This is a genomic window from Brevundimonas aurifodinae (assembly GCF_040195595.1).
Taxonomy (GTDB): Bacteria; Pseudomonadota; Alphaproteobacteria; order Caulobacterales; family Caulobacteraceae; genus Brevundimonas; species Brevundimonas aurifodinae.
The window spans coordinates 1-54,997 of the sequence record NZ_JBEGDD010000003.1 but is presented as its reverse complement, the minus strand read 5'-3'; the positions used below and the strand labels follow the sequence as shown (position 1 = coordinate 54,997).

The 54,997-nt window shown below is 68.5% G+C and carries 57 protein-coding genes, 1 tRNA gene and 1 pseudogene (1 of these 59 cut by a window edge); 35 read left to right on the top strand and 24 right to left on the bottom strand.

Going from position 1 to position 54,997, the window contains the following annotated elements; all coding sequences use genetic code 11:
* Positions 1–162 carry the beginning of a CinA family protein gene (locus ABN401_RS04435; RefSeq protein ID WP_349683621.1) on the bottom strand. 333 nt of this gene lie to the left of the window's left edge, so the window shows 162 of its 495 coding nt (coding positions 1–162); its start codon is at positions 160–162; its stop codon lies off the left edge, out of view.
* Positions 163–245: 83 nt separating this feature from the next.
* Between ABN401_RS04435 and ABN401_RS04430 the strand changes: the two genes are divergently transcribed.
* Positions 246–2,555: a spermidine synthase gene (locus tag ABN401_RS04430; RefSeq protein ID WP_349683620.1), complete on the top strand. Its 2,310-nt coding sequence runs from the start codon at positions 246–248 to the stop codon at positions 2,553–2,555.
* Positions 2,556–2,608: 53 nt separating this feature from the next.
* Here ABN401_RS04430 and ABN401_RS04425 read toward each other — a convergent pair whose 3' ends face one another.
* Positions 2,609–3,742, bottom strand: coding sequence for a bifunctional 2-C-methyl-D-erythritol 4-phosphate cytidylyltransferase/2-C-methyl-D-erythritol 2,4-cyclodiphosphate synthase (locus ABN401_RS04425; protein ID WP_349683619.1), 1,134 nt, complete (start codon positions 3,740–3,742; stop codon positions 2,609–2,611).
* Between the two features lie 124 nt (positions 3,743–3,866).
* Here ABN401_RS04425 and dusB point away from each other — a divergent pair, with 124 nt between their 5' ends.
* From dusB to ABN401_RS04385, 8 genes are all read left to right on the top strand, one after another.
* Positions 3,867–4,928, top strand: coding sequence for a tRNA dihydrouridine synthase DusB (dusB, locus tag ABN401_RS04420; protein ID WP_349683846.1), 1,062 nt, complete (start codon positions 3,867–3,869; stop codon positions 4,926–4,928).
* A complete protein-coding gene (locus ABN401_RS04415; RefSeq protein ID WP_349683618.1) occupies positions 4,928–7,183 on the top strand; it encodes a sensor histidine kinase NtrY-like in 2,256 nt (751 codons plus the stop codon). The genes dusB and ABN401_RS04415 overlap by 1 nt, the downstream gene beginning before the upstream one ends.
* A gap of 9 nt (positions 7,184–7,192) precedes the next feature.
* Positions 7,193–8,599: a nitrogen assimilation response regulator NtrX gene (ntrX, locus tag ABN401_RS04410; RefSeq protein ID WP_349683617.1), complete on the top strand. Its 1,407-nt coding sequence runs from the start codon at positions 7,193–7,195 to the stop codon at positions 8,597–8,599.
* The gene (locus ABN401_RS04405) at positions 8,599–9,462 is read left to right on the top strand and encodes a D-amino-acid transaminase (protein WP_349683616.1); all 864 of its coding nucleotides are present in this window, start codon (positions 8,599–8,601) and stop codon (positions 9,460–9,462) included. The genes ntrX and ABN401_RS04405 overlap by 1 nt, the downstream gene beginning before the upstream one ends.
* Positions 9,463–9,861: 399 nt before the next feature.
* A complete protein-coding gene (gene hfq, locus ABN401_RS04400; protein WP_349683615.1) occupies positions 9,862–10,107 on the top strand; it encodes an RNA chaperone Hfq in 246 nt (81 codons plus the stop codon).
* A 193-nt stretch (positions 10,108–10,300) separates the two neighbouring features.
* On the top strand, positions 10,301–11,617 hold the full coding sequence (gene hflX / locus ABN401_RS04395) for a GTPase HflX (protein WP_349683845.1): 1,317 nt from the start codon (positions 10,301–10,303) through the stop codon (positions 11,615–11,617).
* 94 nt (positions 11,618–11,711) lie between these two features.
* Positions 11,712–12,713, top strand: a complete 1,002-nt coding sequence (locus tag ABN401_RS04390; RefSeq protein ID WP_349683614.1) for a sensor histidine kinase — start codon at positions 11,712–11,714, stop codon at positions 12,711–12,713.
* A 68-nt stretch (positions 12,714–12,781) separates the two neighbouring features.
* Positions 12,782–13,330 (top strand): hypothetical protein, encoded by a 549-nt coding sequence (locus tag ABN401_RS04385; RefSeq protein ID WP_349683613.1) that lies wholly within the window; start codon positions 12,782–12,784, stop codon positions 13,328–13,330.
* Between the two features lie 23 nt (positions 13,331–13,353).
* On the opposite strand, the gene mazG is transcribed toward ABN401_RS04385, so the two are convergent.
* Both mazG and ABN401_RS04375 read right to left on the bottom strand, forming a co-directional pair.
* Entirely contained in the window at positions 13,354–14,139 is a 786-nt protein-coding gene (gene mazG, locus ABN401_RS04380) for a nucleoside triphosphate pyrophosphohydrolase (RefSeq protein WP_349683612.1), read from the bottom strand.
* Positions 14,136–15,494 carry an MFS transporter gene (locus ABN401_RS04375; protein WP_349683611.1) on the bottom strand — a complete coding sequence of 453 codons (1,359 nt, stop codon included), beginning with the start codon at positions 15,492–15,494 and terminating at the stop codon, positions 14,136–14,138. The genes mazG and ABN401_RS04375 overlap by 4 nt, the downstream gene beginning before the upstream one ends.
* A 124-nt stretch (positions 15,495–15,618) precedes the next feature.
* Here ABN401_RS04375 and ABN401_RS04370 point away from each other — a divergent pair, with 124 nt between their 5' ends.
* From ABN401_RS04370 to wrbA, 3 genes are all read left to right on the top strand, one after another.
* Positions 15,619–16,482, top strand: a complete 864-nt coding sequence (locus tag ABN401_RS04370; RefSeq protein ID WP_349683610.1) for a M15 family metallopeptidase — start codon at positions 15,619–15,621, stop codon at positions 16,480–16,482.
* The gene (locus ABN401_RS04365) at positions 16,479–16,943 is read left to right on the top strand and encodes a hypothetical protein (RefSeq protein ID WP_349683609.1); all 465 of its coding nucleotides are present in this window, start codon (positions 16,479–16,481) and stop codon (positions 16,941–16,943) included. Before ABN401_RS04370 ends, ABN401_RS04365 begins: the two co-directional genes overlap by 4 nt.
* 78 nt (positions 16,944–17,021) lie before the next feature.
* Complete coding sequence (gene wrbA / locus ABN401_RS04360; RefSeq protein WP_349683608.1) at positions 17,022–17,624, top strand: NAD(P)H:quinone oxidoreductase; 603 nt, start codon at positions 17,022–17,024, stop codon at positions 17,622–17,624.
* Positions 17,625–17,661: 37 nt separating this feature from the next.
* On the opposite strand, the gene ABN401_RS04355 is transcribed toward wrbA, so the two are convergent.
* Positions 17,662–18,057: a DoxX family protein gene (locus ABN401_RS04355; protein WP_349683607.1), complete on the bottom strand. Its 396-nt coding sequence runs from the start codon at positions 18,055–18,057 to the stop codon at positions 17,662–17,664.
* A 62-nt stretch (positions 18,058–18,119) separates the two neighbouring features.
* Positions 18,120–19,676, bottom strand: a complete 1,557-nt coding sequence (locus ABN401_RS04350) for an AMP-binding protein (RefSeq protein ID WP_349683606.1) — start codon at positions 19,674–19,676, stop codon at positions 18,120–18,122.
* A gap of 190 nt (positions 19,677–19,866) precedes the next feature.
* Between ABN401_RS04350 and lipA the strand changes: the two genes are divergently transcribed.
* From lipA to ABN401_RS04325, 5 genes are read left to right on the top strand one after another with little or no spacing between them, the layout of a single operon-like run.
* Complete coding sequence (lipA, locus tag ABN401_RS04345; RefSeq protein WP_349683605.1) at positions 19,867–20,829, top strand: lipoyl synthase; 963 nt, start codon at positions 19,867–19,869, stop codon at positions 20,827–20,829.
* A gap of 7 nt (positions 20,830–20,836) precedes the next feature.
* A complete protein-coding gene (locus tag ABN401_RS04340) occupies positions 20,837–21,292 on the top strand; it encodes a type II toxin-antitoxin system RatA family toxin (RefSeq protein ID WP_349683604.1) in 456 nt (151 codons plus the stop codon).
* A complete protein-coding gene (locus tag ABN401_RS04335) occupies positions 21,289–22,404 on the top strand; it encodes an NAD(P)/FAD-dependent oxidoreductase (protein WP_349683603.1) in 1,116 nt (371 codons plus the stop codon). The genes ABN401_RS04340 and ABN401_RS04335 overlap by 4 nt, the downstream gene beginning before the upstream one ends.
* The gene (locus tag ABN401_RS04330) at positions 22,397–22,927 is read left to right on the top strand and encodes a GNAT family N-acetyltransferase (protein ID WP_349683602.1); all 531 of its coding nucleotides are present in this window, start codon (positions 22,397–22,399) and stop codon (positions 22,925–22,927) included. The genes ABN401_RS04335 and ABN401_RS04330 overlap by 8 nt, the downstream gene beginning before the upstream one ends.
* Positions 22,924–23,451 carry a GNAT family N-acetyltransferase gene (locus tag ABN401_RS04325; protein ID WP_349683601.1) on the top strand — a complete coding sequence of 176 codons (528 nt, stop codon included), beginning with the start codon at positions 22,924–22,926 and terminating at the stop codon, positions 23,449–23,451. The genes ABN401_RS04330 and ABN401_RS04325 overlap by 4 nt, the downstream gene beginning before the upstream one ends.
* On the opposite strand, the gene ABN401_RS04320 is transcribed toward ABN401_RS04325, so the two are convergent.
* From ABN401_RS04320 to ABN401_RS04310, 3 genes are all read right to left on the bottom strand, one after another.
* On the bottom strand, positions 23,435–24,160 hold the full coding sequence (locus ABN401_RS04320) for a cytochrome c biogenesis CcdA family protein (protein WP_349683600.1): 726 nt from the start codon (positions 24,158–24,160) through the stop codon (positions 23,435–23,437). The two genes, ABN401_RS04325 and ABN401_RS04320, sit on opposite strands and share 17 nt — an antisense overlap.
* A gap of 4 nt (positions 24,161–24,164) precedes the next feature.
* Complete coding sequence (locus ABN401_RS04315; protein ID WP_349683599.1) at positions 24,165–24,563, bottom strand: thioredoxin family protein; 399 nt, start codon at positions 24,561–24,563, stop codon at positions 24,165–24,167.
* Between the two features lie 78 nt (positions 24,564–24,641).
* The gene (locus tag ABN401_RS04310; RefSeq protein ID WP_349683598.1) at positions 24,642–25,052 is read right to left on the bottom strand and encodes a hypothetical protein; all 411 of its coding nucleotides are present in this window, start codon (positions 25,050–25,052) and stop codon (positions 24,642–24,644) included.
* 109 nt (positions 25,053–25,161) lie between these two features.
* On the opposite strand from ABN401_RS04310, the gene rpmF reads away from it, so the two are divergent.
* From rpmF to lpdA, 11 genes are all read left to right on the top strand, one after another.
* Complete coding sequence (gene rpmF / locus ABN401_RS04305) at positions 25,162–25,344, top strand: 50S ribosomal protein L32 (RefSeq protein ID WP_029416334.1); 183 nt, start codon at positions 25,162–25,164, stop codon at positions 25,342–25,344.
* 120 nt (positions 25,345–25,464) lie between these two features.
* On the top strand, positions 25,465–26,031 hold the full coding sequence (locus tag ABN401_RS04300) for a hypothetical protein (protein ID WP_349683597.1): 567 nt from the start codon (positions 25,465–25,467) through the stop codon (positions 26,029–26,031).
* A gap of 86 nt (positions 26,032–26,117) precedes the next feature.
* On the top strand, positions 26,118–27,395 hold the full coding sequence (gene eno / locus ABN401_RS04295; RefSeq protein ID WP_349683596.1) for a phosphopyruvate hydratase: 1,278 nt from the start codon (positions 26,118–26,120) through the stop codon (positions 27,393–27,395).
* Positions 27,396–27,484: 89 nt separating this feature from the next.
* On the top strand, positions 27,485–27,802 hold the full coding sequence (locus ABN401_RS04290) for an FtsB family cell division protein (protein WP_432763522.1): 318 nt from the start codon (positions 27,485–27,487) through the stop codon (positions 27,800–27,802).
* A 126-nt stretch (positions 27,803–27,928) separates the two neighbouring features.
* Positions 27,929–28,978 (top strand): pyruvate dehydrogenase (acetyl-transferring) E1 component subunit alpha, encoded by a 1,050-nt coding sequence (pdhA, locus tag ABN401_RS04285; protein WP_349683594.1) that lies wholly within the window; start codon positions 27,929–27,931, stop codon positions 28,976–28,978.
* Entirely contained in the window at positions 28,975–30,351 is a 1,377-nt protein-coding gene (locus ABN401_RS04280; RefSeq protein ID WP_349683593.1) for a pyruvate dehydrogenase complex E1 component subunit beta, read from the top strand. The genes pdhA and ABN401_RS04280 overlap by 4 nt, the downstream gene beginning before the upstream one ends.
* The gene (locus ABN401_RS04275; RefSeq protein WP_349683592.1) at positions 30,348–30,647 is read left to right on the top strand and encodes a DUF5076 domain-containing protein; all 300 of its coding nucleotides are present in this window, start codon (positions 30,348–30,350) and stop codon (positions 30,645–30,647) included. Before ABN401_RS04280 ends, ABN401_RS04275 begins: the two co-directional genes overlap by 4 nt.
* On the top strand, positions 30,644–31,945 hold the full coding sequence (locus tag ABN401_RS04270) for a pyruvate dehydrogenase complex dihydrolipoamide acetyltransferase (RefSeq protein ID WP_349683591.1): 1,302 nt from the start codon (positions 30,644–30,646) through the stop codon (positions 31,943–31,945). The genes ABN401_RS04275 and ABN401_RS04270 overlap by 4 nt, the downstream gene beginning before the upstream one ends.
* 9 nt (positions 31,946–31,954) lie before the next feature.
* Positions 31,955–32,434, top strand: coding sequence for a glutathione peroxidase (locus tag ABN401_RS04265; protein WP_349683590.1), 480 nt, complete (start codon positions 31,955–31,957; stop codon positions 32,432–32,434).
* A 35-nt stretch (positions 32,435–32,469) separates the two neighbouring features.
* On the top strand, positions 32,470–33,423 hold the full coding sequence (locus tag ABN401_RS04260; protein WP_349683589.1) for a DUF3667 domain-containing protein: 954 nt from the start codon (positions 32,470–32,472) through the stop codon (positions 33,421–33,423).
* Between the two features lie 100 nt (positions 33,424–33,523).
* The gene (lpdA, locus tag ABN401_RS04255) at positions 33,524–34,930 is read left to right on the top strand and encodes a dihydrolipoyl dehydrogenase (RefSeq protein WP_349683588.1); all 1,407 of its coding nucleotides are present in this window, start codon (positions 33,524–33,526) and stop codon (positions 34,928–34,930) included.
* A 3-nt stretch (positions 34,931–34,933) separates the two neighbouring features.
* On the opposite strand, the gene ABN401_RS04250 is transcribed toward lpdA, so the two are convergent.
* From ABN401_RS04250 to ABN401_RS04225, 6 genes are read right to left on the bottom strand one after another with little or no spacing between them, the layout of a single operon-like run.
* Positions 34,934–35,116 carry a DUF3606 domain-containing protein gene (locus ABN401_RS04250; RefSeq protein WP_209320711.1) on the bottom strand — a complete coding sequence of 61 codons (183 nt, stop codon included), beginning with the start codon at positions 35,114–35,116 and terminating at the stop codon, positions 34,934–34,936.
* A gap of 53 nt (positions 35,117–35,169) precedes the next feature.
* Complete coding sequence (locus ABN401_RS04245; protein WP_349683587.1) at positions 35,170–35,973, bottom strand: MBL fold metallo-hydrolase; 804 nt, start codon at positions 35,971–35,973, stop codon at positions 35,170–35,172.
* Entirely contained in the window at positions 35,970–36,758 is a 789-nt protein-coding gene (locus ABN401_RS04240; RefSeq protein ID WP_349683586.1) for a TatD family hydrolase, read from the bottom strand. The genes ABN401_RS04245 and ABN401_RS04240 overlap by 4 nt, the downstream gene beginning before the upstream one ends.
* Positions 36,758–37,738, bottom strand: a complete 981-nt coding sequence (locus tag ABN401_RS04235; RefSeq protein ID WP_349683585.1) for a DNA polymerase III subunit delta' — start codon at positions 37,736–37,738, stop codon at positions 36,758–36,760. Before ABN401_RS04235 ends, ABN401_RS04240 begins: the two co-directional genes overlap by 1 nt.
* Positions 37,735–38,358: a dTMP kinase gene (tmk, locus tag ABN401_RS04230; RefSeq protein WP_349683584.1), complete on the bottom strand. Its 624-nt coding sequence runs from the start codon at positions 38,356–38,358 to the stop codon at positions 37,735–37,737. Before tmk ends, ABN401_RS04235 begins: the two co-directional genes overlap by 4 nt.
* Positions 38,359–38,417: 59 nt before the next feature.
* A complete protein-coding gene (locus ABN401_RS04225) occupies positions 38,418–39,227 on the bottom strand; it encodes a septal ring lytic transglycosylase RlpA family protein (protein WP_349683583.1) in 810 nt (269 codons plus the stop codon).
* Positions 39,228–39,295: 68 nt separating this feature from the next.
* Here ABN401_RS04225 and ABN401_RS04220 point away from each other — a divergent pair.
* Positions 39,296–39,385: transfer RNA gene (locus ABN401_RS04220), tRNA-Ser, on the top strand.
* Between the two features lie 147 nt (positions 39,386–39,532).
* Here the strand turns inward: ABN401_RS04220 and ABN401_RS04215 are convergent.
* The 8 genes from ABN401_RS04215 to ABN401_RS04180 form a co-directional block, all read right to left on the bottom strand.
* Positions 39,533–40,777: a DUF3363 domain-containing protein gene (locus ABN401_RS04215; protein WP_349683582.1), complete on the bottom strand. Its 1,245-nt coding sequence runs from the start codon at positions 40,775–40,777 to the stop codon at positions 39,533–39,535.
* Between the two features lie 288 nt (positions 40,778–41,065).
* Complete coding sequence (locus ABN401_RS04210) at positions 41,066–42,004, bottom strand: DUF2493 domain-containing protein (protein WP_349683581.1); 939 nt, start codon at positions 42,002–42,004, stop codon at positions 41,066–41,068.
* 405 nt (positions 42,005–42,409) lie between these two features.
* Positions 42,410–42,826 (bottom strand): single-stranded DNA-binding protein, encoded by a 417-nt coding sequence (locus ABN401_RS04205; protein WP_349683580.1) that lies wholly within the window; start codon positions 42,824–42,826, stop codon positions 42,410–42,412.
* Between the two features lie 36 nt (positions 42,827–42,862).
* Positions 42,863–43,231: a single-stranded DNA-binding protein gene (locus ABN401_RS04200; protein WP_349683579.1), complete on the bottom strand. Its 369-nt coding sequence runs from the start codon at positions 43,229–43,231 to the stop codon at positions 42,863–42,865.
* Between the two features lie 121 nt (positions 43,232–43,352).
* Positions 43,353–47,591 carry a strawberry notch-like NTP hydrolase domain-containing protein gene (locus ABN401_RS04195; RefSeq protein WP_349683844.1) on the bottom strand — a complete coding sequence of 1,413 codons (4,239 nt, stop codon included), beginning with the start codon at positions 47,589–47,591 and terminating at the stop codon, positions 43,353–43,355.
* A gap of 207 nt (positions 47,592–47,798) precedes the next feature.
* On the bottom strand, positions 47,799–49,865 hold the full coding sequence (locus ABN401_RS04190; RefSeq protein WP_349683578.1) for a ParB/RepB/Spo0J family partition protein: 2,067 nt from the start codon (positions 49,863–49,865) through the stop codon (positions 47,799–47,801).
* A gap of 53 nt (positions 49,866–49,918) precedes the next feature.
* The gene (locus tag ABN401_RS04185; protein ID WP_349683577.1) at positions 49,919–50,818 is read right to left on the bottom strand and encodes a DUF7146 domain-containing protein; all 900 of its coding nucleotides are present in this window, start codon (positions 50,816–50,818) and stop codon (positions 49,919–49,921) included.
* Between the two features lie 7 nt (positions 50,819–50,825).
* Positions 50,826–51,488 (bottom strand): JAB domain-containing protein, encoded by a 663-nt coding sequence (locus ABN401_RS04180; protein WP_349683576.1) that lies wholly within the window; start codon positions 51,486–51,488, stop codon positions 50,826–50,828.
* A gap of 216 nt (positions 51,489–51,704) precedes the next feature.
* On the opposite strand from ABN401_RS04180, the gene ABN401_RS04175 reads away from it, so the two are divergent.
* Positions 51,705–52,358, top strand: coding sequence for a TetR/AcrR family transcriptional regulator (locus ABN401_RS04175; RefSeq protein ID WP_349683575.1), 654 nt, complete (start codon positions 51,705–51,707; stop codon positions 52,356–52,358).
* 27 nt (positions 52,359–52,385) lie between these two features.
* Here ABN401_RS04175 and ABN401_RS04170 read toward each other — a convergent pair whose 3' ends face one another.
* On the bottom strand, positions 52,386–52,754 hold the full coding sequence (locus tag ABN401_RS04170) for a helix-turn-helix domain-containing protein (protein ID WP_349683574.1): 369 nt from the start codon (positions 52,752–52,754) through the stop codon (positions 52,386–52,388).
* 232 nt (positions 52,755–52,986) lie between these two features.
* On the opposite strand from ABN401_RS04170, the pseudogene ABN401_RS16315 reads away from it, so the two are divergent.
* The 5 genes and pseudogenes from ABN401_RS16315 to ABN401_RS04150 form a co-directional block, all read left to right on the top strand.
* Positions 52,987–53,136: pseudogene (locus ABN401_RS16315) on the top strand (helix-turn-helix domain-containing protein); the annotation flags it as partial.
* Between the two features lie 112 nt (positions 53,137–53,248).
* Positions 53,249–53,518 carry a hypothetical protein gene (locus tag ABN401_RS04165; RefSeq protein ID WP_349683573.1) on the top strand — a complete coding sequence of 90 codons (270 nt, stop codon included), beginning with the start codon at positions 53,249–53,251 and terminating at the stop codon, positions 53,516–53,518.
* Between the two features lie 134 nt (positions 53,519–53,652).
* A complete protein-coding gene (locus tag ABN401_RS04160) occupies positions 53,653–54,003 on the top strand; it encodes a hypothetical protein (RefSeq protein ID WP_349683572.1) in 351 nt (116 codons plus the stop codon).
* A gap of 35 nt (positions 54,004–54,038) precedes the next feature.
* Entirely contained in the window at positions 54,039–54,482 is a 444-nt protein-coding gene (locus ABN401_RS04155) for a hypothetical protein (protein ID WP_349683571.1), read from the top strand.
* Positions 54,483–54,513: 31 nt separating this feature from the next.
* Positions 54,514–54,903, top strand: coding sequence for a helix-turn-helix domain-containing protein (locus ABN401_RS04150; protein WP_349683570.1), 390 nt, complete (start codon positions 54,514–54,516; stop codon positions 54,901–54,903).
* Positions 54,904–54,997 lie beyond the last annotated feature (94 nt).

Sequence of the window (54,997 nt, the reverse complement as noted above, 5' to 3'; positions counted from 1 at the left end):
GACGAACCCCCGGTCCACGACCGCCGACGATCCCGCCACCGCCGTCAGGGCCGCCGCCACCAGTCCTCCGGTGCAGCTCTCGGCCGTGGCGATCGTCCAGCCGCGCGCGGCGGCGGCCTGGATCACGGATGCGGCCAGATCGGCGATGTCTTCGGGGAACATGGGGCTTTCCGAGGCGGGCTGGAATGGCGATACATGGGCCGGGCGCTCGGGTCTGTCGACCGGTCGGCCCGACCGGAGGGCGCATGACCGAGGTGACCGCGAGCGAAGACGTGAGACCGCCGATCGCAGGCGGCGGCGACCGCGTGGTGCCCGGCCTGTTCGCCCTGGCCATCTTCACCTCGGCGGCCCTGGTGTTCACGGTCCAGCCGATGGCGACCAAGCTGGTCCTGCCACTGCTGGGCGGATCGCCGTCGGTCTGGAACACGGCGATGGTCTTCTTCCAGGCGGCGCTGCTGGTCGGCTACGCCTATGCCCATGCGCTGCAGCGCCTGACGTCGATGAAGGCCCAGGTGGCTGTCCACCTCGCCCTCTTGCTGGCCGCCGCCCTGTTCCTGCCGCTCAGGATCAGCGGGGCGCTGGGCGATCCCGCGCCCGAGGCGCCCATCGGCTGGCTGCTGACCACCCTGACCCTGTCGATCGGCGCGCCCTTCGCCATTCTCTCGGCCACGGCCCCCCTGCTTCAGGCCTGGTACGCGCGCGTCCGGGTCGGGCACGTCGACGGCCAGAACCCCTATGTTCTCTACGCGGCCTCGAATCTCGGCAGCTTCCTGGCCCTGATCGCCTATCCGGTCCTGATCGAGCCCCTGCTGACCCTGTCGGGCCAACGGGCCGGCTGGAGCGGGGGATACGCCGTCTTTGTCGTGATGGTCGTCGCGCTGGCCGTCGTGGCCTGGCGCAGGGGTGGTCATTGGGGAGGCGAGCAGGGGGCCGGCGAGGTGGCTCCGCTGGAACGGTCCGCTCCGATCGCCTGGCGCGAGAAGATCGTCTGGGTGCTGCTGGCCGCCGCGCCCGCCAGCCTGATGCTGGGCGTCACCAGCCATCTGTCCACCGACGTGGCCTCGGCCCCCTTCCTGTGGGTCGCGCCACTGGCCCTGTATCTGCTGACCTTCGTCATCGCCTTCCAGACCAGGCCCCTGATCCCCCTGCCGGTCACGCTCGCCCTCGCGGCGGCTATGGGGCTGGCCTGTATCGCGTTCAGCGCCTTCCGCTCGGGCGACTGGCTGTTCCTGTTTGGCCTGAACCTGGTGACCTTCTTCCTGCTGGCCCTGATGTGCCACCAGCGCCTGGCCCAGCGACGGCCACCGCCGGACCGGCTGACGGAATTCTACCTGCTGATGTCACTCGGCGGGGTCGTGGGCGGGGCCTTCACCGCGCTTCTGGCCCCGATCCTGTTCAACAATGTCTGGGAATATCCGCTGGTCCTGGTGCTGGTCGGCCTCGCGCGCCCGCTGGACCGCTCGCCGATCCGGAACCGCGAGGTCTACCTGTTCGTGGCGGCCGTCATCGCCTGCGCCATCCCGCCCATCCTGTCGGCCATGTTCCAGGTCGACTGGGACTTCGCCTGGTGGTTCAGCAACAACGTCACCGGCGACATGCCCCGCCTGACGCTGATGATCCTGATCGTGGCCGTGGTGGCAGGGCTGCTGCTGCGCGACCGCACGCCGGCCTATGTCGCGATCGCGGCGATGATCGCCCTGACCACCCACTACATCGGCCGGGGCTATGAGGCGAAGTTCACGGATCGCAGCTTCTTCGGCGTCATGCGCATCGGAACGACCCAGGACCCCAGGCTCGGCGGTGAGGTTCACGTTCTGATGCACGGCACCACCCTGCACGGGGCCCAGCCCAGAAACCCCGCCTTCGCCTGTATGCCCAGTCTCTATTACGCGCCCCTGACCCCCATCGGCCAGGCGACCCAGACTATCCAGCTGCGTCGCCCGGCCGCGAACATCGGCGTGATCGGCCTGGGGACGGGGGCCATGGCGGGCTACAAGCGGGCCGAAGATCGGATGACCTTCTTCGAGATCGACCCTCTGGTCGACCGACTGGCGCGGGACCCCGAGCATTTCACCTTCATCTCGGACTGCGCGGCGGGGCCGGTGCGGACCGTCCTGGGCGACGCCCGGCTGACTCTGGATCGCGAGGCGCCCGGTTCCTATGACCTTCTGCTGATCGACGCCTTCTCCTCCGACGCCGTGCCCACCCATCTTCTGACGGTCGAGGCGATCGAGGGTTACTTGCGGCTGCTGAAGCCGGACGGGGTGGTCGTCCTGCACCTGTCCAACCGGAACCTCGACATCACCCTTCCGGCGGCCGCGGCGGCCCGCAGGCTGGGCATTCCGAACCTGCATCAGGTCTATCAGGAGAGCGACGCCAGCCCCGAGATGGCGGAGGCCTCGACCGAGGCCCTGATCCTGTCACCGAGCGAGGAGGGCCTGGCCGAGTTCCGCCGCGACCCGCGATGGCGCACGCTCGCCGACACCGAGGTCCGCCCCTGGACCGACGACTATGTGAACCTGGTCGGGTCGCTCTGGCGGCATTTCAGGAACTAGAGCGGGGTACTGGCCCTAACGCTCGCGACGCGGTCGCTGGCTGCTTGAGGGCGTCAGCCCGGCATTTCGATCGTCGCGACGGCCTGGGCGGCCAGGCCCTCGCCCCGGCCGGTGAAGCCCAGGGCCTCGGTCGTCGTCGCCTTCACGCTGACGGCGTCCAGCGGGAGCGCCAGAATTTCCGCCAGCCGCTCTCGCATCGCCAGCCGGTGCGGCTTCACCTTGGGCCGCTCGCAGATCAGGGTGACGTCCACGTTCACCAGCCGCCCGCCGCGCGCCCGCAGACGCTCAACCGCGTGGATCAGGAACTGGTCGGATGCCGCGCCCTTCCATTTCGGATCGGTCGGGGGAAAGTGATCCCCGATGTCGCCGTCACCCATTGCGCCCAAAAGGGCGTCGGTCAGGGCGTGCAGCCCCGCGTCCGCGTCCGAGTGCCCGATCAGGGTCTGGTCGTGCGGGATTTCGACTCCGCACAGCCACACGGCCTCACCCGGGCCCCAGCGGTGGACGTCGAAGCCGGTGCCGACACGGATCTGACGGGGCAGCAGGGCCTCGGCCATGGCGAAATCCTCGGGAAAGGTCAGTTTCATCAGTCTGGGGTCGCCCTGGACCAGGCGAACCGTGCCACCGTCACGCTCGACCACGGCAGCGTCGTCGGTGGGCGTCTCGTTCGCAGGCCAGGCGGCATAGGCGGCGCGCAGCCGTCCGAGCGGAAAGACCTGGGGCGTCTGGGCGCGCCACAGACCGGTCCGGTCGACGGTCGCCTCGATCTCCGCGTCGCCTCGCTTCAAGGTGTCGGAGACGGGCAGGGCGGCGATCGCCCCGTCCGCAGCGGACAGCGCCGCCATCAGCCGCTCGATCACCGCGCGCGACAGCAGGGGCCGGGCCGCGTCGTGGACCAGGACCGGCCGGTCCTCCGGCCCGTCGATCGCGTCCAGACCCGCCCGCACGGAGTCGGCGCGTTCGGCCCCTCCGGCGACGGCGATCCAGCCCGACAGGCCCGACAGCGCCTCCTCGGCCCGGCCCAGGCTGTCGCGCGCGACCACCACCACGACCGGCGCGGACCCCGCGTCGAGCACGGCCTCGACCGACCAGCGCACCACCGCCTTCCCGCCCAGCGCCCGCCACTGCTTGTCCCCACCGGCCCTTGAGCCCGACCCGGCCGCGACCACGATGCTTGCGAATGTCATAGGTCGCCTTCTACGGCGCGATCCCGAAAAGTGTGAGCGGTTTTCGGGCTGAGATCGCGCCGCACCATCATCGCGCCATCTTGACGGTTGACGAGAGGCACCGCTTGGCATGCTGACGGACACGATGACCCACAATCTCCAGATCGGTGATGTGACGATCCCCGGCAGGGTGCTGATGGCGCCCATGACCGGCGTCACCGACCTGCCGTTTCGCCGGCTCGCCAGCCGTCTGGGCGCGGCCTATGTGGCGACCGAGATGGTGGCCTCGGCGGAGTTCGCCCGGGGCCGTCCCGACGTGGTCCGCCGGGCGGCGGTGGGCGAGGGCCTGCCCCTGACTGTCATCCAGCTGGTCGGTCGCGACCCGGCGGCGATGGCCGAGGGCGCGCGCATGGCCGAGGCGGCCGGGGCCGATATCGTCGATCTGAACTTCGGCTGTCCGGCCAAGGAGGTGACCGGGGCCGCCTCCGGTTCGGCCCTGATGCGGACGCCGGACCTGGCCGGGCGGATCATGGACGCCGTCGTGCGGGCCACGACCCGACCCGTCACGGTCAAGATGCGGCTTGGCTGGGACGACACCAGCAGGAACGCCGCCGACCTGGCCCGACAGGCAGAGGCGCTCGGCGTGCGGGCTGTCACCGTCCACGGCCGCACCCGCCAGCAGTTCTACACCGGACGCGCGGACTGGTCCGCCGTCGGCGCGGTCAAGGCGGCCGTCGCCATCCCCGTGATCGTCAACGGCGATATCGTCACGGCGGAGGAGGCGCGCGAGGCCCTGGACCGATCCGGGGCCGACGCTCTGATGCTGGGGCGCGGCGTCTATGGCCGACCCTGGCTGGCCGCGCATCTGGAACGGGCCCTGCGGGACGGGACACGGCTGGAGGAGCCTGACCGCGCCGAACGTCTGGCCATCGTGATCGAGCATATGGCCGCGTCGCTCGACTTCTACGGACCCGGCCTTGGCCTTCGAATGTTCCGCAAACATCTGGGTTGGTACGTCGAACAGGCCCCCTGGCCCGCCGAGCCCGAGGCGCGTCGCGCAGCCAAGAGCGCCCTGTGCCGCCTCGACGCCCCGGCGTCGGTGGCCGATGGCCTGGCCCGCCTCTGGGACCTGCCGACTCCAGACCTAGGGCATTTGCGCAACTCTGCTGTTGATAAAACGCCACAGGTCGCCGAAGCTGTGGGGTGATGTCGGACACAGCAACCGCCCGAAAAGACACGGAGACGATCCCTTCGCTGTGGGATCGGCTGACGGCGGGCCATGCGCGGGCCGGCTTCGTGGCGGCCTATGTCGTCGCCTTCCTGATCACCGCCGCCGCCATCTGGATCGTCGCGGTCGCGCCGGGGGCGGGTGGAGGCGGAGGGCAGGCCGCGGCCAGCCGCGCGGTCCTGGCCATCCTGCTGGCCAATCTCCTCCTCATCGGCGGCCTCGCGACCTTCGTGGGCCTTCAGGTCATGCGGCTGGCCCGGCGGCGGCGAGAGGACCCGGGCGCGCGGCTGCACCTGCGGTTCGTGACCATCTTCTCCCTGGTCGCCCTGGTCCCTGCGGTCGTCATCGCCCTGGTGTTCGGGGTCCTGGTCAATCGGGGCGTGGATCAGTGGTTCAGCCAGAACGTCCGCTCGGCGGTCGAGAACGGAGCCGACATCGGCCGCGCCTATGTCGCCGACGTCGGCGCGGGTCTGGACGCGGACCTGGAGACCATGGCGACCGAACTCGGCGGCATCCGCGGTGCCTTCGACACCCGCATCCAGTTCTCTCAGGCGCTTGAACAGATCGCCGGCTATTTCGGCTATCCGGCCGTCTACATCCTGAACGGCGAGGGCGAGGTCCTGGCCCAGGGCGTCATGGACGGCGCCCCCGCCTATGTCGCCCCCCCGCGCGAGGCGTTCGAGACGGCGGCGGAAGGGGAGGAGGCCCCCGTCGCCGTGACCGAGCGGCCCGATACGGTGCGGGCGCTTTATCCCCTGCCGGAATACGGCGACGCCTACCTCTACGTCGTCCGTCCGCTCGCCCCCGGCATCATCGCCCGGATGCGCAACGGCGAGGAGTCGATCCAGGCCTATCGCCTCGCCGAGGAGAGCCGCGCCCGCATCCAGGCGGCCTTCGCCCTCAGTTATCTGGAGACGGCGCTGCTGGTGCTGGTCGGCGCGGTCTGGCTGGGCATGTCGGCGGCCAGCGCCATCTCGGCCCCGATCGGTCGTCTGGTGAAGGCGGCGGATCAGGTCGCCGGCGGGGACCTGTCGGCCCGGGTCGATCCGCAGGGCGCGCCGGGCGAGATCCGCACCCTGTCCGAGGCCTTCAACCGCATGACCGGCGATCTCGAGACCCAGCAGGCCGCCCTGAAGACCGCCAGCGAGGACGCCCAGGACCGCAGCCGCTTCATCGAGACCGTGCTGTCGGGCGTCAGCGCCGGTGTCATCGGCCTGGACAAGCGCGGCCGCATCTCGGCCATCAACGACAGCGCGCTACAGCTCTTGTCGATCTCCGAGGTCGAGGTGCGGGGCAAGGCGCTGGCAACGATCGCCCCCGAACTCGGCGAACTCGTCGGTCGGGTCGAGGCCCATATCGAGGAGGACATCGACGTGGCCCGCGAGGGCGAGACCCGGCGACTGCGCGTCCGCATCGAGGGCGGCGTCGGCGGCGAGATGGTGCTGACTTTCGACGACATCACCCGGCTGGTCACGGCCCAGAGGAACGCCGCCTGGCGCGACGTCGCCCGCCGCATCGCCCACGAGATCAAGAACCCGCTGACGCCGATCCAGCTGTCCGCCGAGCGGCTCAAGCGCAAGTTCCGCCCCGGCATCACCGAGGATCTCGAGATCTTCGACCGCTGCACCGACACCATCATCCGCCAGGTCGGCGACATCGGCCGGATGGTGGACGAGTTCTCGTCCTTCGCCCGTATGCCCGCCCCGCGCTTCACCAACGAGAACCCGGCCGAACTGCTGCGCGAGGCGGTTTTCGCCCAGCGCGTGGCGGCACCCGACATCGCCGTCGACCTGGTCGAGCCCCTGCCCAAGGCCAAGATGAAGGCTGACGGCCGCATGCTGGGCCAGGCCCTCGCCAACATCCTCAAGAACGCCGGCGAGGCCGTCGCCGCGCGCCGGCTGACCCATCCCGCCGAGGCCGAACAGGTCGCCATCATCGCCCGGCTCGAGGTGGAGGACGGGGTCGCGACCTTCATCATCGAGGACGACGGCAAGGGCCTGCCGACGCGCGATCGCGACCGCCTGACCGAACCCTATGTGACCACGCGCGAGAAGGGCACGGGCCTCGGCCTCGCCATCGTCAAGCGCATCTGCGAGGACCACGGCGGCGAACTCAGGCTCGCCGACGCCGAGACCCTGTCGGGCGCACGCGTGTGCCTGATCTTCCCCCTGACACCCCCTGTCCGAACCGGTCAGACCGAGCCCAAGGGCACCGGTCTTGCGGCGGCCGAATAGCGAGGCGACATGCGATCCAACGGTGCAGACATCCTGGTCGTCGACGACGAGGCCGACATCCGGGACCTGGTCTCGGGCCTGCTCGAGGACGAGGGCCATTCCGTCCGCGTGGCCTCCAGCTCCGAAGAGGCCCTGGCCGGCATCCGTGCCCGGAAGCCCAGCCTGATCGTGCTCGACATCTGGATGCAGGGCGGCGGCATGGACGGGCTGGAGCTGCTCGACATCATCAAGACGCTGGACGCGGACCTGCCCGTGGTCATGATCTCCGGTCACGGCAACATCGAAACGGCCGTCAGCGCCCTGAAGCGCGGGGCCTACGACTTCATCGAGAAGCCGTTCAAGTCCGACCGACTGGTGGTGGTCATCGAGCGCGCCCTCGAAGCCGCGTCCCTGAAGCGCGAGAACCGCCGCCTGCGCGCCCAAGCCATGACGCCGACCGGCCTGATCGGTCGCTCGGCCGCCGCCCATGTCCTGCGCACCACCATCCAGAAGGTCGCCCCGGCCAACAGCCGCGTCCTGATCTCGGGCCCCCCCGGCTGCGGCAAGGAGCTGGTGGCCCGCCAGATCCACGAGGCCAGCCCCCGCGCGCGCGCCGAGTTCGTCGCCATCTCCGCCGCCGGCATGACCCCCGAGCGCCTCGACCTCGAACTGTTCGGCGAGGAGAGCCATGACGGCCGGCCGCGCAAGATCGGCGTCTTCGAACGCGCCCACGGCGGCACCCTGTATCTGGACGACGTCGGCGACATGCCGCGCGAGAGCCAGAGCCGCATCCTGCGCGTTCTGGTCGAACAGCGGTTCCGCCGCGTCGGTGGCGAACAGGACGTCCAGGTCGACGTCCGCGTCGTCACCTCCACCTCGCGCGACCTCAAGACCGAAATCACCGAGGGCCGGTTCCGCGAGGACCTGTTCCATCGGCTGAACGTCGTGCCGATCCGCGTGCCGCCCCTGTCGGAGCGTCGCGAGGACATCGCCGAACTGGTCGACTATTTCATCGAGACGCTCAGCGCCTCGCAGGGCCTGCCCAAGCGTCGCCTGGGCGAAGACGCCATCGCGGTGCTCCAGGTCCATCCCTGGCCGGGCAACGTCCGCCAGTTGCGCAATAACGTCGAACGCCTGCTGATCCTGGCGACCGGCGATCTGGACCAGCCCATCTCGGCCGACATGCTGCCTCAGGAGGTCGCAGCGACGGGCGGCTCCGGCATGGGTACCGAACGGACCATCGCCCTGCCGCTGCGCGAGGCCCGTGAGGTGTTCGAGCGTGAGTATCTGGCCGCCCAGATCATGCGTTTCGGCGGAAACATCTCGCGCACGGCCGCTTTCATCGGCATGGAGAGATCGGCCCTTCACCGCAAGCTGAAGTCGCTGGGCGTGTCGCCCTCCCGGGGCGGCGACGACGAGGAAGGGAGCATCGACTGATGTCGCGCGTGGCCTATGTGAACGGCGTCTATCAGCGGCATGCCGAGGCGACGATCCACGTCGAGGACCGGGGCTTCCAGTTCGCCGACGGCGTCTATGAGGTCTGGTCGGTGTTCGACGGCAGGATGGCCGATTTCGACGGCCACATGACCCGCCTGCACCGCAGCCTGACCGAGCTGCGCATCGACATCCCCATGTCGCGCGAGGCCCTGACCCGGGTGCTGAAGGAAACCATCCGCCGCAACCGCGTCCGGAATGGCATCGTCTATCTGCAGGTCACGCGCGGCACCGCCCGGCGCGACCACCCGTTTCCGGCCGAAGGCACCCCCCCCAGCGTCGTCGTGACCTCGCGCGCCGCTCCCTTCGCCAAGGCCCAGGCCCAGGCGGCCAAGGGCGTGGCCGTCGTCACCCACCCCGACATCCGCTGGGGTCGCTGCGACATCAAGACCGTGGGCCTGCTGCCCAATGTCCTGGCCAAGCAGGCCGCCCGCGACAAGGGCGCCTATGAGGCCTGGATGGTCGACGAGATGGGCCTGGTCACCGAGGGCTCCTCGACCAATGCCTGGATCGTCGACAAGGACGGTCGCTTACGCACCCGCGACACCCAGGCCAATATCCTGAAAGGCATTACCCGCACCGCCATCATGGAGATGATCGAGGCCGAGGGCATCGAGCTGGACGAACGCCCCTTCAGCGTCGACGAGGCCAAGCAGGCGAGGGAGGCCTTCTTCACCGCCGCCGGCGCCTTCGTCATGCCCGCCGTCTCGATCGACGGGGTCAAGATCGGCGACGGCAAACCGGGCCCGATCGCGACCCGCCTGCGCGAGCGCTATCTTGAAGCGGCGCGGCGAGACGCCGTTTAGGCGTCATCGAGGTCGGCCCGATAAAGGTTTCGTCACGGCGAGCACAGCGAATGCACGGAGGACACGGCGGGACCGAGCCGAGGTTTCCGTCATGGACCGGTCTCGTCACGATCCTGCCCCGGAAAAAGGATTGGCGGCGAAGCCGCCCTTCATTCGTGCTGTCTGCCGGAGTTGAGCGATCGGCGATTCTAACCACAGCTCGGTCTCGCTGTGTCCTCCGTGCATTCGCTGTGCTCGCCGTGATGAACCTCTGCTCGTTCCACGCCTCCGATACAGGCCATCAAGCTCATACCCGGTTGCGGCCATGACGATCCGTCGTCTACGCTAGCTCGCCAGATCCAACTGGCCCCGCGCGTCTCCCCACGCGCGGCGAACAATCAAGAACAGGACAAACCTGCCATGTCGCAAGACAAGCGTCAGAACCTTCAGGACACCTTCCTCAACTCGGTCCGCAAGACCAAGACCCCCCTGACCATCTTCCTGGTCAACGGGGTCAAGCTGCAGGGCATCGTGACCTGGTTCGACAACTTCTGTGTGCTGCTCCGCCGCGACGGCCAGGCCCAGCTGGTCTACAAGCACGCCATCTCCACCATCATGCCGTCCGCCCCCGTGCAGCTGTACGAGCCGGACGCCGACGAGGATTGAGGCTCACTCCTCATCCGTTCACCCCGGCGAAGGCCGGGGTCCAGATGGCGAACTCAGACGTGCGGCATAGGAGCCGCGTCTCAATCCCTGCCACCCCGGCTCTTGATCTGGACCCCGGCCTTCGCCGGGGTGCACGGGCAGGGGTGCGCACCTATATTGATGGCGACCCCACCTCCACCCCAAGAGCCCCTACCTGACCTCCAAACTCATCGACCATTCCGTCCCGCTGATCCGGGCGATCGTCATCCATCCCGATTTCGGCGAGCGCTCCTCTCGCTCCGCCACCGACCGTCTGGAAGAAGCCGCCGGTCTCGCCCGCGCGCTCGATCTCGACGTGGCGGCCGAAGAGGTCGTGCGTCTGCGCAAGACCACCCCCGCCACCCTGTTCGGCACGGGCAAGGTCGAGGAGCTCGCCGCCCTGATCCGCGCCGCCGAGGCCGAGGCCGCCGTCATCGACGACACCCTGACCCCGGTCCAGCAGCGCAATCTGGAAAAGGCCTGGGACTGCAAGGTCATCGACCGCACCGGCCTGATCCTGGAAATCTTCGGCCGTCGCGCCCGCACCAAGGAGGGCCGGCTGCAGGTCGAACTGGCCCGCCTCGACTACGAGAAATCGCGCCTCGTCCGCACCTGGACCCACCTGGAGCGCCAGCGCGGCGGCACCGGCTCAACCGGCGGCCCCGGTGAGACCCAGATCGAGCTCGACCGCCGCCTGATCGCCGACCGCATCGTCAAGCTGAAGTCCGAGCTGGAGGAGGTCCGCCGCACGCGCGGCCTGCACAGGAAGCAACGCCAGAAGGCTCCGTTCCCGACCGTCGCCCTGGTCGGCTACACCAATGCCGGCAAGTCGACCCTGTTCAACCGGCTGACGGGATCGGAGGTCATGGCCAAGGACCTGCTGTTCGCCACCCTGGACACCACCCAGCGCACCATCCGCCTGCCGGCCGGCCGCCCCGCCATCATCGCCGACACCGTCGGCTTCATCTCCGACCTGCCGCACGAACTGGTCGAGAGCTTCCGCGCGACCCTGGAAGAGGTGGGCGAGGCCGATCTGATCCTGCACGTCCGCGACATCGCCTCGCCCGACACCGTCGCCCAGTCCCAGGACGTCGAGACGGTGCTGAAACAGATCGACCAGGCCGTCGACGCCAACGGGGTGGCCAGGGAGCGCCGCATCCTGGAGGTCTGGAACAAGATCGACCTGCTCGACCCCGAGGCCCGCGAGGCCGTCGAGGGCCAGGCCGCCCGGGCCAAAACCGACGCCGTGGCCGTCTCCGCCTGGACCGGCGACGGCATCGAACCCCTGCGCCACGCCATCGCCGACCGCATCGACGACGATCCGGAGACCGAGCTCACGCTGGAGCCCTCCCAAGGCGAGGCTCTCGCCTGGCTATACGAGCACGGCCGCGTCACGGGCCGCGAGACGGACGGGGAGGGTCGGATGCGGTTGACGGTCCGGCTGGACCCCCAGGCGATGGGGCGGTTCGAGCAGAGGTTCACGACAAGCTGAACAATAAACGCCGCCGGACGGGCCCATCGGGCGGTCTCGCGCGTTCAACAGCGGTCACGCCGTCTGGCGAGGCGCAAGGGGCGGGGCCTGAACCATGTCGAATACGCAAGAGAGCGCCCCGTCGTGGGACGCGCGCGACCTGCAACGTGGGCTTCAGGCCGCGGGCGTCGCCCTGTGGTCCTGGAACGTCGACGACGACACCTTCGCCATGGACGAGGCCGCCTTCTCCCTCTGGGGCATGGAGTTCCGCCCCAGCGTGACCTTCGAGGACCTGTCGGCCAACATCCACCCCAAGGACCGGGATCGGGTGCGCGCTGCCTTCGCCGCCACCCGCGCCGTCATCGGTCCCTATGAGATCGACTTTCGTATCCTGGTCGGCGACGACGTCCGCTGGATTTCCGCCCGGGGCCAGGGCGACGACCTCGGCATGTCCAGCCGCAAGATGTTCGGCATCTTCATCGACGTGACGGGCCGCAAACAGGCCGAGGAGGGTCACGAGCTCCTGGCCGGCGAGATGAGCCACCGGGTCAAGAACCTCCTGGCCATCGCCTCGGGCCTGACCGCCATCACCTCTCGCTCTGTCGAAACCACCACCGACATGGCGCGCGAGCTGACCCAGCGCCTGACCGCTCTGGGCCGCGCCCACGACATGGTCCGCCCCCTGCCGGGCGAGGAGGGCAAGGCGGCGCTGCTGGGCGACCTCCTGTCGGTCCTGCTCGCCCCCTACGACGACCTCGGCGCCTTCAGCGGCCGCATCCGCGTCTCGGTGCCGCGTATGGGCGTGGGCGAACAGGCGGCCAACACCCTCGCCCTGGTCGTCCACGAGCTGGCCACCAACTCCCTGAAATACGGTGCCCTCTCGACCGAGGCAGGCACGCTGGACGTCTCTTGCTCGGCTCACGACACCGAATTGGTCATCCACTGGACCGAACAGGGCGGCCCCACCGTCACGCCGCCCGAGGGCCCCGGCGGCTTCGGCAGCAAGATGGTCGCCCGCGCCATGTCGCGACAGCTGCAAGGCTCCATTGAACGCGACTGGGCCCCACAGGGGCTGGTGGTCCGGCTGCTCATGAACAAGGAGCGGGTGGCGAGGTAGGCCCAGCTTTCGCAATTCGGCGATACCCTACGTCCGATTCTGACGCACCGGCGTGCCACACTCCCGGCATGACCTATGACACCGACTTCAACGCACCCGCCCACGGCGACCACGGCGGCGACATGTGGGCCCATGCGCGGCGAGAGTATCTCGCCGGCGTGAAGGCGACGACGATCTGCCAGCGGTATGGCATGTCGCTCAGCTCGTTTCGGGCCCACGCCCGGGTTGGGGGCTGGCGGCGCGTGGATCAGCCGACGTGCGAGGTCCCGCCCGAGTTCGGCGAATACCATCCCGACGACCAGGTCAGCTTCGCCGACCTCGCCGACCAGGCCTTCCTCAACATCCGCCGCGCCCTGGGCTCGGGCCGCGCCGCCGAGGCCTCGACCTGGATGCGCGTCTACGACCGCCTCGCCGACCGAGCCCGCTCGGAGGTCATGGCCGAGCTGCCGGACGTGAAGCCGCCGTTGCTGGAGTCCAGACGGGAACCGCTGAGGCTGGGGACAGGGGAAGACGATGAGTCGTTGGAATTCAACGTTATAACACCGCAACCGGAGTCCGCATCTTATGAATTGCACTCGATGGACTCGGTGTCGTCCGAGTCCAATCCCGGCCCCTGACCCCTCTCCCATAGGGAGAGGGATCATCGCCGCTCCACCACCTTCGCCGCGTCCCACAGGGCGTCCATCTCGGCCAGGTCCGACTGCTCCGGCGTCCGCCCCTCCCTGGCCAGCTCCGCCTCGATGAAACCGAACCGCCGCACGAATTTGGCGTTCGCCCCGCGCAGGGCATCCTCCGGCTCCACCCCCAGCTTCCGCGCGAGGTTGGCCACCACGAACAGCAGGTCGCCCATCTCTTCGCGGGCCTTGTCCAGGTCGCCCGCCGCGATCTCGGCCCTCAGCTCGGCGACCTCCTCGTCCAGCTTGTCGAAGACCTCGTCCGTGCTCGGCCAGTCGAACCCGACCCGCGCCGCCCGCTTGGTCAGCTTCGCCGCCCGGTGCAGAGCGGGCAGACCCACCGGCACGTCGTCCAGCACCCCCGTCTGAGCCTTGGCTGCCCGCTCCGCCGCCTTGATGTCCTCCCAGCGCAGCTTCTGGGCCGGGCCGCTGATCTGCGCGTCCTCGTCGCCGAAGACGTGCGGATGCCGCCGGATCAGCTTGTCCGACATCGCCTCGGCCACGTCGTCGAAGGCGAACAAGCCCTGTTCCTCGGCCATCCGGGCGTGAAAGATCACCTGGAACAACAGGTCGCCGAGCTCGCCTTTCAGCTCGGTCATGTCGCCCCGCTCGATGGCGTCGGCGACCTCATAGGCCTCCTCGATCGTATAGGGGGCGATGGAGGCGAAGGTCTGCTCCACGTCCCACGGACAGCCGCCGTTCGGGTCCCTCAGCCGGACCATGATGTCCTTCAGCCGGTCGACGGGGGTCATGCGGACGCTCCATCCCGCGCCGCCAGCTTGGCCCGGACCTCGGCATGGGCCTCGGGCGTCAGGGGATAGAGCCTCAGCACCACGGCCGAGATCAGCAGCAGCGCCACCGGCGCGGCGATGAACAGCCACTGCAGCCCCAGGATCACGCCGGGGTCGTTGACCGCGCCGGGCTCCGGATCGAAGCCGATCCACTCCAGCACAGCAAAGGCCCCGACGGAGAAGGCATAACCCAGCTTGGACGTCGCGTTCAGGATCGAGAACAGCAGCCCCGTCCGGTCGGCGTCGGCCTCCAGCCGGATGACGTCGGACGCATCCGCCATCATGGCCCGCAGCAGCAGGTCGGCCGCCCCGAACGCCAGCCCGGTGGCGAAGATGGCCGCAACCGCCGCCGGGAAGTTCCCCGCCGGAACCAGCAGCGTCGCCGCCCCGAAACTGACCGCGAAATAGACGGAAGCCACCGCCAGCGCCTGATGCTTGCCCATCCGCGTCGCCAGCCACGCCCAGACCGGTGCCCCGACCAGCCCCGCCACGAAATAGACCAGCAGCAGGATCGACGTCTGGTCCCGCTCGAACCCCCGCGCCTGCTCGAAGAAGTAGAAGAACAGCACCCCGATCAGCCCCCGCGCCGCTCCCAGCAGCAGGTCCGACAGCAGCAGCCGACGCAGCACCGGCTTGGCGATCAGGGCCAGGGTCGCGCCCAGCCCCCCGTGCGCCGGCGGCGTCGCGTTCCGCGGCTCCGGCGTGAACAGGAAGGTGACCAGCAGAGCGATCGGCAGCAGACCGACGATGAACCCGCCCTGCATCCGCACGGCCTCGACGTAGGAATACCCCATCGCCTGGGCACCCACCGGGATCAGCAGCACGGCCAGCACCCCCAGGATGTTCGCCACCTGCCAGAAGCCGTAGATTCGCGACCGCTGGTCATAGTCGCTCGACAGCACCGCCGCCCAGCTCATCTGGCTGAGCAGGCTGATCGAGTATCCCAGGTACATGACCACCAGCCAGACCGCGAGGTGCGTCGCCCCGGCCCCTTGCCCCACGAAGAACAGCATGGCCACCGACCCCATCAGGATCGGCGCGCCAATGGCCATCCACACCCGATACCGGCCCCACTTGGTCGAGGTGCGATCGATGATGACCCCCAGCAGCGGATCGACCACGATGTCGGCCAGGCGCACGATCAGGAAGATCAGGCTGACCGCCGACAGGCTGACCCCCACATGGCTGGCGTAGAACTCGGGCAGGGTGACGTAGACCGGCAGGCCCAGCGCCGCATAGGGCAGGCAACTGGCCGCGAAGGCCGCCAGCGTGGCGTTGGATCGCCGGGCGGGCGCGGGAGGAGAAGCGTCGGTCATGCACGGTTCCGCAGGTGCCGGTGCGAGTCGGCGAAGACCGCGACCATGCCAGTTTTGACGACGGCGGAAGAGGGGCCTTGCTTGCGCCGCGACGGTCAGGCTTCCTGCGGTCATGCGGTTGGGGATGCTCGCGATCATCGTGGCGACGGTCCTGGTCTGGCTCACGCCGGGCCGGGCGGACGCTCAGGGTGCCTGGACGCCCCAGTGCGACGTCCATGAAAGGGCTTTCGCCGGGGCCGGACTGGCCAACGCCGTCTCCGTCTACACCCTCGAATGGGCCCCCTTCGCCGGACCCGAATGGGGCTGGGTGACCTATGTGCCCTTGCTTCAGAAGGAGCTGGGCACCGACTGCCAGGCCGGTTCGCCCGACTTCGCCGAGGCGCTGTCCCGGTTTCAGGCTCGTTACGCCCTGCCGGCGACCGGCGTGTTCGACCCGGCGACGTTCGAGGTGCTGCGCGGCGTGCTCCAGGAACGGCGGCCCTTCATCATGGCCCGCCTGCGCGACGAATGCCCCAACCCCCCGCCGCTGCGCATGCTGGGCTATCTGGTCGAGGAGGAGGAGCACGCCGATCGGCTGACCCGGCTGCTTCGCCGCGACGTGCTGGACGCCTATCGCCGCATGGTCGTCGCCGCCCGCGCCGAGGTGCCCGAGATCGACGCCGACCGCGAGCTGCTGCAGATCTTCTCCGGCTTCCGCGACCCCGAGGCCGACGCCGCCCGCTGCGCCGCCCAGGGCAACTGCGACGGCCTGCGCCGCGCCGTCTGCTCCGCCCACCGCACGGGCACGGCCGTCGATCTGTATGTCGGTCAGCTGTTCGACATGGGCGTGGACAACACCAACCCCGACAGCCGACTGCACATGACCCAGGGCGCGACCTATCGCTGGCTGGTGAAGAACGCCGGCCGCTTCGGCTTTGTGCCGTACCTGTATGAGCCCTGGCATTGGGAGTGGGTCGACCCGAACGGCACCACCCTGATCTCGGAGTGATCCGGTCCCTGACCGAGGGCGAGCGCCGCCTGATCCGGTCCGAGTTCGGCGGGGCCGTGCACTTGGACACGGTCCGGCTCATGTCCATGCCGTGGCCGCTCGACCGCGCCTTTGTGCCCGGCGTCTGGTTCGGGCGAAGCTGGATCTGCTGGCCGGGCAGGGGGTTGCCCGACGATTTCACCGTCGCACCGCTGTCGCTCCAGGCCGTCCTGATCCACGAGATGGTCCACGTCTGGCAGGCTCAGAGCGGGATCAACCTGCTGACCGGAAAGTTGCGCGCCGGCGACGGTTCTCGCGCCTATGCCTATCCCGTGAACCGGTGTGGATGGGAGGTGTTGAACATCGAGCAGCAGGCGATGGCGGTAGAGCACCGCTTCCGCGCCGCGAGGGGTCAGCGCACACCGGATGACGCCGACTTCTATGGTCAGCTCTGCCCGATCAGACGAGATATCGCAGCCTGACCCCTTGTGCGTTCACGCCTGCTCGCTACATCTGACACTTCAGCTGTTGCAGACTCGTCCAACCCACAGGAGCGTTCCATGACCAAGGTGCTGGTTCTCTATCATTCGACCTACGGCCACATCGAACAGATGGCCGAGGCCGTCGCCGAGGGCGCGCGTTCGGTCGAAGGCATCGAGGTCGACATCAAGCGCGTTCTGGAAACCGTGCCCGAGGACCTGGCCATCCAGTCGCACTACAAGCTCGACCAGAAGGCCCCGATTGCCAAGCCTGAAGACCTGGAACATTACGACGCCATCATCGTCGGGGCCGGCACTCGCTTCGGCACGGCTGCGGGACAGATGCGGAACTTCTGGGACCAGACCGGCGGCGTCTGGTTCCAGGGCAAGCTGGTCGGCAAGGTGGGCGGTGCCTTCACCTCGTCAGCGACCCAGCACGGCGGCAATGAGACGACGCTGATCGGTCTGATCCAGACCCTGCTGCACCACGGCATGGTGGTCGCGGGCCTGCCTTACGCCTTTCAGGGCCAGATGACGCTGGAGGAGATCTCGGGCGGCTCACCCTATGGCGCGACGACCATCACCGGCGGCGACGGCTCGCGCCAGCCGAGCGCCAACGAACTGGCCGGCGCGCGGCACCAGGGCGAATACATCGCCGGCCTGGCGAAGAAGCTGAAGGCCTGATAGCGGAGCGCGGCGGCGGTTCCGCCGCCGCCATCGCTCACTTGTTTTTCAGCATCGTGTCCACCGCCACCGACCCCGGGCCAGCGAAGAAGAGGTAGAGGAAGACCCAGCAATACAAGGCCGCCAACTCGCCGCCGTTGACCATCGGATAGAGGCCGCCGGACAGGGCGTGGAACTGGAAATAGGCCACGGCCATCATTCCAGACATGACGAAGGCGACCGGTCGGGTGAACAGGCCGAGGACCAACAGCGCGCCCCCGACCAGCTCCAGCACTCCGCCGATGCCGATCTGGCTCATCAGCTCGAATGGCCCTCGCGCCGGTGCCGGAAAGCTGAAGACCTTCTGGGTTCCGTGTTGCAGAAACATCAGGCCAGAGATGATCCGGAGACCCGACAAGGCCAGCGGACGATGACGCTCAAAGGACTCGAACATGACTTCCCCCTTGTTGAGCGGAGAGCCTGCGACGACGACGCTTCCAGATCAAGCGCGACGGCTCAGGCCGCCTCGGCCACGTCCACCAGGGTCTGGATGGCGACGTAGTCGGTCTTGCCTGTGCCCAGCACCGGCAATTCGCGCACCTTGACGATCTTCTTGGGCACGGCCAGCTCCGGTGCGCCGTGTTCTCGGGCCCATTCGGCGATGCGGCCGACGTCGGCGTCGCCGCGCTCGGTTACCAGGACCAGCTTCTCGCCCTTCCTGGCGTCGGCGATCGAGATCACGGCATGGCGGACGTCAGGCCACACCGCGCTGACCAGTCCCTCGACGGCGCTCAGCGAGACCATCTCGCCACCGATCTTGGCGAACCGCTTCACCCGGCCGAGGATGGAAATGTAGCCCTCGGGGTCCAGGTCGACGATGTCGCCGGTGTCGTGCCAGCCGCCGTCCAGCGGCTCGATCTTCGTCGGATCCTCGGGGGACATATAGCCCCGCATGACGTTGGGTCCCCGCAGATACAGGCGCTTGCCCTCGGCGATGCCGTCGACGGCCTCCAGCCGCGCTTCCATGCCGGGCAGCAGCTGACCGACGGTCCCCGGGCGATTGCGGTCCGGGTGGTTGACCGCAACGACCGGCGCGGCCTCGGTCGCGCCATACCCCTCCAGCAGCTTCACGCCGCCGAACTTGGTGTTGAACAGATGATGGGTCTCGTCGCGCACGCGCTCGGCCCCGGCAACGACGAACTGCACCGTGCGGAAGTCGTCGGGGGCCGCAACCCGGGCCCACTGGTTCAGGAAGGTGTCGGTGGCGAACAGGATCGAGGTGTTCACCTCGGCCAGCAGGGCGACGATCTGCTTGCCGTGCAGGGGCGAGGGATACTGGAACGCCTTCAGCCCGTTCAGCAGCGGCAGGACGACCCCGCCGGTCAGGCCGAAGCAATGGAAGGTCGGCAGGGGATTGAACATCACCCAGTTCGGGTCGAGCGGAATGTGGGTCGCCACCTGACGCGCATTGGCCACCAGATTCTTCTGGCTCAGCTGCACCCCCTTGGGCGCGCCGAAGCTGCCGGATGTGAACAGCACCACGCCCGGATCGTCGGGCCGGGTCTTGACCCGGAAGCGGCCGGGCATCAGCCCCGCCATCAGGCCGAACAGCTTGTCCTGGATGCCGATCGTGGCGCGGATGTCGTCCAGCCAGACGATCTCGGCGTGCTGGGCCAGTTCAGCGATCAGGTCGTCGATCTTGGCCTGTTCGACGAAGCGGCGGGCGCACAGGATGCGCTTGACCCCGGCCGCCTGGATCGCCGCTTTCAGGTTCCGCTCGCCCGAGGTGAAGTTCAGCATCACCGGCACCCGCCCGAAGGCGTGCAGGCCAAAGAAGGTCACCACCACGCCCATGGACGACGGCAGAAGGATCCCGACGCGCTCAGCAGGCTGGGTCATCGCCGCGATCTTGCGCCCCAGAACGAAGGCGGCGCGGATCAGGCCGGTATAGGTCAGGGGTTTCCTGTCCTGATCCTCGACGATCTCCTTGTCGCCGAACTTGGCGCGCGCCGCGATCAGGGCGTCGAAGAGCGATTCTTCTCCCGCCGAAGGGTCAAGACCAGGCCGAAACAATACGCGTCTCCTCCGGGAGGCATTGAACCGCCCCCTCGCTGTCAGGGGCGGCAACCTAGTTAAGCCTCGCCGCGATGAAAAGATGCGTTACGTCGCGTGAACCGAAAGGCGCTGAAGCAGGCCGTGACTTGCCATCCGGAGACGGAAGGACGACATACCGGCTTCAGTCTCCGGAGCCCGGCCCGCCTCGATGGTCACCCTCATCGATACCCTGACCCGAACCCCGGCCGAACTGCGTCATCCGGAGAAGCAGAACCGGCCAGAAACAGCCGTCCTGCGCAAGCCAGACTGGCTGCGCGTCAAGGCACCGGGCTCGGGTCAGTACAACGCCACGCGCGAGATCGTCCGCTCCAAGGGACTGGTCACCGTCTGCGAGGAAGCCGCCTGTCCCAACATCGGGGAGTGCTGGAGCCAGAAGCACGCCACCCTGATGATCATGGGCGACACCTGCACCCGGGCCTGCGCCTTCTGCAACGTCAAGACGGGCCTGCCCCAGCCGCTCGATCCGGAAGAGCCTGCCAAGGTCGGTCTGGCGGTGGCGCAACTGGGTCTGAACCACGTCGTCATCACATCGGTCGACCGCGATGACGTGGCCGACGGAGGCGCGGCCCATTTCGCCGAGGTCGTGCGCGAGATTCGTCGTCAGGCCCCTCGCACCACGATCGAGATCCTGACGCCCGACTTCCTGCGCAAGGACGGCGCGGCCGAGGTCGTGATCGACGCCACCCCCGACGTCTTCAACCACAACCTGGAAACCGTGCCGCGCCTGTATCTGAAGATCCGGCCCGGGGCCCGCTACTTCCACTCGCTGCGTCTGCTGCAGATGGTCAAGGAGCGCGACCCCAACCAGTTCACCAAGTCCGGCATCATGGTCGGCCTGGGCGAGACCAAGGAAGAGGTCATGCAGGTGATGGACGACATGCGCTCGGCCGGTGTCGATTTCATCACCATCGGCCAGTACCTCCAGCCTACCCGCAAGCACGCCGCCATCGACCGCTTCGTGACGCCGGAAGAGTTCAAGGCCTATGAGGCGATCGCCCGGGCCAAGGGGTTCCTGATGGTTTCGGCCTCGCCCCTGACACGGTCCTCGCACCACGCCGGCGACGACTTCGCCCGACTGAAGGCGGCGCGACTGGCCAGCACCGGACGCTGATTTCCGCTTGGCCGTTCACCGTGTCACCCGCATCCTGCCCTATGCGCCGCACCAGCTCGCCGAGCTCGTCGCGGACGTGGAGGCCTATCCGCGCTTCGTGAAGTGGGTGAACGCCATGCGCGTGTGGAACCGCCGCGAGGAGGCCTCGGGCGTCTTGCTGATGGACGCCGAGGCCGCGGTCGGCTTCTCTTTCCTGAAGGAGCGGTTCTCGACCTGGGTCCGCCATGACACCAATGCGCCGTCTGTCGAGGTCGGCCTGTTGCGCGGCCCGTTCCGGCACCTGAAGAACCGCTGGGACTTCAAGGCGGTGCCCGAGGGGACCCGGCTGGAGTTCGTCATCGACTTCGCCTTCAAGTCGCCCCTGCTGAACGCCGCGCTCCAGGCCAATTTCGACCGCGCCGTGTCCCTGCTGATCGCCAGTTTCGAGGCCGAGGCGAAACGGCGTTACGGCCCGCCGTCGTGACCGCCTTCGACTTCGACGCGACCGTCGTGGGGGCCGGGGCCGTGGGCCTGGCCTGCGGGCGGGCGATGGCGAAGCGGGGGCTGACGGTGCTGGTGCTGGAAAGTGGCGACCACATCGGCCAGGGCGTCTCCAGCCGCAACTCCGAAGTTATTCACGCTGGGCTCTACTATCCGACCGGCTCGCTGAAGGCGCGGCTGTGCGTCGAGGGTCGGCGCGCGCTCTACGCCTTTCTCGAAAGCCACAAGGTCGATTACCGCAAATGCGGCAAGCTGGTCGTGGCGACGGAGGCGTCCGAGGTCGAACGGATCGAGGCCATCTTCCAGCAGGCCACGGCCAACGACGTCGAGGGGCTGGAGCATCTGACCGGGGCCCACGCGCGGGCGTTGGAGCCGGGTCTGAACGCCCACGCCGCCCTGCTGTCGCCCGAGAGCGGCATCTTCGCCAGCCACGACTACATGCTGGCCCTGCAAGGCGAGATCGAGGACGCGGGCGGGTCGGTCGTCGTGGCCACCCCGTTCGAACGCGCCGAGCCCCTGCCGGGCGGTGGGTTCCGGATCACCGCGGGCGGGGAGGGGAGCGCGGTCCTGACCACCCGCCTGCTGGTCACCGCGCCGGGGCTTCAGGCGCAGGACGTCGCGGCGCGGATCGACGGATTTCCGGCCGACCAGATTCCGACCCGACACCTCGGCAAGGGCATCTATTTCCGTTTGAGCGGCAAGGCCCCGTTCGAACGGCTGATCTATCCGCCCCCGATCCCGGGCGCGCTCGGCACCCACTACCGAAAGGACCTGGGCGGCCAGGCCGTGTTCGGACCGGACCTGACCTATGTCGAGACCGAGGACTATTCCGTCGACCCGGCCAAGGCCGAGGACTTCGCCCGCTACATCCGCCGCTTCTGGCCGGCTCTGCCAGAAGGCACGTTGACGCCCGATTACGCCGGCATCCGGCCCAAGCTGCATGGGCCGGGCGAGCCCCAGCCGGACTTCCAGCTGGACGGCCCCGAGGTCCACGGCGTGCCGGGCCTGGTCGCCCTTTTCGGCATCGAGAGTCCCGGTCTGACCAGCTCGCTTGCCATCGGAGAGGCGGTCGCCGACAAGCTCGGCCATGACTGAGCTTGACCTCCGCGACGCCGTCCCGACCGATATCCCGGCGCTGCACGCCCTGATCGAGAGCGCCTATCGTGGCGAGACCTCGCGCGTCGGCTGGACGACCGAGGCCGACCTGCTGGACGGTCAGCGCACCGATCCGGAGGAACTGGCCGAGATCATCGCCGCCGAGGACCAGGGAATTCTGGTCGCCTGGAAGGACGGCGACGCCCTGGCCTGCGTGAAGCACCAGCACCTTGGTGACGGGGTCGGCTACTTCGGCATGCTGTCGGTGGCGCCGGCCCTCCAATCCGCGGGGTTGGGCCGTCGCATGGTCGAGGCGGCCGAGCGGGTGCTGGTCGAGCGGCACGGCGTCCGCCGCATGCGCATCCAGGTCTTCCCGCAACGCCAGACCCTGGTCGCCTGGTATCAGCGGCTGGGCTATGCCCTGACCGGCGAGACTGCACCCTTTCCCTATGGCGATCAACGGTTCGGCCTGCCCCGGCGCGACGACCTGTCGTTCGTCATCATGGAAAAGCCGCTGCCATGACCGTGATCCACACCGAGCGACTGGTGCTGCGCCACGCGCGGCTGGACGACGTGGCGGCGTTTCATGCCATTCTGTCGAACCCGGTCGCCATGCGCTGGTGGTCCTCCTTGCCTCACGCCTCGGTCGAGGAGACTCGGACCTGGGTCGAGGGGATGATGACCGGAAGCGTCGCCGGTGCGCCCGACTTCGTGATCGAATGGCAGGGCCGGGTGATCGGCAAGGCGGGGTTCTGGAAGCTGCCGGACGTCGGCTATATCCTGCATCCCGACGCTTGGGGGCAGGGCTTGGCCCGCGAGGCGGTCGGGGCGGCGATCGACCACGTCTTCGCCGAGCGGATGACGGACATCGCGACCGCCGACGTCGACCCGGAGAACCCGGGGTCTATTCGGCTGCTGGAGCGGCTCGGCTTCACCCGAACGGGATCAGCCGAGCGCACCTGGAACATCGGGGGCGAGTGGAAGGACAGCCTGTATTTCGCCCTGACCCGCGACGCCTGGCAGGCCCGGCTCAGAACCGCGTCGTGAGTTGGGTCAGCCACAGCGGCGACGCCTGAACCAGCCAGGACTCGATCGACTTCTCCACACCGATCAGGATCAGCACCCCGATCAGGACCATGAAGCCGCCCAGCAGATATTTGCCGATCGATCCCGCGGCCAGCATTCGGCCTCGCAGCCTCGCCAGCGCCTGACGCGACATCAGCCCGATCGCCACCAGCGGCGTCGCCGCCCCGATGCCGAAGATCAGCATGGTCAGGGCCACCCGGCCCAGGTCCTGCCCTTGGGCGGCCAGCAGCGAGGCTGCCCCCAAGGTCGGTCCGACGCACGGCGCCCAGACCAGACCCATCAGTGCGCCCAGGCCCAGTTGACCCCATGGCCCCCGACCGTCCAGCTTACGCATCCCTCCGTCGGCCCAGGTGGACAGGGGTCCCCCCAGCGCCGACAGCCGTGCCTGAGCGGCCGGGATCAGCAGGAACAGGCCCACGACGACCAGCATGCCCCCGCCGATCTTGCGGAACAGGTCGCCGTCCAGACCGATCGAGAAGCCGATCGTGGCCACGAACAGGCCGACGATGGTGAAGCTGGCCGCTAGGCCCAGCCCGAGCGCCACCGGCCCCCAGCGCCCCTCGGACTGGGCACCACCCAGCACGATCGGCACGAGCGGCAGGACACAGGGACTGAGAATGGTCAGGACGCCGGCGATGAACGCCAGCAGAGGATTCAGATCGGTCGCCACGAGGTCAGCGGGCCGCCGTCGTCTGCAACAGGCGTTCGATCTCGAAATAGGCGGTCACGCCGACATTGCGGCCTGTCTCTTCGCGTCCCCGGAACGCGATCAGCGTGCTCTGGCGCTGGGCCCCGAACCGACGAAGCGCATCCTTCTGGCCGTCGAAATCGACCCGGAAGACGACCAGGTCGTCATAGGCGGGCTGGGCCGTCAGACGCTCGATCACGGGCTCCTGCGCGCGGCAGGTCGGGCACCAGGGCGCATAGACATCAACCAGAATCGGACGGCCCGCGGCTTGGGCGGCCTCGAAGGCGGCGGTGGTGAAGGGGACGTGCTGGGCCAGGGCGGCACCGGCCGAGGCGACGAGAGTCCCGGCCGCGACGGCCAAGGCGAGAAGGGTGCGACGAAGCATGGGGGTGTTCCGGTCAAGATGAGGAATGCCGGTTGTTCGATCGACCAGCCGGATTGGTTACGCGCCGGTTGACCGCCTCTATCCGCCCGGTGCCAGCGCCAGGAGACCGAAGGTGATCCCGGCCCAGAGGATCGGCGAGAGCAGCAGGGCCCAGCTCGTTCGCTCGCGTCGCATGGCGAAGGCGATCCAGGCGAGGATCGGCCCCAGCAGGGTCACGATCGGCAGTCCGAACGAGAACAGGATAAATGTATAGATCAGCGGGTTCGTGCCCGACGCCGCGACCATCACCGACATCGTCGACACGATGAATGCGGGCAGGATAGCCAAGAGTGCTACCAAGCTGCCGACGATCAGTCCGATCAGCAGCAGCCGGCTCCGGGGGAGATTGTGCGTATCCGCAGCATCGATCATGCGGCAATCAGACACCGGCGTTTGGTCAGCTGCAAGTCCGATGCGACGGGCCTTGAAATCACCGCCATGATCCTGCATAAGCCCGCGCTCGCTGGCGGCTCATCCCTTGGGCCGCCGCTTTTCGTTTTTCGCGTTGTCCGTTCCGCAAGGAACCCGGGCACCGCCGCACACTGAGATCGAGACGGACATGGCCGTTCCCAAGCGCAAAGTATCGCCCTCGCGTCGCAACATGCGTCGCGCCCACGACGCCCTCGGCACCAATCCCTACACCGAGGACAAGGACACGGGCGAACTGCGCCGCTCGCACCACATCGACTTGAAGACCGGCACCTATCGCGGCCGCCAGGTCCTGACGCCCAAGGAAGACTAGGCGTCAGCCCGATCGGGACGATCAGACGGCGCGCGGGTTTCTCGCGCGCCGTTTTCGTGCGTTCATGCCCCTTCACCGAGGGAGGGTCCGAAGATGCGTATGCTTGCCCTGAGTTCTTGCATGGTTCTGGCGCTCGCCGGCTGTCAGCAGGCCGAAGCGCCTGCGGGTTCCGACGGGACCGATGCGGCGGCCCCGGCCGCGATGGCGACAGCGGAGGCCAATGTTTTGACTCCCGAAGGCCTTGGGCCTTTGCGGATCGGCATGATGGTTCCCCAACTTGCGACCGTCTGGGGCGGTCTGCGCGCTCAGCCCACCGACATCATGGCCTGCCAGATCGTGGAGTTCGCCGATGCGCCCGCCGGCGTGAAGGCCTTCATGAACGGCGGCGAGGTCCGTCACGTCATTCTGGATCGCTTCTCCACGCTGAAGACCGATCGCGGCTTCGGTCCCGCTGACGACGGCGCAGCCGTCAAGGCGGCTTACGGCGATGCGGCGACGGTAGCCCCGGCCAAATACGATCCCGCGCCCGCCGAGGAGATCACGATTTGGGCGAACGGCGATACTTCTGGTGCCTACATCGAGGACCTGACGGCGCGAGGCATTCGCTACAATGTCGGCGGCGACGGCAAGGTCTCGACGGTGATGGCAGGCGGTCCGACTATCCAGCTGGTCGAGGGCTGCGGTTGATCGCGACGGCCGCCTGAAGGTTGGCGTTTGGCGGGCGGCGGGCTAAACCCCGCCCGCCATCCTCCTCCATTCGTGAAGGCCCGAGAATGACTGACATCGCCGACATCGTCGCCCGCCAGATCCTGGACAGCCGGGGCAACCCCACGGTCGAGGTGGACGTGGTCCTCGATGACGGCAGCTTCGGCCGCGCCGCCGTGCCCTCGGGGGCCTCGACCGGTGCCCATGAGGCCGTCGAACTGCGCGACGCCGACCCGGTCATGTGGGGCGGTAAAGGGGTCCAGAACGCCGTCGACGCCGTCAACGGAGAGATATTCGACGCCCTGTCAGGCATGGACGCCGAGGATCAACGTCGCATCGATGAGGCCCTGATCAATCTGGATGGGACCGAGAACAAGGGCCGCCTGGGGGCCAACGCCATCCTGGGCGTGTCGCTGGCGGTGGCCAAGGCCAGCGCCATCTCGTCGGGTCTGCCGCTGTTTCGCTACGTCGGCGGCATCTCGGCCCGCGTGCTGCCGACCCCGATGATGAACATCATCAACGGCGGGGCCCATGCCGACAATCCGATCGACATCCAGGAGTTCATGATCCTGCCGACCGGAGCGGAGACCTTCGCCGAGGGCCTGCGCATGGGCGCCGAGATCTTCCACGCTCTGAAAAAGCAGCTGAAGGACGCCGGCCACAATACCAACGTCGGCGACGAGGGCGGCTTCGCGCCCAATCTGGCTTCGGCCGAGGAGGCCCTGGCCTTCATCACCAAGGCCGGTCAGGCGGCGGGCTATCTGGCGGGCGAGGACTTCCATCTGGCGCTGGACGTCGCGGCCACCGAGTTCTTCAAGGACGGGGCCTATCAGATGACCGGCGAGGGCAAGACCTTCGGCGCCGACGGCATGGTCGCCTACCTGGCGGACCTGTGTGAACGCTTCCCCATCGTCTCGATCGAGGACGGCTGTTCGGAGGACGATTTCGAGGGCTGGAAACATCTGACCGAGGTCCTGGGCGACCGCATCCAGATCGTCGGCGACGACCTGTTCGTCACCAATCCGGCGCGCCTGGCCGCCGGCATCGGCGAGGGCCTGGCCAACTCCATTCTGGTCAAGGTCAATCAGATCGGCACCCTGTCCGAGACCCTGGACGCCGTCGATATGGCGCACCGCGCCGGCTACACCGCCGTCATGAGCCACCGTTCGGGCGAGACGGAAGATTCGACGATCGCCGACCTGGCCGTCGCCACCAACTGCGGACAAATCAAGACCGGCTCGCTGGCCCGCTCGGACCGCACCGCCAAGTACAACCAGCTGCTGCGCATCGAGGAGTTGCTGGGCGATCAGGCCAGCTATTACGGCGACGGAATGCTGCTGAAATAGGGGCCGCAGCTACCTTTCCTTAGGCATTTTCGGTCACGGATAGAAAACCGTGTTCGCGCTCAGAAGGAGCGTTCGAAGTGCCCGAACGAATGAAGCCGTACAGCCTTTCCGCCTTCCTCTTCCTGATGGTCGTCTACCTCGGCGTGCAGGCCCTGACCGGCGAGCGGGGCCTGCTGTCCGGCAGCGCGCGCGACCTGCGGCTGGCCGAGCGCGAGGTCGAGCTCGCGGCCCTGACCGAGCGCCGGGCCGATCTCGAGGTTCGCGTGCGCTATCTGAAATCCGACAGCCTGTCGCGCGACCTTCTGGAGGAGCGCGCTCGTGCCGTGCTCGGCTTTTCGGACCCTCGCGACTATGTCCTGCGCGTCTCCGCCCCCGCGACTTCGGTCCCCGTCGCCGCGCGGTACTGAACTCTTGTTACAGGTCGGACCGCGTGCTTTGCCTTTCGGGAACGAAGGCTGCTACAGCCCCATTCCGTAACGACAAGAAGCCTTAGGCGGGCGCGTTTCGCCAGGGGCTCAGCCCGGAGACGCCGGATGGCGAGAGCCGCCCAGAAGACCTCGAGTTCCAATCCGTCGGGGAAACTCCCCAACACACCGACCGCGACCAAGGACGAGCTTCTGTCCTACTACCGCGAGATGGTCCTGATCCGCCGCTTCGAGGAGCGCGCTGGTCAACTGTACGGCATGGGTCTGATCGGCGGATTCTGCCATCTGTACATCGGCCAGGAGGCCGTCGCCGTCGGCGTCCAGGCCAGCGTGAAGCAGGGCCACGACAAGATCATCACCGGCTACCGCGACCATGGCCATATGCTGGCCGCCGGCATGGACCCCAAGGAAGTCATGGCCGAGCTGACCGGCCGGGCAGGGGGCTCGTCCAAGGGCAAGGGCGGGTCGATGCACATGTTCGACGTCCCGACCGGCTTCTACGGCGGACACGGCATCGTCGGCGCCCAGGTGGCGCTTGGGACCGGCCTGGCCTTTGCCGGCAAATACCGGGGCGATGACTCGGTCGCCTTCATCTATTTCGGCGACGGCGCGGCCAACCAGGGTCAGGTCTACGAGAGCTTCAATATGGCCCAGCTGTGGAAGCTGCCGGCCATCTACATCATCGAGAACAACCAGTACGCCATGGGCACGAGCATCGAACGCTCATCGTCCACGACCGAGCTGTCCCAGCGCGGCGCCAGCTTCGGCATCCCCGGCGAGACGGTCGACGGCATGGATGTGCTGGCGGTCAAGGATGCGGTCGAGCGCGCTGTCAAGCGCGCCCGCGAGGGCGCCGGCCCCTTCATCCTGGAGGTGAAGACCTATCGCTATCGCGGCCACTCCATGTCGGATCCGGCCAAATACCGCACCAAGGAAGAAGTCGACGAGGTCAAGAAGACCCGCGACCCGATCGAGCACATCCGTGCCCTGCTGGACGCAGCCAAGGCCACCGAGGACGAGATCAAGGCCATCGACAACGAGATCAAGGCGATCGTGGCCGAGGCGGTCCAGTTCGCCCAGGAGAGCCCGGAGCCGGATCCGAGCGAGCTCTATACCGACGTCTATGTGGAGAGCGCCCCGGTGGAGACCGTCCAGTGACCGACATCCTCATGCCGGCGCTGTCGCCCACCATGGAAGAGGGCACCCTGGCCAAATGGCACGTCAAGGCGGGCGACACCGTCAAGGCGGGCGACGTGATCGCCGAGATCGAGACCGACAAGGCGACCATGGAGGTCGAGGCCGTCGACGAGGGCGAGATCGCTGAAATCCTCGTTGCCGAAGGCTCCGAGAACGTGAAGGTCAACGCGGTGATCGCCAGGCTCGCTGGTGAAAATGGCGCGACCAGCTCTCCCCCCCCTGGGGGGAGACAGGCGGCGCAGCCGCCAGAGGAGGGCAAGTCCGAGCCCGCGCCGAACACGCCCCCCTCGGCTGCTTCGCAGCCTCTCCCCCCAAGGGGGGGAGATTTGCGCGATCCCGAAATCCCCGCCGGCACGGCGATGGTCAAGACCACCATCCGCGACGCCCTGCGCGACGCCATGGCCGAGGAGATGCGCCGCGACGACGCCGTCTTCCTGATCGGCGAGGAGGTCGCCCAGTATCAGGGCGCCTATAAGGTCAGCCGCGAACTGCTGCAGGAGTTCGGCGACCGCCGCGTGGTCGACACGCCTATCACCGAGCACGGATTCGCCGGCCTGGGCGTCGGCGCGGCCATGGCGGGTCTGAAACCGATCGTCGAGTTCATGACCTTCAACTTCGCCATGCAGGCGATCGACCACATCATCAACTCCGCCGCCAAGACGCTCTATATGTCCGGCGGTCAGATACGCGCGCCGATCGTGTTCCGCGGCCCCAACGGCGCAGCCAGCCGCGTGGCGGCCCAGCACAGCCAGGACTATTCCAGCTGGTACGCCAACGTACCCGGCCTGAAGGTCGTCGCCCCCTATGACGCGGCCGACGCGAAGGGCCTGCTGAAGGCGGCGATCCGCGATCCGAACCCGGTCGTCTTCCTCGAGCACGAGATGATGTACGGCCTGGAGTTCGACGTGCCCGAAGGCGACCATGTCGTGCCGATCGGCAAGGCCAAGGTCCGCCGCGAGGGCACCGACGTCACCATCACGGCCCACAGCCGCATGGTCGGCTTCGCGCTTCAGGCCGCAGACCAGCTGGAGGCCGAGGGTATTTCCTGCGAGGTCGTCGACCTGCGGACGCTGCGCCCGCTGGATCACGAGACCATTGTCGAGAGCGTCAAGAAGACCAGCCGCCTGGTCTCGGCCGAGGAAGGCTGGGGGCCGATGGGCATAGGCGCCGAGGTCGTGGCCCGCGTGATCGAACACGCCTTCGACTATCTCGACGCGCCGCCTCTGCGCGTGCATCAGGAAGACGTGCCGCTGCCTTATGCGGCCAATCTGGAAGTCCTGTCCCTGCCGGGAACGGACAAGATCATCAAGGCTGTGAAGGCGGTGCTCGCATGACCGAATCTCCGAATAGAACCGCGATCCAGGTGCCCGACAGCGTCACTGCGGACGATCGGGCCATCGAACTGGTCCGGCTGTGGTGGTCCAATGACGAGCCGGTCATGGCCATCAAGCCCGCCTTCGACGATCCCAAGGCCTATGGCCACATGCTGGCCATCGCCGCCCGCAACGTCGCCCACGTCTATAACCAGGCCAAGGGGCTGGACGAGGCCGAGACCTACAAGCTGGTGCTCGCCGGCCTGAACGAGGGCCTGGCCAAGGCCGCCGGGAGCAAGCCCGCGAGCCCGCAATGACAGACATCCTGATGCCCGCCCTGTCGCCCACGATGGAAGAGGGCGTCCTGGCCAAATGGCACGTCAAGGTCGGCGACACGGTCAAGGCGGGCGACGTCATCGCCGAGATCGAGACCGACAAGGCGACCATGGAGGTCGAAGCCGTCGACGAGGGCGAGATCACGGATATCCTCGTCGCCGAGGGCTCCGAGAATGTGAAGGTCAACACGCCGATCGCGCGTCTGGCCGACGAAGCGGGCGCAACCAACTCTCCGCCCCCTGGGCGGAGACAGGCGGCGGAGCCGCCAGAGGCGGGCAAGTCACCGCAGGCTCCGATCGCGACTGTTCCGGACGCGCCCCCCTCGGCTGCTTCGCAGCCTCTCCCCCCAAGGGGGGGAGCGCAGAGCGAGCGTGTCTTCGCTTCGCCCTTGGCCCGCCGTCTGGCCAAGGAAGCCGGGCTGGACCTCAAGTCGTTGAAGGGCAGCGGCCCGCGCGGTCGCATCGTCCGGGCCGATGTCGAGGCCGCCGGCAAGGGCGGAGCGACGAGTTCGACGGCTTCAGCAACACCCACGTCCGCCACGGCCGAGCCGCGCAAGGTCCAGTCCCTGGCGCAGATGGGCATCCCCGACGGCAGCTACGACCTCGTCCCGCTGGACGGCATGCGCAAGGCCATCGCGCGGCGCATGACCGACAGCTTCCGCGACGTGCCGCACTTCCCCCTGACCATCGACTGCGAGATCGACGGCCTGATGGCGGTGCGGGCGAAGGTCAACGCCATGCTGGAGCCGCAGGGCATCAAGGTCTCGGTCAACGACTTCGTCATCAAGGCCGCGGCCCTGGCGCTGAAGGCCGTGCCCGAAGCCAACGCCAGCTATTCACCCGAAGGCCTGGCGATGCATCACCATGCCGACGTGGCCATGGCGGTGGCCATCGAGGGCGGCCTGATCACCCCGATCATCCGCAAGGCCGAGCTGAAATCCCTGTCGCAGATCGCCACCGAGGCCAAGGATCTGGCCAAGCGCGCCCGCGACAAGAAGCTGAAGCCCGAGGAATTCCAGGGCGGCACCTTCAGCGTCTCGAACCTGGGCATGTTCGGCATAAAGAGCTTCGCCTCGATCCTCAACGAGCCCCAGGGCGCGATCATGAGCGTCGGCGCGGGGGAGCAGCGGCCTGTGGTCAAGAATGGGCAGCTGGCCATCGCCACGGTCATGACCGTGACCCTGACCTGCGATCACCGTGTGGTGGACGGCGCGACCGGCGCGCGCTTCCTGCAGGCCTTCAGGCCCCTGATCGAAGATCCCGTCACCATGCTGGCCTGAGGCAGGTCGGTGACGACGGTCTTCGACTTCACCGCGACGGGCATCGACGGGACCTCGATCCCGCTGGAGCGGTTTCGCGGCCAGGCCCTGCTGATCGTCAACACCGCCTCGCGCTGCGGCTACACCGGTCAATACGTCGGGCTTGAGGCGCTACACGAGAAGTTTGCCGACAAGCCGTTTCAGATTCTAGGTTTTCCTTGCAATCAGTTTGGCCAACAGGAGCCGGGCCGGGCGGCCGAGATCGCGGCCTTCTGCGCCTCGACCTATGGTGTGAAGTTCCCCTTGTTCGACAAGATCGAGGTCAACGGACCGAACCGCCACCCCCTGTATGCCTGGCTGACCGAGCAGAAACGCGGTTTCCTCGGCAGCCGCGACATCAAGTGGAACTTCACCAAATTCCTGACGGACCGCGATGGACGGGTCGTGTCGCGTCATGCGCCCCAGGTCGAACCGGCTACGCTTGAACCCGTGATCGAACGGCTGTTCTGATGCTCCGGGTCTGAAGCGGGTCCGGGGGAGGGCGCGTGACTATCGAGCGGTTCGGCGACTGTCCCGCCTGCGACCTGCCCCTGATGGGGCGCTACTGCCACGGCTGTGGTCAGGACACGCGGATTCGGCCGCGTCCGATCCGCGAACTGGTCGATGAAGCCATCTCCGAGGTCAGCCTGGTCGATGGCCCCATTGCCCGCACCGTCGCCGCTCTGGCCGTCCGGCCCGCCCGGCTGCTTGACGCGTATCGACGCGGGGCCAGCTCGCTCTACGTCACGCCTCTGAAGCTCTTCGTGGCCGTCACCGCCCTGTTCCTGGCGACCATGAACCTGACCGGGACGACCCTCTATCAGTACACCTGGAAGGTGGACGCCCCGGGCCAACCCCTCCGCGCGACCTATGACCGCGAGGCCTATGAGGTTCATATCGAGGGAGCCACCGAGCGGGATCGCTGGCTTCAGCCGCACGTCGACGTCGCGATCGATCCCGAGGTCACCGCCGCCCTGAGCGCCGCCGCCGCGGTCTTGCAGGACGCCGAGGAGCGCGAGGCCATGCGCTACGAGCTGGTCTCGAACGAGGAGGAGCTCCGAATGACGGAGCGACTGTCCGCCTGGCTGCCGAATGTCCTGTGGCTGCTGATGCCTCTGTACGCCCTGGGTCTGATCCCTCTGTTCGGCCGCCGTCGGCTGTTCGTCGAACATCTGATCTTCGCCATGTGGGCGCACGCGGTCGCCTTCCTGCTGGCCATGGGCATGGCCGCGCTGAACGCGCGCGGCGCGAACCTGAACGGCGGGCTGCTGGCCGTTCCCTACCTGGTCTATTTCACCCTGGCCGCGTCCCGCTACTACGACATGGCCTGGTGGAGCGCCCTGTGGCGGGGGCTGGCCCATATGGTCTTCTATGTCTGCCTCGTCCTGCTGCCCACCGCCTTCGCCGTCTATGCGACCGTCATGGACTGGCAGGCGTTCTGGGTCTGGATGCAGGCCTGACGGCGGCGGTCACGGCTGGTTACCGAATGCGCCCCCGGACTTTGCGACAAGGGATGGGGCGGCTAGAAGCCCCGCACGGACTGCGCAACGGAGGCCCTGAATGGCCGATTCCTTCGACCTCATCGTCATCGGCTCGGGCCCCGGCGGCTATGTCGCCGCCATCCGCGCCAGCCAGCTGGGCCAGAAGGTCGCCATCGTCGAGCGCGAGCTGCTGGGCGGCATCTGCCTGAACTGGGGCTGCATCCCCACAAAGGCCCTGCTGAAGTCCGGCGAGAAGTACGAGAGCCTCAGCCATCTGAAGGACTATGGCCTGTCGGCGGAAAAGATCGGCTTCGACTTCGACGCCATCATCGCCCGGTCGCGCGGCGTGGCCAAACAGCTGAACGCCGGCGTCGGCTTCCTGATGAAGAAGAACAAGATCGAGGTCATCGAGGGCACGGCGTCGCTTCAGAAGGGGCAGGGCGCTCCGAAGGTCGTTGTGGCGCTCAAGGCCGGCGGCTCGCGCACGGTGGAGGCCAAGGCTGTGATGCTGGCGGTCGGCGCACGGGCCCGGGCCCTGCCGCAGATCGGACTGGAAGCCGACGGCGACCGCATCTGGGCCTATCGCGAGGCCATGGCTCCGAAATTCCTGCCCAAATCCATCGTCGTGATCGGCTCGGGCGCCATCGGCATCGAGTTCGGCAGCTTCTATCGCGCGCTCGGCGTCGAGGTGACGGTCGTCGAAGCCCTGCCTCGCATTCTTCCGGTAGAGGATGAAGAGGTCTCGACCGCCGCCCGGAAATCCTTCGAGAAACGGGGTTTCAATTTCCGCGTCGGGGCCAAGGTCACCAAGCTGGCCAAGAGCGGCAAGGGTGTCCAGGTCTCGATCGAGGCCGACGGCAAGACCGAGACGCTGGACGCCGAGGTCTGCATCTCGGCCGTCGGCATCACCGCCAACACCGACGGCATCGGGCTTGAGGCGCTCGGCGTTGAGATGGACCGCGGCCACATCAAGATCGACGGCCACTGCCAGACCAATGTGAAGGGGCTCTACGCCATCGGCGACTGCGCCGGCGCGCCCTGGCTGGCGCACAAGGCGAGCCACGAAGGCATTCACGCCGCCGAGCACATCGCCGGATTCAAGACGCCGCACCTGAACAGCCCGATCGCCGGCTGCACCTATTCCCAGCCGCAGATCGCCTCGGTCGGCCTGACCGAGCAGGCGGCCAAGGACGCCGGCCGCGAGGTCAAGGTCGGGCGCTTCCCCTTCAAGGTGAACGGCAAGGCCATCGCCTCGGGCGACACGGACGGCTTCGTCAAGACCATCTTCGATGCGAAGACCGGGGCCCTGCTCGGTGCCCACATGATCGGGCACGAGGTCACCGAGATGATCCAGGGCTACGTCACCGCCATCACCATGGAGGCGACGGAGGAGGAAATGCACGGCATCGTCTATCCGCACCCGACCATGTCAGAGGCCATGCACGAGGCGGCGCTCGACGCCTATGGTCGGATGATCCACCTGTAGGGGTCAGCGCTTCTTGCCGAGCTCGGCGGCGATGTCCTTGACCATGCGGCCGGCCTTCCTGTGGGCGGCGGTGATCTGCTCGCGCGTGACGCCCCAGCGCTTCATCCAGTACTCGACCGCCTGACGCTCGGAGAGGTCGAGGCGGTCCTTGTCGATGAAGCCGCGCTTGTCCTTGAGGCCGGCCATGAGGGTGTCTCCGTTTATCGCCTAAGATATATTATGCGAAATATACAGCATTGTCAGAGTGGCAGGACGGCACGCCAGCCGTCATGCGCCACCTCGACGTTCTCAGGAACCAATGCATCCAAGGCTCTGTAATCCAGATCGATATGGAGATTCGTCAGCACGGCCTTCTGGGCGTTCGCCGCCGCGATCCACGCCAGAGCCTGATCGACGTTGGCGTGGGTGCCGTGCGCCGTCCAGCGCAGCGCGTCGACGATCCAGAGCTCGCAACCGCGAACCGCGTCGAGAGCCTCAGGCGTCAGGTCGGACACATCGCTGGAATACGCCACCGGACCCAGCCGATAGCCGACCGACCGGATCGGCCCGTGCGCCTGATCGAACGTCGTTACCGGGATCGGTCCGCCAGGTCCGTCGATCCGCCAGGCCACCCCGTCCGCCGGCAGATCAAGGGCTTCGACGATCGCCGGATAGCCCTCCTTGGACTCGAAGATATAGTCGAAGCGACCGGTCAGCGCCGTGCGCGTTGGCCCGTCCATCCAGGCTGGAACCCGCTTCCTGCGCCTCAGGGCGAAGACGCGCAGGTCATCGACGCCGTGGGTCTGGTCCGCATGGTCGTGGGTGTAGAGCACCGCGTCGATCTGGGTGACCTGGGCCGCCAGCATCTGTTCGCGCAGGTCCGGAGACGTGTCGATCAGCACCGTGGTCTCGCCGTCCTGACCATGCCGTCGCGCCAACATGGAGCAGCGGGTGCGCCGGTTGCGCGGCTCGGCCGGATCACACGCTCCCCAGTCGCCGTCCCCGCGAGGCACGCCGCCGGACGAGCCGCTGCCCAGGATGATGATTTCCAGCTCTCCGCTCATCGATCCGCCGGCCTCGGAATTCGGTCGAACAGACCGAAGAAAGCGTCCGTCGTCCGTGCGTCCGCCTCCTCCCGCGACCAGCCCCGGATATCCGCGAGCGCCTGCAGGACATGGCCGATATAGGCCGGCTCGTTTCGACGCCCGCGATGCGGCACTGGAGCCAGATAGGGACAGTCGGTCTCGACGATGATCCGGTCGGCGGGCAGGGTGCGGACGACCGCGCGCACATCCTCGGCGGCCTTGAATGTCGCGATGCCGGACACCGAAAACCAGGCTCCCATTTCCTGGGCCTTGTCAGCGAGTTCCTGGCCACTGGTGTAGCAATGCATCAATAAACGGAAAGGGCCGTCAGCCTGTTCTTCCGTCAGGATCGCGGCCATCCGGTCGTCCGCCTCGCGGGTGTGGACCACCAGCGGCAGGCCCGTCGACCGGGCGGCCGCGCAATGGGCGCGAAACACCGCCTCCTGCTGATCCCGCGGGCTGAGGTCATAGTGGAAATCAAGCCCGCACTCGCCGATGCCGACCACCCGGGGCCGCCGGGCCAGATCCACCAGATGCTGAGCCGTCACATCCAGATGATCCTTGGCCTCGTGCGGATGGACCCCGACCGTGCACCAGATGTCCGGGTGAGCCATGGCCAGGGCATGTGTGGCCTCGAAGGTCGAGAGCTTGTCGGAGATTTCGACCATCATCTCGACGCCGGCGTCGCGCGCGCGCTGGATGACGTCCTTCCGGTCCGCATCGAACTGGGGCGCGTGGAGATTGACATGGCTGTCGATCAGCATCAGGCGGCCATGGCCTTTGTGCGCCCCAAATCCGCCAGCGCAGCCGCCAGCAGGTCGGCGCGATCCAGATTCACCGCCGCGGCCCGATCCGGCAGGTCGCTCAACCGCCCCCAAAGTTCGGCCCAGGCCTCTCCCCTGCCCCCGGCGTCCAGCGCCCGCTCGCGCACGGCGGCCGACAGCCGGTCCATCAGGGCCTCGAACCGTGCCTGTCCCTCGGCCCCGCGAAACCCGTCCGCGACCGACAGGGCTTCGGCCGCGTCGATCGGCCCGCCCGCGACCCAGCGGCGCGCCAGTTCATCCAGGGTCAGGCTGGTGGCCGTGGCCAGCGCCAGGGCCGCGCCAGGTGATCCGCGCGCCATTCCGGCGATCCGCGCGGCCTCGTCGGCCGAGAGCTCCGTCTGCCGCTCCACCAGATCGGCCAACGCTGGCTGGGACAGGGCCGAAAACGTCAGGCGTCGGCAGCGGGACCGGATGGTGGGTAGCAGTCGACCCGGCGCGTGGGTCACCAGGAACAGGACGCCTCGCTCAGGCGGCTCCTCAAGAACCTTGAGCAAGGCGTTGGCAGCATTGGGATTCAGATCATCGGCGGCATCGATGATGGCCACGCGATAGGGGGCCTGAGAAGGACTCTTGGAGAAGAACTCCGGCAGGTCGCGCGCCTGATCGACCGAGATCGACTTCTTGGTCTTGCCGCCCTCGGTCAACCGCTCGAGCGCCAGCAGATCGGGATGGGACTGGGCCGAGATCAGCTGGCTGACGGGATCTCCCGGCGACGCGCCCAGCGGTCCCCGCGACAGGTCTGATCGCGCGCCCAACAGCGACCGCGCCGCGCGATAGGCGAAGGTCGCCTTGCCGATCCCCTCGGGCCCGCACAAAAGCCAGGCGTGGTGCAGCCGCCCGCGGTCTCTGGCGTCGACGAAGGCGCGTTCCGCGGCTTCGGCGGGCATCTGGTCGAACCGGTCGCGGGGATGCGGGCTCACAGCAGAGATTCCACCGCCGCCCAGACCCGCGCGGCCACGGCATCGGGCTCGCCCCCGGCATCGATCAGCCGGCACCGTTCGGAATGGGCCTCGACGACGGCGCGGAACCCGTCGCGCAGCCGTCCATGGAACGCGGATCCCTTGGTCTCAAATCGCGTCTCCGCCGCCCCCCGCCCCAGCGCCCTTTGCAGGCCCAGTTCGAACGGCAGGTCGAAGACCAGCGTCAGGTCGGGCTGGCGCGCGCCCACCACAGCGGCGTCAATGTGTTCGATCAGCGCGAGATCGGCCCCACCGGCCAGGCCCTGATAGACGCGGCTGGAATCGGCGAACCGGTCGCAGACGACCCACCGCCCCTGATCCAGCGCGGGACCAATCGTCCGCTCCAGATGATCGGACCGCGCCGCATACATGAGCAGGAGTTCGGTGCGCACCGACCAGCGATCGGCGCTGCCGGATACGACCAGATCCCGGATCGCCTCGGCCCCGGGCGATCCACCGGGTTCGCGGGTGCGCAGGACATCGATCCCCGTCGCCGCCAGCCGATCGACCAGACGCGCGGCCTGGGTGGACTTGCCGGTCCCCTCCCCGCCTTCGAACGTGATGAATTTTCCACGAGTCACGGCCGCACAATGGCGGGGCCGACGCCCCGGGCCAAGGCCGCAGCGGGCCTAAATGCGGCTCAACCCGAGGGAATCAGCCGGGCCGAGCCGAAACCGAGGGCCAGGCTCGCCTGCCGGGCCTGTTCGGCGGCGGCGGCGTCGGGCCAGGGACCGGTGATGACGCGAAACTTGGTGCCGGTCGTCGCGGCCTGCACCTGGGCGCGGGCCCCGACCCGGCTGGCGGTCGCCCGGGCCGCGCCGGGATCGGGATACTCCGCCACCTCGACCCAGAAGGTCTGGCCCGAAGCCGTCGGGGCATTGGGGCGCGGCGGTGCGGTAGCCTCGGCGGTCTGCAGTCTCTGGCCGCCGCCCAGCCTCGGGGCCCGGCCCAGATACCGCACCCGAACCTCGCCGACGCCCCGGCTCAGCAGGTCCAGCGCCTCGGCCGCGCCGCGCGACAGGTCGATGATTCGCGCGTCCACGAACGGCCCGCGATCGTTGACGCGCAGCACCACGCGCCGACCGTTGGCCAGATTGGTGACCTCAACCAGTCCCGGCAGCGGCAAGGTCTTGTGGGCCGCAGTCAGGGCGTTCATGTCGAACCGCTCGCCCGTCGCGGTCGGCCTACCGTGGAACGGGTCCCCGTACCAGGAGGCCAGACCCGTCTCGTCATAGGAAGGCTGCTCTTCGGGCCGATACCAGCGCCCCCGGATCTGGTAGGGCCGCATGGTGCCCGAAACGATCGGTGCCGGATCGGTTACCACCGGCATGGCGGCGACCGTCGGTCGCCCCGCGCCAGCCCCTCCCGCGCACGCCGCGAGGCTCGCCGCCGCGATCAGCAGGCCCAGGCCGCGCAAGGCGGCTGTCAGCGAAGAGAACCGTCGGAACATGGGCCCAGCATCGCGCCCGCGATTTCCGTTTTGGTTAACGCCACCTTCGCTGCTATCCCCTGCCCGCCGGACAGGTGGCCGAGTGGTTTAAGGCAGCGGTCTTGAAAACCGCCGTAGGTGGAAGCCTACCGTGGGTTCGAATCCCACCCTGTCCGCCACGGCCATTGATTTTACAGGGTTTTTTGGAATATTTTGAGATCACCCCCCAAATAGCCCGCCAAAAAATGAGCGGCAGCAGGCGGTTTCATTTGGTCTCTTTCGGACCTGCAGATCGCGTCGCGGACGGATGCAGGCCCTAGGTTTCGCTACAGTTCCGAGCCGAGTCCCCTGGGTGACGGCCGAACGAGAACCGTCCCAGCGGGGGTCGGGTTTAGCCGGACCTGCTCCCCGATCTGAAGTCCCGGTCCCCTCGCATTTAGCCGGGCATAGAACTCGGTGCCCGCCTCATCGCGGACGACGACGAAAGGCGCAGCACCGAGCTCGTCGTGGTGGCCGCTGCTCACAACCCGGCCGTTCACCGGTTGAGCTGTCAGGCTCCGGATATCACGGACCCCAGAGAGGCGGCGCGCGTGCATCGTTCGGATCATATCCTTATCGAACTGGAGACGCCTCAAGCGAGGTTCCAGTTCTCGGCTGAGGCGATAGCCGCCCGTGATCGGCGCCGCGAGCCCAAGCCCCTCCAGATGACGAAGCCGCCCTCGGGACAGGGCTTGCCAGGCTCCGGTCCCGACCCCGTCCGTGACCCTTCCGTCTGGATCGGCCGCCTCGAGCAAGCGTCGATCCAGGCCGGTGAAGCGATCCGCCGCGGTTTGCGACCAGACCCGCCGTTCGGCATCGACGCGAGACAAATCTCCGAGTCGCTCCTGCGCGACCTCCTGAGCTCGGCCGCGGATGCCGTAGGCGATGTAGTCGCGGGGAATGACGAGGTCCTTGCCGTTATCCTTGCGACCCCGCACCACCACATGGGCGTGCGGCTTCTCCGTATCGAAGTGACAGGTCGCCACCCACGCGAGACTTCGCTGGCCCAGGTCCTCGCACACGCGCGCCATGACGGCGCGCACATAGTCGCGCAGGTCGGCGATGCGGTCCCCATGTTCCGGAGAGATGATCAGTCGGAAGTGATGGCGATCCGTAGCCCAGTCGGTGGCGCATGCGGTTGGGTCGAGCCCGTCTTGATCGCGGTCGAAGAACTCCGGCCGGGCCCCTTCCTGACCCGCCCCGTGCCGCCCGAGGTAGGAAATATGTCGGGTCAGACCTGCGGCCCGCTCTGCGCCACGTCCGGCATGTCGTGACACCATCGCCTTGACGATGACGCTCTGACGGACATCCAGCCGAAAAGACCGACCGGAGCGGGTCTGCGCTGACTTGAGCACGCCGGATCGATTGCCACGCGCGAACAGACGCGAAGCCGCCAATCGCTGGAGCAGTCCGATGCGTGCGCTTGCACTGTCTCGTTTCAGGGTCTGCGGCAGCCTTATGGAGCCTGCCTCGCGAGCCTCGCCGTCGCTGGTGCTCGTCAGCCGATCATCAAGAAGATCTTGCACCAGCATGAGCTCGTTTCTCCCTTCTGCCTGAACAAGTCAGTGGGACTTGCCTGAATTCAGATCGGCTGCGCTAAGACCTTGAACATACGCGCCAAGCCAAGGGCGCAACGAGTCTCTTTTATCTTGCCCTCAATAACATCCGAGAGACCACGCAAACCGTCATCAATACAAACCAATACAGATCACATCGAAGGCAGGTGGGCCGTGCCCGGGTCCCTCCCTGGCGCGCGACGGCCAAACGAAGAAACCCGCCCGGCCAAAGCCGAGCGGGTCCATCGATCGGGCCTGGGAGCCTCACGCTGCCCGAGCTTTTATGGAGACATGTCGAAGCCCATTCTCCAGGGCCTTCTGAGCGAGGTTCAGCGCGGGACCAAAGGCCCGGTCGATCGCGCGGGTTCGATCCACCGAATGCACCAGGGTGAGGCACACCGCCGGCTCGAGGGCGATCAGTGCGTCGTTGGCCCGGAACGGCGCCGCCTTGCCGTGCGCATCGAAGTCGGCGCGGGCTAGGATCAGTTTCACGCCCTTCTGCTGGGCCCATTTTATGGCCAGCTTCTCGGAGCCTTTCGCGCCCGTGGTCGCGAGCGCCATGTCGGGCCACTCCTGCCGGGCCCAGTTCAGGGCATCGAAGATCCGACCCGCGTCCTCGACGCTGTTCGCCGTCGGAGCTCCGCGGAAGGCGATCACCGGACCGCCCGGATCAGCCTCTCCCGACCGCCGGGCCCGGATCGCCTGGATCGCCTGTTTGGCTTCCAGCTGGGCCGCTGTCAGGTGCGTGCCACGCCGGGATCCCCGCCAGGCCGTCCAGACCTCGCCCGTGGCCACCGTCCAGGCCTGAGAGGCGGCGTCGCGGATGAGCTCGCAGGCCTGGGTCGCCGCGTCCCCCGCGCGAGCCTTCGCCGTCGCTTCCTGAAGCTCGGTGTCGGCCGCCTCGGATCCGTCGAAGTCCCGATCGAGCGATCGCATCGTATCGCGGGCCCGGTCCGCGTCCCGCTCGATCCGGCCGGCCGCGGAGTGGAAGGCGCCGATGAGCGCCTCGCCGATGATGGTCTGATAGTCCTCGAGAGCCGTGTCCGAGATTAGATCCACCAACTCGGTCATGAGCGCTCGCCCGAGCTGAACCAGGGCGTCCTCGGTCGGATGCGGTCGGGGATCGCTGAGCGACGCCGACAGATCGTCGAAGGCCGAGTCGGACTTCTGAGAGGCGGAGACGAAGAGGGTTGAGTGGGTCATTGGAAGATTCCTTGAGACTGCCGAGCGCCCCATGCGCGACGACCCCGAGTTTCGGCACGGTGGGGTCCCTGGCAGTCACCGGAGCGAAGGGCCGCTTGCCCTGCGCGAAGGGGAACGGCGAAGCCGTTGACTTCCGGGGTGCCGTGACAAACTCGGAGGGCGTTGTGTGGGGGCAGGTCGTCGTCGCCCTATGCGACGACGACACCGATCGGCGCCGTCGCGCCGAGACGGAAGACGGGACAACGATCTGCCGATCCGTCGTGGCGGCGAGCCGCCGCGCCGCGCGATCGGGGACCGGTCCACGCTGGAAGGTTCGCCCTGACGGCCGATGTCTCGGCCCGGGCACTCGCCGAATTGGAAACGGCCCCGCGCTCGCGCACGGGGCCGCTGCCGTCGATGAGGCGATCAGAACGGAATGTCGTCGCTCAGATCGTATCGGTCGGCGGTCTCCTCGACCTGAACCGGATGGTCGCGTTGCGGCTCGGCGGGGTCACGGCGGTTCTTCAACCGCAGGTCGGCGACGACGAGCCTGAGGTCGTAGTGCTCGACATTGTCGCGACCCGTCCAGCTGTCGTTCTCGACATGGCCCTGGACGACCACCCGGGTGCCTTTCCGCGCGAACGCTTCGATGTATTTCTCCGCCGTCGCCTCGTTGAAGCAGACGCAGTTGAAGCCGGTTGTCCGTTCACCGGGCGTGCCATCCGCCTTCCTGAAGCGGGTCGTCTCCAGCACGCGGAAGCTCGCGCGCTTCTTGCCCGAGCCCTGGGCCGACAGAATGGAGGGTTCGGCGGCCAGATAGCCTTCGATGACCAGGGTTTGCATGTTCAGTCTCCTTGGATTGAGGATTGAAGGTGGGGGTCAGGCCGCCGCGCGGCGCGGTTCGGACGGCTCGGACGCGGCCTCGGGGTCGCGCGCCTCCGCCCAATCGAGGACGGTCAATCGGTTGACGACCAGCTCCTTGGCCGTCCGCGCCATGCCGTCCTTCGCCGTGTAGGCGGTGTCGATGAAGGCTCCGACGACCACGGCCTCACAGCCCTGGGCGAGGCCGCGGGCGATGACCTTCTCGTTGAGTCCTCTGGACCAGCTGACGCAGTTGACGCCGACGAGCCGATCACGGCCGTCCTTGTCCACGCCGCGCCGTTCGATCAGCCGGAACACCGCCTTGGCGAAGTCATCGCTGATCTGGGGGTCGGCCGCCAATCGGCCGGTGAACACCATGGTCTGCATCTCAGTCTCCCTTGATCCGAAGCGCCGAGGGAGGCGATCTCCTTCATCCCGCTTCACCCCGGACCTCCCTTCCTCCGGGCCCTCTCGCGACCGGGCGCGGCCTTCGCCCCGCCCGGTCCTCTCAGGCCGCCGCGCCGTCCAGGATCGTCTGGACGGGATGGCGCCGCAGCACCGCCTCCAGCACTTCGGGCCGGTCGACGGGCACGAACACCCGGGGAGTGAAAGCGATGATCTCGACGAAGCACCCGAGCGCGACCAGCGCGTCGCGATCGCGGCCACCCCCCACGACCTCGACGCGCCAGCGGTCCATGACGCGGGCCCGCCTGAGCCACAATCCGCCGGCCAGGGAGAGCTGCACGCCTCGGTCCACCAGGATCGTGGCGGTCCTCGCGCCGTCGGCCCAGGCGGCGCCAACGCCGGCGAGACCCAGCGCGGCCTTCAGGTTTCCAACCTGGACCTCGTCGAGGATACGACCGAGCCAGCGCCGCCCGTCGGGGCCGCGCACGCGGCGGATGGCGCAGCCCCGCGCCGGCAGTCTGCTCCAGATCGGCAGCAGCAGGCCCGTGACCAGGGTCAGCCGCCGGCTCCGCCAAGGATCGCTCGAGGCGATCTCCTCATCCCACGCGCGCCGCCACGCTGAAATTGGCGCGGACTTCCAGGCCGATTCCTCAAAGGCCTTCTCGGCCATCGTCTGACGCGCGCCGGGACGCACCAGGCGCACGGCGGCCACCAGCCGGTCCGCGACCGTTGTGGTGGTGAGGCCTCGCTCGACGATCGCCGCCCGGCCAGACTTCTCGTTGCGCATGGCGAGGAGACCTTCGGTCTCGATCGCGGCCATGGCCTCGGCGGACGTCAGAAGGTCCCGCCGCACTTTCAGCGAAAAGGTCACCAGCTCGGTCTCGGCTCCCGTCGTCGGATCGGTCCGGATGGTCTCTTGGACCAGAACCTCCAGCTCTTCCGCCTCGATGTCCTCGAGACCGCGGTCCAGATCCCCCGACGCGGCCGCTCGCTCGAGGATCCCGGCCAGGATCCCGTCGAAATCGGCGAACAGCGCGTTCTGGTCGGCGATCCGCAGCGCCAGCAGCCGGTTGAGGAAGGTATGGATCGGCGGCAGGTCGTCGGAAGGCTTCAGACCTCCGTCGGCGTCCAGAAGCTTCAGGCCCGTCCGGGTCACGAAAGTCTCCAGCGTCATCGAGGCCAGTTCGCCGAAGACGAGGGCGCCGTAGAAGACCAGCAGGGCGCGCCGCGCCCAGGGGCTCTCCAGATTGTCCTCCGCCCGGAACAGGCCGGCCCCCGCGGTCCGGCGCTCTCCGCGCGTCAGCGCGCCCAGGGTGTCCAGACGGCGCGCGATGGTCGAGGTGAACCGCTTCTCGCCCTGGATATCGGTGGTGACCGGTCGGAACAGGGGCGCGCAGGCCTGGTGTGTCCGGTGGCTTCGTCCCAGACCCTGTATGGCTGCGTCCGCCCGCCAGCCGGGCTCGACGAGATAGTGGACCCGCCTCTGCCGGTTCGGAGCCGACAGATCGGCGTGATAGCTGCGGCCGGTGCCTCCGGCGTCCGAGAAGACCAGGACCCGTTTGGCGCCCAACATGAAGGCGTCGGTCTCCACCCGGGCCGAAGCGGCGCCCCGCCGCTCGACCCCCCGCCGACCCTCCCGGGTCACGACGCGCCGCGCGCGTCCGGTGATCTCGGCGACGGCGTCGGTCCCGAACGCCTCCAGCAGGGCGTCGAGCACGCCGGGGACGGCCGGGAGACAAGCCATCCGGATCAGCAGGGCCTCCCGGCGCTCCATGGCTTCGCGACTGACCGCGGGCCGGCCATCGACCATGACCGGGACCAGGGTGACCTTGCCGTCGCGGTCCTCGATGGCCTCCATCAGATGCACGGGAAAGGCTTCGCGTAGATAGTCGAGGACGTATTCGCGCGGCGTCAGGTCGATGCACAGATTGGACCATTCCTCCGACGACAGGGACGCGAGGCGTCGCTCCATCACCGCCTCGTTGGTCGAGACGATCTGAATGACCGCGGATCGCCCCGACGCGAGGTCCTCGCGGATGGCGGCGACGAGGCTGGGAGCCTTCAGCCCCGACAACAGATGGCCGAAGAAGCGTAGCTTGGCGCCCTCGAAGGCGGAATGGACCGCCGAGGCCGCCATCGGGCTCCGGGCGCAACCGTCGTCGTCGGTCAGGCCCGTGGCCTTCAGGGCTTCGGCGAGATTGGCGTGGATCAACTGGAAGGCGTCCGCCCAGGCATCCCAGATCGCGATGTCGTCCGTCGTCAGCGGGTGGACGAGCGGGTCGTATTCCACCCCTTCGAAGGACAGGCTGCGGGCGACATAAAGGCCGAGCGCCTTCAGCTCGCGCGCCACCAGTTCCATGGCGGCGACCCCGCCGCGATCCATGGCGTCGAGGAAGTCGGCCCGTGTCATGAAGGGCGCGTCGGGCCCGCCCCAGAGACCCAGACGGGCCGCATAGGCGAGGTTCTCCGCTGTGGTCGCCCCGGTGGCGGAGACATAGAGCACGCGCGCGTTCGTCAGCCGGGTCTGCAGGGCCAGGCCGGCCATCCCCTGGAGCGACGCCTTGCGGGTTCCCCGCCCGCCCTTGCCGCCGCCGCCCGCATTGGCCATGGCGTGGGCCTCGTCGAAGGCGATGAGGCCGTCGAAGTCGCCACCCAGCCAGGTCGCGATCTGGTCGAGGCGGGACGGTTTTCCGCCCCGGGCGGGCTGGCGCAGGGTCGCATAGGTGGTGAACAGGATCCCGCGATCGAGCGCGATCGCCTCGGTCTGCTTCCAGGTCGACAGAGGCACGATGTCGTGGGCCTCGCCTCCGATCGCCGCCCAGTCGCGACGGGCGTCCTCGAGCAGGGCGTCATTGCGCGAAAACCAGAGCGCACGGACCCGGCCCTGGGCCATGTTGTCGGCGATGACGGCCGCGATCTGACGACCCTTGCCGCAGCCGGTGCCGTCGCCAAGGAAAAAGCCGCGCCGAAACCGCCGGCCCGTGTCGTCCTCATCGCGAACCAGGACGACCTCATGCGGGGCCTCGCCCGGCCGGAACCGGCCCGGGAGGAGCGAGGCATGGGCCTGGCCCGCATAGATGACCGTCTCGGTCTGGGCGTCGGAGATCCGGCCCCCGTCTCGCATCGCGGGCGGCAGGACCGGCCGGTAGGTCGGCGCGGGCAGAGGGATCGAGGCCATGGGCCCGGACTCGACCAGGGCGGATGGGTGGGGCCGCGGTTCGGGCAGGACGATACGCCCCAGGACGTGGGCCTGATACAGACCGACATCGCGCCCCTCGCCGCGCCAGGCCACCGTCTCATAGGGCACGGGGGCCGCGTCGGTCAGAAACGTTAGCCGAACGGCTCGCCCGGGGCGATGGATGCCATGCGGCGCGGGCGAGGCCGAGACCTCCGGCGCGCGGCGCGGCCGGGGCCTGGCGGACGCCCGCGGCGGGAGAGCCGCGACACACTGCGCGGCGGCGGCGAGATCGCCGGAGCGATGAATGACGCCGTCCCAGGACCCCCGCCCGCCGCGATCCATCACGAGCAGGCCGGTGTCGATCGAGACGCCGTGACGGGCGAAGGCGCGATCAGGAAAGGCGATCGCGCCCACCCTGGCGCCGTCCGCCCCGAGCGCGTGTCGCAGACGGTCCCCCGCAAGCGCGGACAGGGGAACGATCGCCGCCATCCGCCCGCCCTCGGCCAGGGTCTTGAGCCCTGCCTTGAGGTGAGCCTCCAGGTCGGTGAACGGCGGATTGCAGACCACGACGTCGAAGGTTCCAGCCGGTTCGAGAAGGTCGCCGAGGTGACGCCCGTCGAGGCGGCTCCGGGAGGCGTCGGCAAACAGGCCGTCGAGAAGCGCGGCCCGGCCGGGAGCGAGCTCGTTCAGCGTCAGGGCGGCGCCGCAGGCCTCGGCCACGACGGCCAGGAGCCCTGTTCCTGCCGATGGCTCCAGGACCCGATCGCCGGGGCGCACCTGGGCGGCCAGGGCGACCAGGGCGGCGAGCTCCGGCGGGGTCGAGAACTGGTCCAGGGCGACCTGCTGTTCGCTCCTGCGGGTGTGGCTCAGCCCGAGCGCGGACACCGAGGCCAGAAGGGCCGCGATCTCGGCCGGAGCCTCCTCCAGCCTGGCGATCTGCGGCGCCAGCCGACGGACCTGGAGCACGGTCGCCGCCTCGATCGCGTCATAGGCGTCGCGCCAGCACCAGGCGCCGTCCGCGTCGGTTCCGCCGAAGGCGGTGGTCATCACATCGGCGACCCGCCGACGGTCCAGAGGCCTGGATCGCGCCAGAGGGACCGCCAGGACACGGGCCGCGGCGAGCACATTGGCGGCGGGGTCGCCTTGCGGCGGATCAGGGAACAGCGTCGGGCCGGACGGGGCTTGAGACCGTCGGGCCGGGACAGGCGGGGTCGGGGTCACGGGACATCTCCGTCGCCCGCAGCGGAGGGGCCTCCCTCTCGGTCCTCCGGGCTCGCCCTCCCCGGCCCTTCCCGCTCCTTTTCGCGCTCCTGACGCAGAACAACGCCGCCCCGGCTCGCGCCGGGGCGGCGTCTCGGCCCGGGGGGAGGCTCAGGCGAACGCGGCCGCCAGGGCGGCTTCTCCCGCCGGGGTGACCACGAAGGCGCCCGTCCCCTCGTCGAGCCCGGACTCTGGACCTTGACCCCGAACCGCCTCCCCGACCCGCTCGCCCTCCGGCGCCGTTCCGGCCGCTTCGCTGTCGCGGACGGTCCATGAGAGGCCGGCCGGAGCCCAGGTGCGGGCCGCGGCCTCCGCCGCCACCCAGTCGACCAGTTCGGTCTTCTTCAGCGTCGCGGCCCGGTCGTCACAGACGCCCATCGCCTCCAGCATCCCGATCAGCAGGGGCTTGGCGTGGGCCTGAAGGAACGGCGCATCGGGCGTCCAGTGCAGGGTGATGTCCGCGCCGCACAGAGCGGCGAGTTCAGCGGCCTCGGCGCGGGCGGACCGGCGGATGAGGGACGTGCGCGCCTCGCGCACGTCCAGGCTGATGGCGGTCAGCTCGGCCAGCAGGGCCATCTTCTCGCCGTGAGCCAGGCGGTGGATCCAGCCCATGACGGTCTCGCCGGACGCCTCCCACTGGAGGCGGCGTTGATCCAGCCTCCGCCGGACGTCCCCGTCGAGCGCCTCGATCACGCGCCCGTCCGCCGGATTGAACGCCGTCGCCAGGACCGTGACGGCCGCCTCGGAGCGGGCGACCTGGGCCCGACGAACGAGGACATTGAACAGCCGGGCGATCAGGGCGGTCAGGGCCGCGCCCGGATCGTCGGCCAGCGCCCGGATCAGTCCGCGGGTGGCGACGTCGGTGCGGACGGCGTGGAGGGCGTGGTTGACCCCCTCGGTCTGCGGTTCCGGGGTCTCGACCTCGGGCGGCGCATAGGCCGCCGCGGTCGACGCGGCCCCGGCGTCACGGGTCTCATCGCCATCCCCGGCGGGCTCGATGTCCGACGCTCTGGGTGCGTAGCACCGGACCTCGATCCCCGTGCGCGCTGAGGGCCACATGAGCAGGGTGGTCACTGCGCGACCGCCGCAGCCGGTCTGGTCCGCCTCCAGTCTGGCATGAACCATGTCGATGATCGCTCGATCGGCGGCGTCCGGTCGGTCGGGGTCGGCCAGCGCGACCTCCACGGCCTCGGCGCGTTCGTTGAGCCGGTCGCGCTGGGCGCGGTAGCGCGCCATCTCCTCCGCCGTCAGATCGTTGCCGTAGACATAGCCGACCGCTTCGAGATCGTCGGGCAGGTCCGGTTCGGGATCCGCCGTGACATGGACCTCCAGGCCCCGGGTTTCGAACGCCGCGGCGATGCGGTGGACGCGTCGGGTCCAGAGGTCGGTAAGCACGCCGGGGTCCAGCAGGACCGGAGCCAGCTCGCCGAAAAGATCGACCTCCGTGCGTCCACCGGCCGCGCCATAGGCGGCGGGATCGACCAGGGCGCAGCGCCGGTCGCGGCCGGTCACCCGCCCCTCGTCGAGCCGCTCGAGGATCTGCCAGTCGCGGAACCCGTGGCCGTCGAGCGCCGCCTGGGCGATCTCCGCCTGCTCGGCGGGCTCCGCGAGCCGGGCCAGGAGCCGTGCCTGTTTCAGGTTGATCCTACCGGACTTGAGCGCGACCAGGGCGACCGACGGCAGGGCGGCCAGGGCCGCGAGCCGCTTGATCTCGAGCGGCTCATAGCCGAGCGCCCGCGCGATCGCCGGCACGGTCAGCCTCGACTTCATCATCCGTCCGATCGCCGCGATAACGTCGGCGATATGGACCGGCACGGCGGTGTTGGTCAGCAGGACCGCGGCGGCCTGGCGGCCGGGGTCGGTCTCGACCACGACATCCACGGGATGGTCCGCGTCGATGTCGCCGGCGTCGAGCAAATGCCCCAGGGCCAGCAGCCGGCGACGGCCGTCCAGCGCCATCCACGCTTTTTCCTTGCGGCCGCGACCGGGGCGGACCGTCAACCGCTGGAGCACGCCCGCGGCGCGGATGGTCGCAGCGAGGGTGGGCAGGTCATCGTCGGGGGCCTCGCCGTAGCGCAGGTTCTCGGGCGCGACGGCGAGGTCGCCGAGGCGCACGGTGCGCTCGTCGCGGTCGATGCGGGGGCCTGCGGGCCAGGTTGCTGAAGCGAGGTCGATCATTGGAACAGTCTCCCGCCGCGCGTCGGGGCCGATCCCCGCCGCTCCGGCGCCCCTCAGCGCCCTTCCCTCCCCTTCATCCCGGCCATGGCGACCTCGTTCCAGTCCCCGTGCGGCTCCGGCGGCCCACGCACCTCGACGCGACGGCCGATGGCCAGCAACCGGTCGCGCAGTCGCGCCGCCGCCCGCTCTCCCGCCGTGCCGCGATCGGCGGCGATCATGACCCGTTCGACCCCCGGAGGCGGGCTCCAGCCCACCAGATTGCTGACGCCCAGCAGGGCCCAGCCGGGAAGACCGAACCGGTCCATCGCCGACAGGGTGGTCAGGACCCCCTCGCCCACCAACAGGGCGTCGCGCGCTTGCGCGAGACGAACCGCGGAGCCGGGTGGAACACGTCCCACCGTCTTGCGCCCTATGACCAGTCCGGGGAGGGCGCGACCGGCCGGGTCCAGATAGGTCAGCTCCACGGCCGTCAGACCGCCGGACGGATCGTCGATCCGGGCCACCAGCGCCGGGCTCCCTCGTCCGCCCTCGCCATAGACCCGGAGCGGCGCGCGGGGGTGGAAGCGAAGGGCGCTCACGGCCTCGTCGGCGAGAATCGCCCGTCGCCGCAGATGAAGCGCGGCCGCCGACGCCGTCCCGACCGGTCCGCTCTGTTCCCAAAGCCTGAGAGCGGTCTCTCGCCGGACCCGGTCGTCCGGCCGGGACCAGGCCGGGGCCGGGTCTCCCTGGGCGCCCAGGCGACCGTTCGCATCGATCAGTCCGCGCCGTCTGAGCGCGTCGCGGGCGGCCCGCCAGTCGGTGCCGCCGAAGCCGTGGATGACCACCCGGTCCCCCACGAGCAGGAGAGAGATGGAGCGATCCCGGCGGCTGTGTCCGGGGGCCGGGACGTTGGCGCGCCGGCCGCCCTGATAGAGGTTCCCGCCCAGGGCGGCGACGATGCGATACAGCGTCATGGCGGGCTCACATCAGGCCCAGGGCGCGCAGGCTGGCCGTGCGGTCGCGGCCGACGATCAGGTGATCATGAACCTGGAGCCCGAACAGTCCGGCGGCCTGCGCGATATGGCGGGTGACGGCGATGTCGGCCCGGGAAGGGGTGGGATCGCCCGAGGGATGGTTGTGCGCCAGGATCAGGGCCGAAGCGGACAGCTCGAGCGCGCGCCGGATCACCTCCCGGGCATAGACGGGGGCGTGGTTCACCGTCCCCTGACCGGTGCCTTCGTCGCGGATCAGGTGATTTCGATGGTCGAGATAGAGGATCCGCACCTGCTCTCGGGTCTCGAAGCGCAACCGGGTCCGGACATAGGCTTCCAGGGCCGCGGCGCTCGAGATCACCTCGCGGTCCCGAAGCTCGAACGCCGAGAGCGCCGTCGTGAGACGATACAGTCCGACCAGCCCACGCGCGACGCCCGGGGACATCCCCGGGGTCGATCGCAGGGCCGCTTCGGAGGCGGTGATCACGGCACCCAGGGAACCGTATCGATCGAGAAGTCCGGCGGACAGGGACAGGGCCTGAGCCCGCGCCAGGCCGAAGCTCGCCAGACAGTGCGAGAGAAGATCGAGCTCCAGCGAGCGATCCCCGGTCCGGGGCTGTTGAAGGGGTTTGAAGGGAACGACAGAGGTCATGGGGGCACTTCCGGCGGCCGGCCGCCGTTCGACCGGATCGCCTTCCCCCGCCCTTCCTTCGCCCCTTCAGGCTGACTCCGACGCGTTGCGCGACAGACCCGGGCCATCCCCGGGACCGCGCGGTCGCCGCGCCCGCCCCCGGGCGAGATCCCTTCTTTGCGGGTCTCGCCAAGCCGGGCGCCAGCCCGTATCGGGGGACGTCTCCCGGAGGATGGAATGGCGACCCGACGCAGCGAACAGAAGGCCCGGACCCTTCGCAAGATCACGGAGACCGCCCGCCGGCTGTTCACCGAGAACCGCTACGAGGAGGTCACCGCCCGACGCGTCGCGGCCGAGGCCGGGCTGTCGACCGGGGCCGTCGCCAATCACTTCCGGACCAAGGCCGAGCTCTGGGAAGGGGTGATGAAGACACCGCCCCCCACGGATTCGGTGCTCACCCGCCAGGCCGCGGACATCGAAAGCAGCCTGCGGACCCTGTTGGCCTTCGACGCCGAGGGCCGGCACGGCACGACGGAGTGGGGCAACGCCATCCGCCGGGCTCGGACCTCCCTCGCTCGCCTGGACGAAGGTCAGGACGGGATCCCGGAGCCGGTGAGTCCGCCGACACCCGCCTCGGAGGGAGCGCCCCTCTCCAGCTCGCAGCGCATGACCTTCATCCTGGATGTCATGGAGGTGGCCGACCATCTCGGATGGCACCCGGCCAGGGTCGCCGACGCCACCCCCGTGCTTGTCGCGATGACGGACACCCTGGCCCGAAGGGCCGGCGGGGGAGCGACGGCAAGGGACCTGTCGGCGGCGTCGCTCAAGGCCGCGGCCTGGCTCCTGGTCATCTATGCCCGCGGCGTGCACGACGATCCGGCGCGCGTCTGACAGGCCGAGCGGCTTGCGACCGGACACTCAATCGTCGTCGGGTAGGTCGAGGAGGCGACGCATCAGACCGAGGACACGGCGTTGGTCCTCGACTGACAGACGCGAGACCCCGGCGAATCGAGGATCGGGCGGGAGATCCGGAAGCTCGCGAAGTCCTGCGCCCGTCCGCGCCGGAAAAAAGGTCTCGATGGGCACCTGAAAGAACTGGGCCGCGTCCCAGAGCCGGGCGACGGTGATCCTGGCCCGGGCGTTCTCATAGTTGCTGACGATCTGGTTGGTGAGGCCGAGCCGGTCGGCCAGCCCTCTCCCGGTCAGGCCGCGCGCGACGCGCAACCGCGCCAGCATCGCGCCGATGTGGACCTCGACGGGATCCGGTAGAAAGCCGTCTCGGCTCACGGGGTCACCAGACGAGGGCGGACGAATCCCCCGCCCCGTTTGTGAGGCCTGCTGGCCCGTCGCGTCGTGCCAGCATGGATCGCCTCCTCCCGGACTCCTCCTCAAGACCCTAGGGCGCTGGGCGCGGGCTTCGCAACCATCCTGCGGCTCGCCCGCCAAATCCGTCGATCAAGCTGACTGGACGGCCTGCCCTGAACGCCTCTAGCGTTGCCGGACAACAGGACGCGCCGTCATGCCCTCGCCTCTCACCGAACGTCAGGAGGAGTGCCTCCGGCTCACCGCGTTCCAGACCGACAAGGAGATCGCCTGGTCGCTCGGGATCAGCGAGAGCGTCGTCAAGAAGCACATCTTCGAAGCCTGCCGTCGGCTCGGGGTCAATCGCCGCAAGGCGGCGCTAGCCCTTCTGGAACGAAACGTACCCTCCCCCCCGAAGCACCCCATGGCGGACCCGAGCCGGATCGTGGCGGTCTCGCCGGGCAAGACGGAGGATGGGCATGGCGAGACGGCTGGCGGAGCTTCCGCGCTGGACCTGGGACGAAATGGAGGCGGCGCTCCTGAGGCTGTCGCCGACATCGCGGACCGACACGGTGCTGGAGGCCTTGCTTCTGGAGGCCCAGGCGCGGCAGTCCGAGCTGTCGCCCGAGGATCTGCTGCACGAGCTGCTGTGTCTGGGCTGGCTGATGGCCCAGGCCGGCGTTGGGGCTACCGTCCCCCGCCAGACGGCCTCGTTCGCCTCCTCATCATCGCCGCCCTCGCTGTCGTGATGGCCCTGGCCACCAAGGCGGTCCTGGATCTCATGAACGACAGCCAGCGCATGGCCCAGGCCATCGATCGCGCCCGCTGATCCCCCGAATTGCGCTTCATCCCTCTCATCCGCTTGGCGGAGGAACCCTGACGCATGGACAGAACCGAATACGGCCAGGGCGCGGCCCAGCGCCTCTATGACGCCGAACAGAAACTCGACCTGGCCCTGGCCGCCCTCAACGACCTGTCGTCCTTCCTGACCACGGGACGGATCGACCACCAGATCACCGCGGTCGTCGGACAGGAGGCGCTGACGGCCATCACCCAGGCCCAGGGGCCGGTGGTCAAGGCGCGCGCACGGCTCCTTAAGGCCCATCATGCGATGAAGGCGGACGCGAGACGCCTGAGGATCGAGTGGCGCATGAGCGGCCCCTTCGAGCCCAAGCCGGACGAGGACCAGCCGGTTCCCCGTCCGACCGGACGCTTTCTCGAGGCCGTCGGCTAGGATCAGGCGGCTGCGGCTCACAAGGAGGCCGAGGGTTGGACGGCGCGTCGTTTCATCTGTTCTATCTCGTCTCGACCTTCGTCATCTGGGCCGTCGCCTGGTGGAAGGGCGCCAAGCCCGAGCGGCTGGGCGTCCTTCTGCTCTTGGTCAACTATGTGGCCGGGGGCATGCTGGCGCCGCTGCGGCTGTGGTGGGCTCTTCCGCTGAACGACGCGGTCCTGCTCGCCGTCCTGATCTGGATGAGCCTGCGCTTCGATCGCTGGTGGATCCTGGCCACCGCCGCCGCCCATCTCCTGCTCATGCTGGTTCACATCAGCGTGCTGGGGGACCCCTCGCTCGATACGCGGGTCTATGTGGGGTCGCGCTGGTTGTTCGGCGTCATCGGTCTCTACGCCCTGCTGCTCGGGCCGGGGGAACGGTGGCTGGCCGGAGAGGCCCCGGGCGGCTGGCCACGTTGGACGCGGACACAGAGGGGCTGACAAACCCGCGTTTATGGCTAGGCTTGCGTCCATGACCCCGCAGAATACGTCCACCGGCAGCCCCCGTCGCAAGGCGGGCGTGTTCGATCATGGTGTCGGCGCCCTGCTTCGCGAGGCCCGGCTGCGCGCCGGTCTGACGCAGTCCGACCTGGGCCGCCTTCTCGGCGTGACCTTCCAGCAGGTTCAGAAATACGAGAGCGGCGCGAACCGGGTGCCGGCCTCCGCCTATCCGGTCCTGTTCTCCGAACTCGGCCTGTCGCCCCAGAAGCTGTTCGGGGCCGCCGAGCTCTCTGATGATAAGGAGGCCGCGCCCCCCATCCGGTCCCGGGCCGCGGTCGATCTGATGCGGGCCTTCGAGAGCCTGTCTCCCGAGAGGCGCGTCCTGCTCGTCAACCTCGCCAAGGAACTCTCGCGCCCGTGAGGCCGGGGCTCGGCGGTCCGGTCGCGAGCTCGCGTCCTTTTTGGCGACAACTCAAGCGATACAAGCGTCGGCCGTTTAAGGGCCGGCCGGCCCC

What these genes read in the sequence shown, in the direction of transcription:
- ABN401_RS04430 (WP_349683620.1), top strand. Translation starts at nt 246, where the DNA reads ATGACCGAGGTGACCGCGAGCGAAGACGTGAGACCGCCGATCGCAGGC.
- ABN401_RS04425 (WP_349683619.1), bottom strand. Translation starts at nt 3,742, where the DNA reads ATGACATTCGCAAGCATCGTGGTCGCGGCCGGGTCGGGCTCAAGGGCC.
- dusB (WP_349683846.1), top strand. Translation starts at nt 3,867, where the DNA reads ATGACCCACAATCTCCAGATCGGTGATGTGACGATCCCCGGCAGGGTG.
- ABN401_RS04415 (WP_349683618.1), top strand. Translation starts at nt 4,928, where the DNA reads ATGTCGGACACAGCAACCGCCCGAAAAGACACGGAGACGATCCCTTCG.
- ntrX (WP_349683617.1), top strand. Translation starts at nt 7,193, where the DNA reads ATGCGATCCAACGGTGCAGACATCCTGGTCGTCGACGACGAGGCCGAC.
- ABN401_RS04405 (WP_349683616.1), top strand. Translation starts at nt 8,599, where the DNA reads ATGTCGCGCGTGGCCTATGTGAACGGCGTCTATCAGCGGCATGCCGAG.
- hfq (WP_349683615.1), top strand. Translation starts at nt 9,862, where the DNA reads ATGTCGCAAGACAAGCGTCAGAACCTTCAGGACACCTTCCTCAACTCG.
- ABN401_RS04390 (WP_349683614.1), top strand. Translation starts at nt 11,712, where the DNA reads ATGTCGAATACGCAAGAGAGCGCCCCGTCGTGGGACGCGCGCGACCTG.
- ABN401_RS04385 (WP_349683613.1), top strand. Translation starts at nt 12,782, where the DNA reads ATGACCTATGACACCGACTTCAACGCACCCGCCCACGGCGACCACGGC.
- mazG (WP_349683612.1), bottom strand. Translation starts at nt 14,139, where the DNA reads ATGACCCCCGTCGACCGGCTGAAGGACATCATGGTCCGGCTGAGGGAC.
- ABN401_RS04375 (WP_349683611.1), bottom strand. Translation starts at nt 15,494, where the DNA reads ATGACCGACGCTTCTCCTCCCGCGCCCGCCCGGCGATCCAACGCCACG.
- ABN401_RS04370 (WP_349683610.1), top strand. Translation starts at nt 15,619, where the DNA reads ATGCTCGCGATCATCGTGGCGACGGTCCTGGTCTGGCTCACGCCGGGC.
- wrbA (WP_349683608.1), top strand. Translation starts at nt 17,022, where the DNA reads ATGACCAAGGTGCTGGTTCTCTATCATTCGACCTACGGCCACATCGAA.
- ABN401_RS04355 (WP_349683607.1), bottom strand. Translation starts at nt 18,057, where the DNA reads ATGTTCGAGTCCTTTGAGCGTCATCGTCCGCTGGCCTTGTCGGGTCTC.
- lipA (WP_349683605.1), top strand. Translation starts at nt 19,867, where the DNA reads ATGGTCACCCTCATCGATACCCTGACCCGAACCCCGGCCGAACTGCGT.
- ABN401_RS04330 (WP_349683602.1), top strand. Translation starts at nt 22,397, where the DNA reads ATGACTGAGCTTGACCTCCGCGACGCCGTCCCGACCGATATCCCGGCG.
- ABN401_RS04325 (WP_349683601.1), top strand. Translation starts at nt 22,924, where the DNA reads ATGACCGTGATCCACACCGAGCGACTGGTGCTGCGCCACGCGCGGCTG.
- ABN401_RS04315 (WP_349683599.1), bottom strand. Translation starts at nt 24,563, where the DNA reads ATGCTTCGTCGCACCCTTCTCGCCTTGGCCGTCGCGGCCGGGACTCTC.
- ABN401_RS04310 (WP_349683598.1), bottom strand. Translation starts at nt 25,052, where the DNA reads ATGCAGGATCATGGCGGTGATTTCAAGGCCCGTCGCATCGGACTTGCA.
- rpmF (WP_029416334.1), top strand. Translation starts at nt 25,162, where the DNA reads ATGGCCGTTCCCAAGCGCAAAGTATCGCCCTCGCGTCGCAACATGCGT.
- ABN401_RS04300 (WP_349683597.1), top strand. Translation starts at nt 25,465, where the DNA reads ATGGTTCTGGCGCTCGCCGGCTGTCAGCAGGCCGAAGCGCCTGCGGGT.
- eno (WP_349683596.1), top strand. Translation starts at nt 26,118, where the DNA reads ATGACTGACATCGCCGACATCGTCGCCCGCCAGATCCTGGACAGCCGG.
- ABN401_RS04290 (WP_432763522.1), top strand. Translation starts at nt 27,485, where the DNA reads ATGAAGCCGTACAGCCTTTCCGCCTTCCTCTTCCTGATGGTCGTCTAC.
- pdhA (WP_349683594.1), top strand. Translation starts at nt 27,929, where the DNA reads ATGGCGAGAGCCGCCCAGAAGACCTCGAGTTCCAATCCGTCGGGGAAA.
- ABN401_RS04275 (WP_349683592.1), top strand. Translation starts at nt 30,348, where the DNA reads ATGACCGAATCTCCGAATAGAACCGCGATCCAGGTGCCCGACAGCGTC.
- ABN401_RS04270 (WP_349683591.1), top strand. Translation starts at nt 30,644, where the DNA reads ATGACAGACATCCTGATGCCCGCCCTGTCGCCCACGATGGAAGAGGGC.
- lpdA (WP_349683588.1), top strand. Translation starts at nt 33,524, where the DNA reads ATGGCCGATTCCTTCGACCTCATCGTCATCGGCTCGGGCCCCGGCGGC.
- ABN401_RS04250 (WP_209320711.1), bottom strand. Translation starts at nt 35,116, where the DNA reads ATGGCCGGCCTCAAGGACAAGCGCGGCTTCATCGACAAGGACCGCCTC.
- ABN401_RS04245 (WP_349683587.1), bottom strand. Translation starts at nt 35,973, where the DNA reads ATGAGCGGAGAGCTGGAAATCATCATCCTGGGCAGCGGCTCGTCCGGC.
- ABN401_RS04240 (WP_349683586.1), bottom strand. Translation starts at nt 36,758, where the DNA reads ATGCTGATCGACAGCCATGTCAATCTCCACGCGCCCCAGTTCGATGCG.
- ABN401_RS04225 (WP_349683583.1), bottom strand. Translation starts at nt 39,227, where the DNA reads ATGTTCCGACGGTTCTCTTCGCTGACAGCCGCCTTGCGCGGCCTGGGC.
- ABN401_RS04215 (WP_349683582.1), bottom strand. Translation starts at nt 40,777, where the DNA reads ATGCTGGTGCAAGATCTTCTTGATGATCGGCTGACGAGCACCAGCGAC.
- ABN401_RS04210 (WP_349683581.1), bottom strand. Translation starts at nt 42,004, where the DNA reads ATGACCCACTCAACCCTCTTCGTCTCCGCCTCTCAGAAGTCCGACTCG.
- ABN401_RS04205 (WP_349683580.1), bottom strand. Translation starts at nt 42,826, where the DNA reads ATGCAAACCCTGGTCATCGAAGGCTATCTGGCCGCCGAACCCTCCATT.
- ABN401_RS04200 (WP_349683579.1), bottom strand. Translation starts at nt 43,231, where the DNA reads ATGCAGACCATGGTGTTCACCGGCCGATTGGCGGCCGACCCCCAGATC.
- ABN401_RS04190 (WP_349683578.1), bottom strand. Translation starts at nt 49,865, where the DNA reads ATGATCGACCTCGCTTCAGCAACCTGGCCCGCAGGCCCCCGCATCGAC.
- ABN401_RS04185 (WP_349683577.1), bottom strand. Translation starts at nt 50,818, where the DNA reads ATGACGCTGTATCGCATCGTCGCCGCCCTGGGCGGGAACCTCTATCAG.
- ABN401_RS04180 (WP_349683576.1), bottom strand. Translation starts at nt 51,488, where the DNA reads ATGACCTCTGTCGTTCCCTTCAAACCCCTTCAACAGCCCCGGACCGGG.
- ABN401_RS04175 (WP_349683575.1), top strand. Translation starts at nt 51,705, where the DNA reads ATGGCGACCCGACGCAGCGAACAGAAGGCCCGGACCCTTCGCAAGATC.
- ABN401_RS04165 (WP_349683573.1), top strand. Translation starts at nt 53,249, where the DNA reads ATGGCGAGACGGCTGGCGGAGCTTCCGCGCTGGACCTGGGACGAAATG.
- ABN401_RS04160 (WP_349683572.1), top strand. Translation starts at nt 53,653, where the DNA reads ATGGACAGAACCGAATACGGCCAGGGCGCGGCCCAGCGCCTCTATGAC.
- ABN401_RS04150 (WP_349683570.1), top strand. Translation starts at nt 54,514, where the DNA reads ATGACCCCGCAGAATACGTCCACCGGCAGCCCCCGTCGCAAGGCGGGC.